This window comes from Rhizobium sp. RU33A, assembly GCF_900156055.1.
Classification (GTDB): Bacteria; Pseudomonadota; Alphaproteobacteria; order Rhizobiales; family Rhizobiaceae; genus Allorhizobium.
Window position 1 is genome coordinate 1 of the sequence record NZ_FTMQ01000008.1, and the last position, 57,175, is coordinate 57,175.

At 61.1% G+C, this 57,175-nt stretch carries 50 protein-coding genes, 1 tRNA gene, 1 other RNA gene and 1 pseudogene (1 of these 53 cut by a window edge); 30 read left to right on the forward strand and 23 right to left on the reverse strand.

Features of this window, described 5'->3' with window-relative positions:
• Positions 1-126: 126 nt before the first annotated feature.
• Positions 127-362, forward strand: a pseudogene (locus BW978_RS23845) (IS3 family transposase); the annotation flags it as partial.
• Between the two features lie 23 nt (positions 363-385).
• Here the strand turns inward: BW978_RS23845 and BW978_RS21250 are convergent.
• Positions 386-461, reverse strand: a tRNA-Ile gene (locus tag BW978_RS21250).
• 218 nt (positions 462-679) lie between these two features.
• Here BW978_RS21250 and BW978_RS21255 point away from each other — a divergent pair.
• A complete protein-coding gene (locus BW978_RS21255; RefSeq protein ID WP_175616927.1) occupies positions 680-1,396 on the forward strand; it encodes an SIMPL domain-containing protein in 717 nt (238 codons plus the stop codon).
• A 75-nt stretch (positions 1,397-1,471) separates the two neighbouring features.
• Here BW978_RS21255 and BW978_RS21260 read toward each other — a convergent pair whose 3' ends face one another.
• Entirely contained in the window at positions 1,472-2,728 is a 1,257-nt protein-coding gene (locus tag BW978_RS21260; RefSeq protein WP_076397844.1) for an AGE family epimerase/isomerase, read from the reverse strand.
• Between the two features lie 157 nt (positions 2,729-2,885).
• Between BW978_RS21260 and metH the strand changes: the two genes are divergently transcribed.
• Entirely contained in the window at positions 2,886-6,647 is a 3,762-nt protein-coding gene (gene metH, locus BW978_RS21265; protein ID WP_076397845.1) for a methionine synthase, read from the forward strand.
• Positions 6,648-6,661: 14 nt separating this feature from the next.
• Here metH and BW978_RS21270 read toward each other — a convergent pair whose 3' ends face one another.
• The 9 genes from BW978_RS21270 to BW978_RS21310 form a co-directional block, all read right to left on the reverse strand.
• A complete protein-coding gene (locus BW978_RS21270; RefSeq protein ID WP_076397846.1) occupies positions 6,662-7,354 on the reverse strand; it encodes a hypothetical protein in 693 nt (230 codons plus the stop codon).
• 240 nt (positions 7,355-7,594) lie between these two features.
• Entirely contained in the window at positions 7,595-8,464 is an 870-nt protein-coding gene (locus tag BW978_RS21275; protein WP_076397847.1) for a hypothetical protein, read from the reverse strand.
• 75 nt (positions 8,465-8,539) lie between these two features.
• On the reverse strand, positions 8,540-9,697 hold the full coding sequence (locus tag BW978_RS21280; protein WP_076397848.1) for an ABC transporter substrate-binding protein: 1,158 nt from the start codon (positions 9,695-9,697) through the stop codon (positions 8,540-8,542).
• A 102-nt stretch (positions 9,698-9,799) separates the two neighbouring features.
• Positions 9,800-10,843, reverse strand: coding sequence for a zinc-dependent alcohol dehydrogenase family protein (locus tag BW978_RS21285; protein ID WP_076397849.1), 1,044 nt, complete (start codon positions 10,841-10,843; stop codon positions 9,800-9,802).
• 74 nt (positions 10,844-10,917) lie between these two features.
• Complete coding sequence (locus BW978_RS21290; RefSeq protein ID WP_076397850.1) at positions 10,918-11,970, reverse strand: ABC transporter ATP-binding protein; 1,053 nt, start codon at positions 11,968-11,970, stop codon at positions 10,918-10,920.
• Positions 11,971-11,982: 12 nt separating this feature from the next.
• Positions 11,983-12,765, reverse strand: a complete 783-nt coding sequence (locus BW978_RS21295; RefSeq protein ID WP_054151633.1) for an ABC transporter permease — start codon at positions 12,763-12,765, stop codon at positions 11,983-11,985.
• Positions 12,762-13,652, reverse strand: a complete 891-nt coding sequence (locus BW978_RS21300; protein ID WP_076397851.1) for an ABC transporter permease — start codon at positions 13,650-13,652, stop codon at positions 12,762-12,764. Before BW978_RS21300 ends, BW978_RS21295 begins: the two co-directional genes overlap by 4 nt.
• Before the next feature lie 98 nt (positions 13,653-13,750).
• Positions 13,751-14,857, reverse strand: a complete 1,107-nt coding sequence (locus tag BW978_RS21305) for an ABC transporter substrate-binding protein (RefSeq protein ID WP_076397852.1) — start codon at positions 14,855-14,857, stop codon at positions 13,751-13,753.
• Between the two features lie 133 nt (positions 14,858-14,990).
• Entirely contained in the window at positions 14,991-15,869 is an 879-nt protein-coding gene (locus BW978_RS21310; RefSeq protein ID WP_054151635.1) for a MurR/RpiR family transcriptional regulator, read from the reverse strand.
• A 181-nt stretch (positions 15,870-16,050) separates the two neighbouring features.
• On the opposite strand from BW978_RS21310, the gene BW978_RS21315 reads away from it, so the two are divergent.
• From BW978_RS21315 to BW978_RS21350, 8 genes are all read left to right on the forward strand, one after another.
• Positions 16,051-16,821: an N-formylglutamate amidohydrolase gene (locus BW978_RS21315; protein WP_076397853.1), complete on the forward strand. Its 771-nt coding sequence runs from the start codon at positions 16,051-16,053 to the stop codon at positions 16,819-16,821.
• 105 nt (positions 16,822-16,926) lie between these two features.
• Positions 16,927-17,436, forward strand: coding sequence for a TRAP transporter small permease subunit (locus BW978_RS21320; protein ID WP_076398097.1), 510 nt, complete (start codon positions 16,927-16,929; stop codon positions 17,434-17,436).
• Entirely contained in the window at positions 17,433-18,782 is a 1,350-nt protein-coding gene (locus tag BW978_RS21325; protein WP_076397854.1) for a TRAP transporter large permease, read from the forward strand. The genes BW978_RS21320 and BW978_RS21325 overlap by 4 nt, the downstream gene beginning before the upstream one ends.
• Before the next feature lie 105 nt (positions 18,783-18,887).
• On the forward strand, positions 18,888-19,928 hold the full coding sequence (locus tag BW978_RS21330) for a TRAP transporter substrate-binding protein (RefSeq protein WP_054151639.1): 1,041 nt from the start codon (positions 18,888-18,890) through the stop codon (positions 19,926-19,928).
• A gap of 87 nt (positions 19,929-20,015) precedes the next feature.
• Positions 20,016-21,383, forward strand: a complete 1,368-nt coding sequence (locus tag BW978_RS21335; protein WP_076397855.1) for a glutamine synthetase family protein — start codon at positions 20,016-20,018, stop codon at positions 21,381-21,383.
• A 104-nt stretch (positions 21,384-21,487) separates the two neighbouring features.
• A complete protein-coding gene (locus BW978_RS21340) occupies positions 21,488-22,873 on the forward strand; it encodes an aldehyde dehydrogenase family protein (protein ID WP_076397856.1) in 1,386 nt (461 codons plus the stop codon).
• On the forward strand, positions 22,870-24,015 hold the full coding sequence (locus tag BW978_RS21345; protein ID WP_076397857.1) for an iron-containing alcohol dehydrogenase: 1,146 nt from the start codon (positions 22,870-22,872) through the stop codon (positions 24,013-24,015). The genes BW978_RS21340 and BW978_RS21345 overlap by 4 nt, the downstream gene beginning before the upstream one ends.
• 266 nt (positions 24,016-24,281) lie before the next feature.
• Positions 24,282-25,001 (forward strand): ParA family protein, encoded by a 720-nt coding sequence (locus BW978_RS21350; protein ID WP_076397858.1) that lies wholly within the window; start codon positions 24,282-24,284, stop codon positions 24,999-25,001.
• Between the two features lie 113 nt (positions 25,002-25,114).
• Here the strand turns inward: BW978_RS21350 and BW978_RS21355 are convergent, their stop codons facing one another.
• Positions 25,115-26,446, reverse strand: a complete 1,332-nt coding sequence (locus tag BW978_RS21355) for a L,D-transpeptidase (RefSeq protein ID WP_139330631.1) — start codon at positions 26,444-26,446, stop codon at positions 25,115-25,117.
• Positions 26,447-26,657: 211 nt separating this feature from the next.
• Between BW978_RS21355 and BW978_RS21360 the strand changes: the two genes are divergently transcribed.
• From BW978_RS21360 to BW978_RS21375, 4 genes are all read left to right on the forward strand, one after another.
• Positions 26,658-27,110, forward strand: a complete 453-nt coding sequence (locus BW978_RS21360; RefSeq protein WP_244552027.1) for a MarR family winged helix-turn-helix transcriptional regulator — start codon at positions 26,658-26,660, stop codon at positions 27,108-27,110.
• A complete protein-coding gene (locus BW978_RS21365; protein ID WP_076397861.1) occupies positions 27,107-27,934 on the forward strand; it encodes a DUF4432 family protein in 828 nt (275 codons plus the stop codon). Before BW978_RS21360 ends, BW978_RS21365 begins: the two co-directional genes overlap by 4 nt.
• An 85-nt stretch (positions 27,935-28,019) precedes the next feature.
• Entirely contained in the window at positions 28,020-28,358 is a 339-nt protein-coding gene (locus BW978_RS21370; protein WP_076397862.1) for a protein tyrosine phosphatase family protein, read from the forward strand.
• A gap of 82 nt (positions 28,359-28,440) precedes the next feature.
• Positions 28,441-28,782: a RidA family protein gene (locus BW978_RS21375; RefSeq protein WP_076397863.1), complete on the forward strand. Its 342-nt coding sequence runs from the start codon at positions 28,441-28,443 to the stop codon at positions 28,780-28,782.
• Between the two features lie 81 nt (positions 28,783-28,863).
• Here BW978_RS21375 and BW978_RS21380 read toward each other — a convergent pair whose 3' ends face one another.
• The gene (locus tag BW978_RS21380; protein ID WP_076398099.1) at positions 28,864-29,808 is read right to left on the reverse strand and encodes a DMT family transporter; all 945 of its coding nucleotides are present in this window, start codon (positions 29,806-29,808) and stop codon (positions 28,864-28,866) included.
• 115 nt (positions 29,809-29,923) lie between these two features.
• Here BW978_RS21380 and BW978_RS21385 point away from each other — a divergent pair, with 115 nt between their 5' ends.
• Complete coding sequence (locus tag BW978_RS21385; protein WP_076397864.1) at positions 29,924-30,508, forward strand: bifunctional transcriptional activator/DNA repair enzyme AdaA; 585 nt, start codon at positions 29,924-29,926, stop codon at positions 30,506-30,508.
• An 85-nt stretch (positions 30,509-30,593) separates the two neighbouring features.
• On the opposite strand, the gene BW978_RS21390 is transcribed toward BW978_RS21385, so the two are convergent.
• From BW978_RS21390 to BW978_RS21400, 3 genes are all read right to left on the reverse strand, one after another.
• Complete coding sequence (locus BW978_RS21390) at positions 30,594-32,246, reverse strand: thiamine pyrophosphate-binding protein (RefSeq protein WP_076397865.1); 1,653 nt, start codon at positions 32,244-32,246, stop codon at positions 30,594-30,596.
• Entirely contained in the window at positions 32,243-33,442 is a 1,200-nt protein-coding gene (locus BW978_RS21395) for a succinate--glutarate CoA-transferase (RefSeq protein ID WP_076397866.1), read from the reverse strand. Before BW978_RS21395 ends, BW978_RS21390 begins: the two co-directional genes overlap by 4 nt.
• Before the next feature lie 160 nt (positions 33,443-33,602).
• Positions 33,603-34,529: an alpha/beta hydrolase gene (locus BW978_RS21400; protein ID WP_076397867.1), complete on the reverse strand. Its 927-nt coding sequence runs from the start codon at positions 34,527-34,529 to the stop codon at positions 33,603-33,605.
• Between the two features lie 246 nt (positions 34,530-34,775).
• Here BW978_RS21400 and ettA point away from each other — a divergent pair, with 246 nt between their 5' ends.
• From ettA to metF, 3 genes are all read left to right on the forward strand, one after another.
• The gene (gene ettA / locus BW978_RS21405) at positions 34,776-36,425 is read left to right on the forward strand and encodes an energy-dependent translational throttle protein EttA (protein ID WP_076397868.1); all 1,650 of its coding nucleotides are present in this window, start codon (positions 34,776-34,778) and stop codon (positions 36,423-36,425) included.
• A 148-nt stretch (positions 36,426-36,573) separates the two neighbouring features.
• Entirely contained in the window at positions 36,574-37,581 is a 1,008-nt protein-coding gene (locus BW978_RS21410; RefSeq protein WP_076397869.1) for an ArsR/SmtB family transcription factor, read from the forward strand.
• Positions 37,582-38,490, forward strand: coding sequence for a methylenetetrahydrofolate reductase [NAD(P)H] (gene metF / locus BW978_RS21415; RefSeq protein ID WP_076397870.1), 909 nt, complete (start codon positions 37,582-37,584; stop codon positions 38,488-38,490).
• 511 nt (positions 38,491-39,001) lie between these two features.
• Here the strand turns inward: metF and BW978_RS21420 are convergent.
• From BW978_RS21420 to BW978_RS21435, 4 genes are all read right to left on the reverse strand, one after another.
• Positions 39,002-40,189 (reverse strand): lytic murein transglycosylase, encoded by a 1,188-nt coding sequence (locus BW978_RS21420; RefSeq protein WP_076397871.1) that lies wholly within the window; start codon positions 40,187-40,189, stop codon positions 39,002-39,004.
• Positions 40,190-40,287: 98 nt separating this feature from the next.
• A complete protein-coding gene (locus BW978_RS21425; RefSeq protein WP_076397872.1) occupies positions 40,288-41,067 on the reverse strand; it encodes a glycoside hydrolase family 25 protein in 780 nt (259 codons plus the stop codon).
• Between the two features lie 130 nt (positions 41,068-41,197).
• The gene (locus tag BW978_RS21430; RefSeq protein ID WP_076397874.1) at positions 41,198-41,866 is read right to left on the reverse strand and encodes a class I SAM-dependent methyltransferase; all 669 of its coding nucleotides are present in this window, start codon (positions 41,864-41,866) and stop codon (positions 41,198-41,200) included.
• On the reverse strand, positions 41,863-43,113 hold the full coding sequence (locus BW978_RS21435) for a BtaA family protein (protein WP_076397877.1): 1,251 nt from the start codon (positions 43,111-43,113) through the stop codon (positions 41,863-41,865). Before BW978_RS21435 ends, BW978_RS21430 begins: the two co-directional genes overlap by 4 nt.
• A gap of 139 nt (positions 43,114-43,252) precedes the next feature.
• Between BW978_RS21435 and BW978_RS21440 the strand changes: the two genes are divergently transcribed.
• A complete protein-coding gene (locus BW978_RS21440) occupies positions 43,253-44,821 on the forward strand; it encodes a putative bifunctional diguanylate cyclase/phosphodiesterase (protein ID WP_083697673.1) in 1,569 nt (522 codons plus the stop codon).
• A gap of 90 nt (positions 44,822-44,911) precedes the next feature.
• Entirely contained in the window at positions 44,912-46,279 is a 1,368-nt protein-coding gene (locus BW978_RS21445; RefSeq protein WP_076397882.1) for a serine hydrolase domain-containing protein, read from the forward strand.
• A 9-nt stretch (positions 46,280-46,288) separates the two neighbouring features.
• Here the strand turns inward: BW978_RS21445 and BW978_RS21450 are convergent, their stop codons facing one another.
• The 3 genes from BW978_RS21450 to BW978_RS21460 form a co-directional block, all read right to left on the reverse strand.
• Complete coding sequence (locus BW978_RS21450) at positions 46,289-47,254, reverse strand: lytic transglycosylase domain-containing protein (protein WP_076397884.1); 966 nt, start codon at positions 47,252-47,254, stop codon at positions 46,289-46,291.
• A gap of 133 nt (positions 47,255-47,387) precedes the next feature.
• On the reverse strand, positions 47,388-48,023 hold the full coding sequence (locus BW978_RS21455; protein ID WP_076397886.1) for a LysE family translocator: 636 nt from the start codon (positions 48,021-48,023) through the stop codon (positions 47,388-47,390).
• A gap of 45 nt (positions 48,024-48,068) precedes the next feature.
• The gene (locus BW978_RS21460; RefSeq protein WP_076397889.1) at positions 48,069-49,283 is read right to left on the reverse strand and encodes a pyrophosphate--fructose-6-phosphate 1-phosphotransferase; all 1,215 of its coding nucleotides are present in this window, start codon (positions 49,281-49,283) and stop codon (positions 48,069-48,071) included.
• A gap of 319 nt (positions 49,284-49,602) precedes the next feature.
• Here BW978_RS21460 and BW978_RS21465 point away from each other — a divergent pair, with 319 nt between their 5' ends.
• The 9 genes from BW978_RS21465 to BW978_RS21505 form a co-directional block, all read left to right on the forward strand.
• Positions 49,603-50,340 carry a J domain-containing protein gene (locus BW978_RS21465; RefSeq protein ID WP_076397892.1) on the forward strand — a complete coding sequence of 246 codons (738 nt, stop codon included), beginning with the start codon at positions 49,603-49,605 and terminating at the stop codon, positions 50,338-50,340.
• On the forward strand, positions 50,337-51,098 hold the full coding sequence (locus BW978_RS21470) for an N-acetylmuramoyl-L-alanine amidase (protein ID WP_076397895.1): 762 nt from the start codon (positions 50,337-50,339) through the stop codon (positions 51,096-51,098). The genes BW978_RS21465 and BW978_RS21470 overlap by 4 nt, the downstream gene beginning before the upstream one ends.
• 258 nt (positions 51,099-51,356) lie before the next feature.
• Positions 51,357-51,881, forward strand: a complete 525-nt coding sequence (locus BW978_RS21475) for a lytic transglycosylase domain-containing protein (RefSeq protein ID WP_076397898.1) — start codon at positions 51,357-51,359, stop codon at positions 51,879-51,881.
• 85 nt (positions 51,882-51,966) lie between these two features.
• The gene (locus BW978_RS21480; RefSeq protein WP_076397901.1) at positions 51,967-53,157 is read left to right on the forward strand and encodes an NAD(P)/FAD-dependent oxidoreductase; all 1,191 of its coding nucleotides are present in this window, start codon (positions 51,967-51,969) and stop codon (positions 53,155-53,157) included.
• A gap of 79 nt (positions 53,158-53,236) precedes the next feature.
• Positions 53,237-53,635: RNase P RNA component class A (gene rnpB, locus BW978_RS21485), an RNA gene on the forward strand.
• A gap of 382 nt (positions 53,636-54,017) precedes the next feature.
• Entirely contained in the window at positions 54,018-54,455 is a 438-nt protein-coding gene (gene mraZ, locus BW978_RS21490) for a division/cell wall cluster transcriptional repressor MraZ (RefSeq protein ID WP_006725930.1), read from the forward strand.
• Positions 54,456-54,472: 17 nt separating this feature from the next.
• Positions 54,473-55,498, forward strand: a complete 1,026-nt coding sequence (gene rsmH, locus BW978_RS21495; RefSeq protein WP_076397903.1) for a 16S rRNA (cytosine(1402)-N(4))-methyltransferase RsmH — start codon at positions 54,473-54,475, stop codon at positions 55,496-55,498.
• Between the two features lie 2 nt (positions 55,499-55,500).
• Positions 55,501-55,887 (forward strand): cell division protein FtsL, encoded by a 387-nt coding sequence (locus BW978_RS21500; protein WP_076397906.1) that lies wholly within the window; start codon positions 55,501-55,503, stop codon positions 55,885-55,887.
• Positions 55,887-57,175: the 5' portion of a peptidoglycan D,D-transpeptidase FtsI family protein gene (locus BW978_RS21505; RefSeq protein ID WP_076397909.1), read on the forward strand. The gene runs 457 nt beyond the window's last position; only the first 1,289 of its 1,746 coding nucleotides appear in the window; it begins with the start codon at positions 55,887-55,889; its stop codon lies off the right edge, out of view. The genes BW978_RS21500 and BW978_RS21505 overlap by 1 nt, the downstream gene beginning before the upstream one ends.

Consider the following 57,175-nt stretch of genomic DNA (forward strand, 5'->3'; position numbering starts at 1 on the left):
ATTTTTCATCGTTCAAATGCTCCAGCACTGCCGAACGCATTGTCGTCATTATTGGTTATGTTAGGATGAACTTCATTGTCCGAACGACCTCGAACTTGCCGGGATAGCCCTTGGCACCCCTTCAGGGGTGTATCGCGTTCCGGCTTTCAGGCCTGGTTAAACCGCTCTCCGAGCGTGCATGCCCGGTATGACGAGGCTCTGCCAGACAAGATCAAGGAAAGCTTCAAGTATAGCGACCGAACCTATGGCGCTCGGCGTGCCTGGCGGGCCTCCTCGCCGCAAGCCTCTCCTGTGGTCTGCATCGCGTCGAGCGTCTCATGTGCGACAATGCATTGATAGCAGGGCCGATCCGGCGATGTCTGGGACAATGCGCGATGGACATAAGTGGTGGGCCCGGAGGGACTCGAACCCCCAACCAAGCGGTTATGAGCCGCCGGCTCTAACCATTGAGCTACAGGCCCAGCCCGGCGGAACGCCGTCGGGCGGGTAATGGTCACCCCGCACCGGTCACGGGCTCTAACGCAATTTCAGGAATGCGACAAGCCTCTGCCGCATTGGCTTCACAATCACGCGTCATCACGGAAGCTGGAAGGGCATTGTGCCGGGTGAGACGAAGAGGTCCGCCGGCACCGCGGGACAAAGGACATATTCCATGCTGAAATTTACACGCGCGCTCGTCATGGCCACAGCTCTGTCGGGTTCGGTTCTCTCGACCGGCTTTGTTGCCCAAGCCGTGGCTGCCGAGGGCGAGCGTCGCGAGGCGACGATCATGGTGTCGGGTGAGGGTGAGGCTGCGATCGCGCCCGATATGGCCGTCATTTCGCTTTCCGTCGTTCGCGACGCAGAGACTGCTGGCGAGGCGCTCTCGGCCAACAGTGCTGCCATGAGCGAGGTGCTGGCAGATCTCAAGGCGCAAGGGATTGCCGAGAAGGACCTGCAGACCACGGATTTCTCGATCCAGCCGAAATACAAGCAGGAAACCAGAACCGATGGCACCTATGAGGCGCCCGTCATCGTCGGCTATACGGTCAGCAACGGCTTGACCGTCCGGGTGCGTGACCTTGCCAAACTCGGATCGATTATCGACCAGTCGGTGAAACTCGGCGTCAACCAGGGTGGCGGCATCACCTTCACCAATGATGATCCGGAAATGGCGATCGAGGCCGCGCGCAAGCAGGCGGTCGAGAAGGCTGCGGCCAAGGCGAAGACGCTGACGGAGGCCGCCGGCGTGAAGATCGGTCGTATCGTCGAGATTTCGGAGAACTTCGCCCGGCCGATGCCGCAGATGTATGCCGCAGCGCCGATGGCGAAGATGGCAGACGAGTCGGTGCCGATCGCGTCCGGCGAAAACCTTTATACGGTGACCGTCAACGTCACCTATGCGATCGAGCAGTAAGCGCCGCCACCGTTGCGCGAATGAGAAAGGGCCGGATTTTCCGGTCCTTTTTGTGTTCAGTTATTTCGCCGACTTTCAAACGTCGAGCGGATGCTCGACGATCATCTTCGTCAGGCTGCCGTCTGCGGGGAAGAGTGGGATCAGGCAGGCCTGGAGCGCGTGGTAGATGTCGCCCTTGCCGGGGAAAAGACTGTTCGATGGCTTGCCGTCCTCGGTCAATTCCTCGAACCAGCCGCCATGCTCCCGGTCGAGATTGTTGCCGGCGATATAGTTCCAGATCTTGCGGTAGCTCTCTTCGTGGAAGTCGCTCTCCTGATGCCGGTTGAGGAAGTGTCCTGCGGCCGCACCCTCGCAGAGCGGCCACCAGAGCTTGGCGCGCTTGTCGGGCGCATTTTCCCAGTCGAGCGTGTAGAAGAAGCCGCCCTTCTCCTTGTCCCAGCCGAGCGCCATGGACTGGAAGAAGAGGCCGCGCGCGGCTTCGGCCATCCAAGCCTGGCGCTTGCCGCCGAGCACCCAGAGCTGCAGAAGGAGTCTTGCCCATTCCATCCAGTGGCCCGGTGTGGTGCCGGCCGGGCGGAACATCTCGTTCGGATGATAGTAGTTGCGGTCAACCACCCAGTTTTCATCGAAATGCTCGGCGACGCGGAAGGCTTCTTCGCGGGCGCGGCGGTTGATGACGAGGCCGGCGATACTCTCGGCCTTGTCGAGATAATGCCTCTCCCCCGTCACCTCAAAAGCGGCCATCAGGCTTTCGGTCAGATGCATGTTGGAATTCTGGCCGCGATAGCCGGGGACCGGCTGCCAGTCGGCCGAGAATTCCTCGGCGATTGCGCCGTGCTCTTCTTCCCAGAATTTCTCCTCGATCACCTCGGTGATGTCGGCGAGCATGGCGTCGGCGAGCGGATGGCCGGCGCATTTGGCCGAGGCGGCGGCGAGCAGGACGAAGGCGTGGCCGTAGCCCTGCTTCGTATCGTCGGCAGCGCCTGTGTCATCAGCCTGCCAGAAGTAACCACCATTCTTTTGGTCGCGGTGGCGCTCCCAGATATAACGCATGCCGTGATCGACGATGTCGGCCGAGCCCGGCCGGCCGAGCAGTTGGCCAATCGCGTAGCAATGCACCATGCGGGCGCTGGCATGAATGCCACGCACGGGATTGTCGGTCGACAGCGGCTTTCCGTCACGCGACAGGTCGTAGAAGCCGCCCTTCGGGTTGATGGCCGCGCCAGAGAAGAAATCGAAGAGTTCGTCGGTGCGTGCCAGCAGCCATCTGCGATGATAGGGGCGGGCGCTCCAGGGTGTGGATGGCAGCAGCTGTGATTGATTTTCCGACATTTATTCCTCCCTGAAAGCATCGTTGCCGTCTCTATAGCCGATCGCCGACGCCGCTTCCACCGCCTGACCTTTGTCACGCACAGGTGGATCAATTGTTGACATAAAGATATCTTTATGTGATTTGCAGGTGTCGCATACGCAATAGGAGAGTTCGCAGATGCTCGATCAACTGTTCGGCCGCGAGGGCGCAAACCGTGACGGGGCGGAGATCCTGAAGGCGCTTAACCAAGCTGCGCGCGAACGCATCCTGATCCTTGATGGCGCCATGGGCACCGAAATCCAGGGGCTTGGCCTGACGGAAGACGATTTTCGCGGCGAACGTTTCCTAGGTTGTGCCTGCCATCAGCAGGGCAATAACGACCTTCTGATCCTGACGCAGCCGAACGCGATCGAGGACATCCATTTCCGCTATGCAATGGCCGGTGCCGACATTCTCGAAACCAATACCTTCTCTTCGACCCGCATTGCTCAGGCGGATTACGAGATGGAGGGGGCGGTCTACGACCTCAACCGCCATGGTGCCGAACTCGTGCGCCGGGCGGCGTGGCGGGCCGAGCGCGAGGACGGCAAGCGGCGCTTCGTCGCCGGCGCCATCGGGCCGACCAACCGCACGGCGTCGATCTCGCCCGACGTCAACAATCCCGGTTACCGCGCCGTCTCCTTCGACGATCTGCGCCTGGCTTACGGCGAGCAGATCGACGGGTTGATCGATGGCGGTGCCGATCTCATCTTGATCGAGACGATCTTCGATACGCTGAACGCCAAGGCGGCGATCTTTGCCTGCGAGGAGCGCTTTCTCGCCAAGGGCATTCGCCTGCCGGTGATGATCTCAGGCACGATCACCGATCTCTCGGGCCGCACGTTGTCGGGCCAGACGCCGACGGCCTTCTGGAATTCGATCCGCCATGCCAAGCCCTTTGCCGTCGGCTTGAACTGCGCGCTCGGCGCCGATGCGATGCGGCCGCATCTGCAGGAATTGTCTGCAGTCGCCGACACCTTCATTTCGGCCTATCCGAATGCCGGTCTGCCCAACGAGTTCGGCCAGTACGACCAGAGCCCGGAAGAGATGGCTGAGCTCGTTGCCGGATTTGCCGAAGAGGGCATCGTCAACGTCGTTGGTGGCTGCTGCGGGTCCACACCTGCGCATATCGCTGCCATTGCCGAGGCCGTAAAGGGCAGGGCGCCACGCCAGCCTGTCGAACATCGGCCCTTCATGTCGCTGTCGGGTCTTGAGCCGTTTGAACTGACCAAAGACATTCCGTTCGTGAATGTTGGCGAGCGCACCAATGTCACGGGTTCGGCCAAGTTCCGCAAGCTGATTACCGCTGGCGATTATACAGCAGCCCTCGTGGTTGCGCGCGACCAGGTGGAGAACGGCGCGCAGATCATCGACATCAACATGGACGAGGGTCTGATCGATTCCGAAAAGGCCATGGTCGAGTTCCTCAACCTGATCGCGGCCGAGCCTGACATTGCCAAAGTGCCAGTCATGATCGACTCGTCGAAGTTCCCGATCATCGAGGCTGGCCTCAAATGCGTGCAGGGCAAGGCGGTGGTGAACTCGATCTCGCTGAAGGAAGGCGAGGAGAATTTCGTCGCCCAGGGCAAGCTGATCCGCAATTATGGCGCTGCCGTCGTCGTGATGGCCTTCGACGAAAAGGGCCAGGCAGATACCTATGAGCGCAAGGTCGAGATCTGCCGCCGCGCCTACAAGATCCTGACGGAAGAGGCGGGATTTGCGCCCGAAGACATCATCTTCGACCCGAATGTCTTTGCGGTCGCAACCGGCATCGAGGAGCACGACAATTACGGTGTCGACTTCATCGAGGCGACGCGGACGATCCGGCAGGAAATGCCGCTGGTGCATATCTCGGGCGGTGTCTCGAACCTCTCTTTCTCCTTCCGCGGCAATGAGCCGGTGCGGGAAGCCATGCATGCGGTCTTCCTCTACCATGCCATCCAGGCGGGCATGGACATGGGCATCGTCAATGCGGGGCAGCTGGCGGTCTATGAAAGCATCGACAAGGATCTGCGCGAGGCCTGTGAAGACGTGGTGCTGAACCGTCGCAAGGACGGAACGGAACGCTTGCTGGAGATTGCCGAACGCTATCGCGGCACGGGCGAGGCCAAGACCCGCACCCAGGACATGAGCTGGCGCGAGTGGCCGGTTGCAAAACGGCTGGAGCATGCGCTTGTCAACGGCATCACCGAGTTCATCGATGTTGATACGGAAGAGGCACGGCAACAGGCCGAGCGTCCGCTGCATGTCATCGAAGGGCCGCTGATGGCCGGCATGAATGTCGTCGGCGATCTCTTCGGCGCGGGCAAGATGTTCCTGCCGCAGGTGGTCAAATCGGCGCGTGTGATGAAGCAGGCGGTGGCCGTGCTTTTGCCCTACATGGAAGAGGAGAAGCGCCTGAATGGCGGGACCGGCGAGCGTCAGGCCGCCGGCAAGGTGCTGATGGCAACCGTCAAGGGCGACGTGCACGACATTGGCAAGAACATCGTCGGCGTCGTGCTTGCCTGCAACAATTACGAGATCATCGATCTCGGTGTCATGGTGCCAGCGACGAAGATCCTCGAAGTGGCGAAAGCCGAGAATGTCGATGCCATCGGTCTGTCCGGCCTGATCACGCCGTCGCTCGACGAGATGGTGCATGTGGCCGCTGAAATGCAGCGCCAGGGCTTTACCGTGCCCCTTCTCATCGGTGGCGCGACGACGAGCCGGGTGCATACTGCGGTGAAGATCCATCCGCAATACAAGGCGGGGCAGGCGATCTATGTCACAGATGCCAGCCGTGCCGTTGGCGTGGTCTCGGCGCTTCTCGCCGAGGACGGCAACGAAACCTATGTCGACGGTATCAAAGGCGAATATGCCAAGGTGGCCGAGGCCCATGCGCGGGCGGAAGCCGAAAAGCAGCGCCAGCCGCTGGCGTCGGCCCGGGAGAATGCGGTCAAGGTCGACTGGAGCGCTTACAAGCCCACGAAGCCCAGCTTCACAGGCACCAAGGTGTTCGAGACCTATGACCTTGCCGAACTTGCCCGCTATATCGACTGGACGCCCTTCTTCCAGACCTGGGAGCTGAAGGGTCGCTATCCGGCGATCCTGGACGACGAGAAGCAGGGCGAGGCGGCGCGGCAGCTGTTTGCCGATGCGCAGGCGATGCTCAAGAAGATCATCGAGGAGAACTGGTTCCGTCCACGTGCGGTCATCGGCTTCTGGCCGGCCAATGCGGTGGGTGATGACATCAGGCTTTTCAAGGACGATGCGCGCCAAGAAGAACTCGCGACCTTCTTTACGCTGCGTCAGCAGATCGCCAAGCGCGAAGGTCGGGCCAATGTCGCCTTGTCGGATTTCGTGGCGCCCGTGGAGACAGGGCTTCCGGATTATGTTGGTGGCTTCGTTGTCACCGCCGGCATCGAAGAGGTGGCGATTGCCGAGCGTTTCGAGCGCGCGAATGACGACTATTCCTCGATCCTGGTGAAGGCGCTGGCCGACCGTTTTGCCGAGGCCTTTGCCGAGCGCATGCATGAACAGGTGCGCAAGGAGTTCTGGGGTTATGCATCGGATGAGGCTTTCACGCCCGAGGAACTGATCTCGGAGACCTATGCCGGCATCCGGCCGGCGCCTGGCTATCCGGCGCAGCCCGATCATACGGAAAAGGTAACGCTGTTCTCGCTCCTGGATGCAACGAAGGCGACCGGCGTGACGCTGACGGAGAGCTATGCCATGTGGCCGGGCTCGTCCGTCTCCGGTCTCTATATCGGCCATCCCGACAGCTATTATTTCGGTGTCGCCAAGGTCGAGCGTGATCAGGTCGAGGACTATGCGGCGCGCAAGGGCATGGATGTGCGCGAGGTCGAGCGCTGGTTGGGGCCGGTACTGAACTATGTGCCGAAGGCGGTGGCTGCAGAGTGATTGCGCGCGTCCGCTCAGATGTGGAAGGCGGGAGCGGGCAGAGTGTTCAAGGGATTGAGATTGTCCATGGCATGAAGTGCGGATTGCATGACCTCTCTGGAGCTACCGGCAGCTCGCTCGTCGGTGGCCTGCAGGTCGTTCTCCCGGATGAGGTCCTCCAAGGACAGATCCAGGAGCGCCCATGCTTGGTAGATTGCCGAGCGGAAGGTATCGAGGGTGTCCTGGTCGCGCTCCGTCAGAGTAGCGATGGAGGCGTTTTCAACAGGCAATGCCGTTGACGGAGGCTCTGAACTCACAATGCCATTGGTGACGGCAGTGGAACCTGGATCTCTCTGTGCGGTCTCCATGCTGTCGCGAACGAGCTCGGTATAGTCTGTCGCTGCGCTTCCAATCTCCTTCCCGATGGCCGCTGCACGTTGCGCCAGAAAGGCTGGCGAGACGGAGAACTGACGGAGGATCCGCATTTCCTCTTTCGCTCGATCGAGGCGGTCTTCCGCGATTTTACGACGTGTCTCGGTCAGCGCCTCTTCCAGGCCGGACAGCAGATTGTCATCAGGGTTGGGGCCTGTTGCCTGGACGGCAACCTCGCCACCGCCGGTCTTCAGCTCTTGTGTCTGAACGCGGTCCGTTTTTCTCGTGTCCAACCGGCTTGCCGGGGCACTTTCAATGCTGATCACCGGGGCGGCCTCACTCGATTTCGTCAACATGTTCGAAAATTCAAGCGAAGTATGCACGCAGAAGATTGATTTAGCTTTACCGTCAATTGCCGGCGTTCGGCCATCGCTTTGTGGCAGCGTCTTCTTCTCCTCGCTTTTGGGGAGAAGGTGCCCGAAGGGTCACGCGCAACTCGTTGCGCCGGGGATGAGGGGCTCATCCTTTCCTTCACCTTCCTGACAAACCGATTCCGAATTCGGCGATAAGTTATTGAGGCAGATTCCTAATTGCCTTTACGCCTCCAGCCTCAGCAGGATCGCCGTCGTGTCGTCGCTCTGCTTGTAGCGCGGATATTTCAACCCGTCCGGATCGACCTCACGCTCCATATGCCGCAGTTCTGACACCAGCGATTTTAGCCCTGTCGTCGCGGCGCGCTGGATCAAAGTGGCGGGGTCGTAGAGCTTGTAGAGCGCGACGAGGTCGGCGAGGCCGTCGGAGCAGAGGAGGGCGGTGGCGCCGCCGCCGTAAACGGGGACGTCGACCAGAGCGAGGTGATCGGCGGCCTCGGGGACCACGCCGAAGGTCCAGGTCGAGCCACCTGGTGTGTTCTGCAATGCGCGGCCACGACGCAGATCTTCCAGCGTCTGCGGGTCGTCATTGGCGACGCCTGCCGCTCCGATGCCGCCGACACGGGCGATGTGCTGGGCGGCCCTGTGCTGCTCCCATTCATAGGCGCCGGGGATCGGGATGACGAAGTCGGATCGTCCGTTGTCATGCAGGATGTACATGCAGCTATCGCCGAGGCCGAACCACCGGAAGCCCGATGACGTTGCCTGCAGGGCTGTCAGGCTGCAGAGCGGCCAGGCGTAGCGCGGCTGTTCGCCGGCTATGGCCGTGAATGTACCACGGGCCTCTTCTGAGACCTGTCGCAGGACAGCTTTCGGATCAGCGCCGCCATCGAGGCGCTCGGCAAAACGCATTGCTGCGAATTCCGCGATCCAGGCGGCGTCCGAGCCGAAGCCATCCATGAACTGGCGGTCGCCAAGGCCTGTCGCGCCGTCGATGACGAAAGCGGCATGCCTGTTGTGGCCGAGGCGATCCTCGTTTGGTCTGGTGTCTTTGCCGGGGTCTGAAATCGTGTCGATGATGGAAATCTGCGGCATGGCGATCCCGTGCTTGGTCAATCGTGCCGGAGGCTCCCGGGCACGTGCCCTGCCTATCACGAGGAAAGAGCGGCGTCAGCCGCGGGCGGCGCGAAAGCGGTTCATGATCTCGGCGCGGGTCGGGTCCGTCATTGCAACGGCCAATCCGAACTCGAGCGGTGTCAGCATTGCTTCGTCGGGATAGATGATTTCGTCCGCGAGGATCTCTTCGGGCAGAAGCGCACGGACGCGTCTATCGGTCACCGTGCCGCCATGGACGATGTGCTCGCGGGCCGCGATCTCTGGGTCGAGAAGGTGATTGATCAGAGCATGGGCGCCCGGCTTGTTATGGGCCTTGGCCGGGATCGCGTAATAGTCCGTCCAGATCTCGCCGCCATCGGTCGCGATCGCATAGGCAATCTCTGGCACATCGCGGTGCATCTGCGAGGCGTCATTGCTCCAGCACATGGTCATCCAGGCCTCGCCGGTGCGCATGGCAGGCTGATAATCGCTATCGACTGCGAGTAGGTGCGGCCTGACCTGCATCAGCAGGTCTTCGGCGCGTTGCAGTTCAATGGGGTCAAGCGAGTTGAAGTCGTGGCCAAGGGCGACCAGAGCATTGCCGATGGCGGTCAGCTGGTAGTCTTGCACGATGGTCCTGCCTGTTGCCTCCGTCATGGCGATATCGAAGAAAGCGCGCCAAGTCTCTACCGGCTCAAGTTCACGGCTGTTGTAGGCAATGCCTGTCGTGCCGGCGTTCTTGGGCACGCCATAGATCGCACCCGCCCGGACGCCGGGCTTCAGGAAGCGGTCGGCATGGGCGGCGAGATCGAAATTCGGAAGGCGTCGGAGTTCAAGGGGCTCGAGCATGTCGCGCTGAACATAGGGCGCGATCGCATACTGGGTGGGTACGATGATGTCCCAGACCCTGCCTCTTTCAAGGGCCAGCAAGGTGCCCTCGTTGGACCCGATGATCGAAACGTCGACCTCGACGCCGTAGCGGGACGTGAAGTTCTCGAAGGTCGCGGGATCATGGTAGTTCGGCCACGTCGCGAGCGAAACCTTCTTGCCGAGCGGCGACGCTTCCGACGTTGCCACGCTGGTCCTGCGGCTTCCTCCAATGACGAGGGCAGCAATTCCAAGCCCGGTGACAGCCAGAAAATGACGACGCGTGACGGAGCCGCGTTTCAGGCGCATGAATTCGGCCATGAAACCCTTGGCGTCAATCTCCGTTGATGTCTTCTTGGCGGCCATGGCTGCTCTCGATCCGTTGCCGGTTTCGTGCCGCCGAATTTCACCACAAACGGGTTAACGCTATCACACCATAAGGTGAAAACTGCATGGGCGCCCGGGCTGTCACACCATGCGATCGATGATGCTGATGCCGTTTTCGCGGAAGCTGTCCATGGTGGCGAGCGCCGGGGCCGCTTCCGACAGAGTGATGCGACGGCCGATCAGGCGATCGGGCGAAAGCTTGCCGGAGAGGATCATGCGCAGCATGGCATCGTAGCGCCAGGACTGCATCCCATGGCTGCCATAGATCTCGAGTTCGTGGGCGATGACGCGCGCCATGGGGATTGCCGGTGTCGCGTGATCGGCGAGCATCAGGCCGACTTGAACATGGCGACCGCGTCGGCGAAGGTTGAGGATCGAGTTGCAGCAGGTCTGGGGATGGCCGAGCGCATCGACCGAGACATGCGCACCGCCGCCGGTCACATCACGCACCGCTTCGGAGACATCGGCGACTGCGCGGCTGTCGATGGTGACAGATGCGCCGAGTGCCTTTGCGAGTGCCAGTTTGTCCTCGGCGATGTCGATCGCCACGACATTGGCGCCGAGCGCTGCACCGATCATGATGGCCGAGAGGCCAACACCGCCGCAACCGTGGACAGCCAGCCACTCACCGCCCTGGAGCCGGCCCTGGTTAACGACGGCGCGGAAGGAGGTGGCAAAGCGGCAGCCGAGGCTTGCCGCCGTCTCGTAGCTGATCTCTGTCGGCAGATGCACGAGGTTCTGATCGGCATAGTCGATCGCGACATATTCGGCGAACGAGCCCCAATGGGTGAAGCCGGGCTGGAACTGCTCTTCGCAGACCTGCTGATTGCCGGATCGGCATTCCATGCAGTGGCCGCAACCGGAGACAAAGGGCACCGTCACGCGGTCGCCGACCTTGAAACGGCGCACGTCTCGGCCGACAGCCGAGATCGTGCCAGCCAGTTCGTGGCCGGGCACATGGGGAAGGCGGATGTCGGGATCGTGGCCCATCCAGCCGTGCCAGTCGCTGCGGCAGAGGCCAGTTGCCTTCACAGAGATGACCACACCGGCATTGGTCGGCGTCGGATCGGGCAGGGTGCGGATTTCCGGTGTTGCACCGAATGCTTCAAAATACATCGCCCGCATGGGATATCCTCCAGATGCGAATGCCGCCCTTGCGGACGGCATTCCGACACGTTTGCCCTTCGACGTGGTTTGCCTCAGTCGGCGAGCACGATCAAGGCGGAGGGGTCGATTTTCACGCCGACCGTATCGCCGACGGTTGGCGGGCGCGTGCCTGGATCGTTGAACGTGTCGAAGGAGAGAGTCTTGCCGCCGACATCAATGCGTGTGCGGATGACGGAGCCAAGGAACTGGCTCGATGTCACCTGCCCGTGCACCGTGGCATCATCCGCCCCTGAGAGGGTGCCGGCTTCCGGTCGCATGGCAAGCTGGATCGTTTGGCCGTTCGCGGACGAAATTGCTTCCTTGATGGCAAGCATCTTGTCGCCGATCTTCACCAAGCCGGCGCCCTGATCCGCAACGACGGCGTCGAGCACGTTGAGCGTGCCGACGAAGGAGGCGACGAAGCGGGTCGTGGGACGGTTGTAGATCTCGAAGGGCGTGCCGATCTGGTCGGCCTTGCCGGCATTCATGACGACGATGCGGTCGGATATCGACAGCGCCTCTTCCTGGTCATGGGTAACGAAGACGGTGGTGATGCCGAGCTTCTGCTGGATCTGGCGAATTTCCTCACGCAGTGAAACGCGGATCTTGGCGTCGAGCGCCGAAAGCGGTTCGTCCAGGAGCAGGACCTGGGGTTTGGGGGCAAGCGCGCGGGCGAGTGCCACGCGCTGCTGCTGTCCGCCCGACAGCTGGTAGGGGTAGCGCTCGGCCAAATGTTCGAGGTGAATGAGGGAGAGCATCTCCTTCACGCGGGCCTCGATGTCGGCTTTCGACATGCCGGCGATCTTCAGGCCGAAGGCGACGTTGTCGAAGACGTTCATGTTGGGAAACAGCGCATAGGCCTGGAAGACCATGCCGATGTTGCGCTGGTTGGGCTTCAGGTTCGTCTGGTCCTTGCCATCGACGACGATGGAGCCGGCCGACGGAGTCTCGAAACCGGCGACCATCCGCAGCACGGTGGTCTTGCCGCAGCCCGACGGGCCGAGGAAGGAGACGAATTCGCCCTTGTCGATCGCCATGTTGAAGTCGTGCACGACCTGCGTTGCGCCGAAGGATTTCTTGAGGTTGTTTAGGGTCAGAAAGCTCATGAATTGATGTCCTCAAGCCTGGCGGGGGGCTGTTTTCTGGAGGCGGGAGACGAGCTGCATCAGGCCGAGGCAGCCCCAAGTGATGCAAAACGCGATCACGGCGAGGGCGGCCGGCTCATAGGCGCGGTTGGCGCCGAGCAGCTGCATGTAGGGGCCAAAAGCCGGTTTGTTCAGAAGGGCGGCCATCGTGAATTCACCCATGACGATGGCGAAGGTGACGAAGGCGCCCGACATGACGGCGACGGAGACATTCGGCAGAATGATACGGCCGATGATCGTGGCCCAGCCGGCGCCGAGGCTCTGGGCTGCCTCCGTCAGGGTGGCGACGTCGATGGTTCTCAAACCCGTATCAACCGCGCGGTACATATAGGGCAGGCCGAGCGTCGCATAACCGAACATCAGCAGCATGTTCGTACCGGTTGAGGAGCCGGTCAAAGGCAGCCAGCTCGAGGTGTTATAGAGGCGGATATAGCCGAACACGACGACGATCGCAGGGATGACGAGCGGCAGCAGCGTGACGAATTCGATGTAGGGGCGAAGGCCCGGCATCTTCAGCCGCACCCAATAGGCCGTCGGTACGATCAGGAATACGCCGAAGATGATGGTCGTCAGCGCCATGGTCACAGAATAGCTGAAGGTTTCCTGGAAGCGCGGATCGGCCAGAACCTTGGCATAGGCATCGAAGGAATACTCGCCGCGGCGCATCTTCAGCGAGAAGTTGGTCATCCCGATGAGCGGCAGGATGAAATAGAGAAGGCCGAAGATCAGCGCGGCCCAAGCCCAGAGACGTTTCATTTCATCCACCTTTCGCTGCGGGCGCGCAGCCAGATGTAGAGGCCATTGGCAATTCCGGTGACGACGATCATGCCAAAGGCGAGCGCGTAGCCGAGATGGGGGTCGCCCAGGACGTCGCCACGGATCTGGGCGAAGAGCAGGATCGGCACGATATTCAGCGAAGAGCCGGTCAGTGCGATCGCGGTTGCGACAGCGCCGAACGCATTTGCGAAGAGCAGCGCCATGGTGCCGAGGATCGAGGGCAAAAGGATCGGGAAGGCCACGAGCCGCCAGTATTGCCCATTGGTCGCGCCGAGGATTGAGGCCGCCTCGCGCCATTCGCGCTTCAGGCCGTCGAGTGCCGGCGCGATGATCAGGATCATCAGCGGGATCTGGAAGAAGAGATAGGTGATCGTCAGTCCCCAGAAGGACAGGAGATTGAAGCCGAGAAGGCGCAGATCGATGCCAAGCTGGGTCTTGAGGAAGACGGTCAACATGCCGACAGGGCCGAGCGTCGCGAGGAAGGCGAAGGCGAGCGGCACGCCGGCGAAGTTCGAGGCGACACCGGAAAACGTCAGCAGCGGGCTGCGGATCCAGGCAGGCAGTCCGCCGAGAATGACTGCGGCGGCCACGCCGAAGCCGATCAGGCAGCCGAGAATTGCCGAGGCGAGACTGATCTTGATGGAGATCCAGTAGGCGGCCATGATCGAAGGGGTGAACAGGCCAAGCACATTGTCGAAGGTGAACGAGCCGTCCGGACGCTGAAAGGCGCCGATGACGATCTTCATCGTCGGCATGATCAGGAAGAGAATCACGAAAGCTGCGAAGGGCAAGACCCCGAGCCAGTGAAGTGGAAGTTTCGTTCGTGGCCGTGCCTGATGGCCCGGGCTCACCGCCTCTGTCGACATTCGATCTGCCCCTCTGTCCGCGTTTCGACGGATCTTCTTAAAATGCGAGCGCCGCCCCGACCTTAGAAAAGATCGGGGCGGCACATCAAGGTCTCGACTTACTGAACGTTGGCGCCGACGACGCTGTCCCAGCCAGCCGTGACGGCAGCCTTGTTTGCGTCGACTTCTTCGAGCGTCGGGAAGTAGGCCTTTTCGTAGGACTCAGCCGGCGGCAGGGCGTCGAGCAGGTCCTGCGGAACCTTGCCGGCCTTGACCATGGCGTTGAAGCGGGCCGGGTGGCAGTAACCCTTCAGCCAGCCGAGCTGACCTTCGTCGGAGTACAGATGTTCCATCCACAGCTTTGCTGCGTTCGGGTGCGGTGCATAGGCCGAGATGCCCTGAACGTAGACGCCAGCGAGAACACCCTTGTCCGGAACGACGACTTCGACCGGCGGGTTGCCGGCGAGCGTGTCACGAGCGGCGAGCGCGTTGTAGTCCCACATGACGACGATCGGGGTCGCGCCCTGGGCGAGCGTGCCAGACTTGCCGATGACAGGCACGAAGTTGCCGGCCTTGTTCATTTCGGCAAAGTAGTTCAGGCCAGCTTCACCAGCGTCCTTGCCGGCGGCTGCACCGGTTGCCATGCCGGCGGCGAGAACGCCGAGGATGGCCTGGTTGGAGGCGCGCGGGTCACCGGCGAGAGCGACCTGGCCGGCATATTCCGGCTTCAGAAGGTCGGCCCAGTCCTTCGGCGTGTTGGTGACGAGGTCCTTGTTCACCAGGAGCGACATGACGCCGTAGTAGTCGCCATACCAGTAGCCTTCAGCGTCCTTGATGTTGTCAGGGATTTCGTCCCAGGTGGAGACCTTGTACGGCTGCAGCAGGCCTTCGGCCTTCATCTGCGGACCGAAGGCGAGACCGACGTCAACGACGTCAGGAGCCTGCGGGCCCTTGTTGTCCTTGTTGGCCTTGATGGCTTCGACTTCGTCGGCCGAGCCTGCATCCGGGTTCAGTTCGTTGACGGTGATTTCCGGATACTTCGCCTTGAAGGCGGCGATGACTTCGCCGTAGCCGCACCAGTCGTGGGGCAGGGCGATGGTGGTCAGCATGCCTTCCTTCTTGGCAGCTTCGATGAGCTCGGCGCTCGGTTCGGCATAGGCGACGGCCGAACTCGTCATGACCAGCGCGGTCGTGAGCGACAGGAATTTGCGAAGATTGGTGGTCACTGTAGTTCTCCTCTTGTGTTGGAAGCGATGCGGTTCACTTATGTGGCCTTTGTTATGGTTATGTGACGGATATCGGCCTTGCGCGGTCTATCGATGATGGCCTGTATCCTGAATGATCCTCCGGTTTCTTCTCTCAACCATGTCGGGGCTTTCGGAACAGGCGTGCCTGTTCAAAAAGTCCTTCGAGTGTGTTCATGCGCTCGCGCGTCTCGTCCCAGGACGAGCTCTGCACGGCCTCGATCAGGGCTTCGACGACAAACAGCGTCACGACGGAGCTGTCCCATGCCGATGGCGCCTCGATATGGAGCTTGAAACAGTGGCGGGCATGCTGTGCCACCGGCGACATCCACTGGTCCGTAAACACGATGATCTGCACGCCGTTGGCGCGCGCGACCTCTGCGAGCGTCGTCAGGTCGGCTTCGTAGCGCCTGATGTCGAAGATCACCAGCACGTCGCCATCCTGCATATTGAGGACGTGCTGCGGCCATGAACTGGCATTCGAAGACATCAAGGTCGTCCGGGGACGGATGACCTGCATATGGGTGAAGAAGTATTCGGCGAGCGCACCCGTGATGCGTCCGCCGACGAAATAGATGCTGCGATGGCGGTCGCCGATCAGACGGGCGGCTTCATCGAAGGTCGCCGTGCGCAGTTCTCCAAGCGAGTTGCGCAGATTGGCCATCACGGCTTCTGCAAACCGATTGAGGATATGGCGATTGGGTGCGTTGGCGGCCCAACGATCGTGCTTGGCGATCGGGTTTGAGATCGTCGCCTCAAGCTCCTGGTGGAGATGCGCCTGGAACTCCGGATAGCCCTTGTAGCCGAGCTTCTGCACCATGCGGGCGACTGTCGGGGTCGAGACGCCGGCATTCTCGGCAACGGTGGTGATGCTGCCCAGTCCAGAGACGGGGTAGTTCTGCAGCAGGCTTTCTGCCAGCTGCCGTTCGGCACGCGTCAGCCCGTCGAAATGGGCATGGATCACGTCCGACACCGTGGTCGACGCATTCATCAAGAACCGATTGACTCCCCTCAAGCCAGTCTGTCGCCGGCTTTTTTCGGATTAAGCCTCGCTGTCACAATTGAGTCAACTGGCCCTTGAAGAGAATTTTTCAGTAGCGGATTGACAGACGCTTAACCGTGAAGAATTCTCTTCGAAAATAAGTTGGGCCAACGAGCCCGGGGGAACAATCAGCATGCTCTTGAGGTCGGGGATCCTGACAGCGTCGGACGGTGAGGTGGTTGCAGTCGACAATCCGACGGCGGCGAGCGGCCTCGTTTTCGTCTGTGAGCACGCATCTGCCGTTTTGCCGCCATGGGCAGGCGATCTCGGCCTCTCGACGGAAGCACTGTCCAGCCATATCGCCTGGGATCCGGGCGCTCTGGAGATAGCCCGTCACCTGTCGACCTCGCTCAATGGGCTGCTTGTCCACCAGCGTTTCTCGCGACTGATCTATGACTGCAATCGCCCGCCGGAATCGCCGGCCGCCATGCCGGAAAAGAGCGAGATCTACACGATCCCGGGAAATCTGAACCTCAGCCCGGCGGAGCGTTATGCGCGGACGGCGGGGCTCTACGTTCCCTTTCACGACCGGATTGCTGCCGAGATTGCGCGGATCGCCGGGGAGGGCGGCAAGCCCGTGATCGTCACCGTGCATACGTTCACGCCGGTCTACTTCGGCAAGCCACGTGAGGTCGAGATCGGCATCCTCCACGATACAGATAGCCGTCTGGCGGATGCCATGCTCGAGGCCGCAGCCGGTGGTCCGTACCGTGTTGAGCGCAACTCGCCATACGGACCCGAAGACGGCGTGACCCATACGCTGCGTTTGCATGCGCTGCCGCAAGGCTTCGCCAATGTCATGATCGAGGTCCGCAACGACCTGGTTCGCGATGAAGCAGGCCTCAAGGCTATCTCCGCCTATCTCACGGACTTGATTTCAGGAGCGCTCGAAAGGGTCGCATAAATATTCGAAACGCTGAGCAAACCAAAAACAAATGAGGGAACGGATGCCGGCATACGAGATCATGAGACGAAGACCGCTGATATGGTCCGGGCAGGCGGTACACTGATGCCGCAAGCCCTCAAAACCTATGTGCGTGTCGTCGATGCGTTCAACCGGCGCGTCGGCCGGATCGTCATGTATGGCATCTTCGTCATGATGGGCATCCTGCTCTACTCGTCCATCTCCAAGACCATGTTCCTGCCTGCGAGCTGGACGCTCGAAATGGCGCAGTTCGTCATGGCCGGCTATTATCTGCTCGGCGGTGCCTATTCGCTTCAGCTCGACAGCCATGTGCGCATGGATCTGCTTTACGGTCGCTGGTCGCCAAAGACCAAGGCGATCGTCGATGTGATCACGATCATGATGCTGTTCGTCTACCTGTTCTTCCTGCTCTGGGGCGGCGTGTCGAGCACCACCTATGCGCTGCAATATGGTGAAACCAGCTATTCCTCCTGGTCGCCTTACATGGCTCCCGTGAAGATCGTCATGGTTGTCGGTATCTTCCTCACCTTCCTGCAGGCGACCTCGATCTTCATCAAGGACCTTGCCATTGCCATGGGGAGGCCGCTTGCATGACTGAGTTCCTCAGCTACGAAATGATCGCGCTCCTGATGTTCTCATCGATGATGATGTCGATGCTGACGGGGCAGCGCGTGTTTGCGACCATCGGGTTCGTCGGGGTCGTGGCGGCTGCCGCGCTCTGGGGCAATGGCGGCTTCGAAATGGGCTTCTCGGCCGGCATGAAGCTCATGAAGTGGTATCCGCTGCTGACGCTGCCGCTGTTCATCTACATGGGCTACATGCTGTCGGAATCGGGCATCGCCGAAGATCTCTACAAGGCTTTCCATGTGTGGTTCGGCGGTATGCCGGGCGGTCTTGCCGTCGGAACGATCGGGTTGATGGTCGTGATATCCGCGATGAACGGGTTGTCGGTTGCCGGCATGGCAATTGGGGCATCGATCGCGCTGCCCGAACTGCTGCGCCGGGGCTATGACAAGATCATGGTGTCGGGCGTCATCCAGGCGGGCAGTTCGCTCGGGATCCTCATTCCGCCGAGCGTCGTGCTTGTTCTCTACGGCATGATCGCACGCCAGCCGGTCAGCCAGCTTTGGCTCGCGGGCGTCTTCCCCGGGCTGCTGCTTGCGACGCTGTTCTGCATCTACATCATCATCCGCTGCCGTCTCAATCCGGCGCTCGGTCCCGCCCTTCCCAAGGAGGAGCGTGACATGCCGATGCGCGAGAAGCTTAGGCTCTTGCAGGCCGGCATCCTGCCGTTCCTCATCTTCTTCCTGATGATGGGCCTCTTCCTGATGGGCATCACCAGCCTGGTGGAAAGCTCGGCAGTCGGTGCTCTCGGCGCCCTTTTTGCGGCCTGGTACAAGGGGCGCCTCACCAAGGCGGTCTGGAACCGGGTGCTGGAGCAGACGCTGGGCATCTCCTGCATGTTCATGTGGATTATCCTGGCCGCCCTCTGCTTCGGCGCTGTCTTCGACGGGCTGGGTGCTGTCAGGGCGATCGAGACGCTGCTGGTCAACGACATCGGTCTGACCCCCTGGCAGATCCTGATCATGATGCAGCTGTCGTTCCTGGTTATGGGGGCATTCCTCGACGATACGGCCATGCTGGTCATCGTCGCCCCCCTCTACATCCCCTTGGTCGGCAAGCTCGATCTTGGCGTCGACAATGCCCTGATCTGGTACGGCGTGCTCTACACGATCACCTGTCAGATCGCCTACATGACCCCGCCCTTCGGCTATAATCTCTTCCTGATGAAGGCGATGGCGCCGCCCGACTTCCGGTTGATCGATATCTATCGGTCGGTCATCCCCTTCGTGCTGATCATGCTGCTCGGCATGGTCATCATCATGATCTTCCCGCAGATCGCGACCTGGCTTCCGAGCCAGATCTATCTCCGAGGTTAGCGTTCGAATGACAAGAGGCCCGGCAAACGGGCCCGGCACCAGGACTACCCGCCGGACCTCAGGTCCTGCGGGCTTCAAAAGAAACGAAGAACAGAGGGAAACAACATGACCAACAGCAGACGTTCATTCCTGAAGACGGCCGCCATGGCGACCCCTGCCGTTCTGGCAGCCCCTTACGTCAAGGCACAGAACGCCAAGATCACCTGGCGCCTGCAGACCTATGCCGGTGCAGCCCTTGCCGAATTCGTCATTCGGCCGTCGGTCGACGCCTTCAACAAGGCGGCGAATGGCGAGATGGAAATCCAGCTCTTCACGGCAGACCAGCTGGTGCCTACCGGCGAACTCTTCCGCGCCATGCAGGCCGGCACCATCGACGCTGTCCAGTCGGACGACGATTCGATGAACTCGCCGGTGGATATCAAGGTCTTCGGCGGCTACTTCCCGTTCGCCTCGCGCTACAGCCTCGACGTGCCGACGCTGTTCTACGAATACGGTCTCGCCGAGATCTGGGACGAAGCCTATACGGAAGTCGGCGTGAAGTGGCTTTCCGCCGGTGCCTGGGACCCGTGCAACTTCGCCACCAACAAGCCGATCACCAAGCTCGATGATCTGAAGGGCCTGCGCGTCTTCACCTTCCCGACAGCCGGCCAGTTCCTGTCGCAGTTTGGCGTCGTGCCGGTTACCATTCCGTTCGAAGACGTGCCGGTCGCCATGCAGACGGGCGAAATCGACGCGATCGCCTGGTCTGGCATCACCGAGGTCTTCACTTCGGGCTGGGTAGACGTCACCAAGTACTTCCTGACCAACAACGTCTCCGGCGGCTGGGCGGGCTCGTTCTTCGCCAATGCCGACCGCTGGAACGAAGTCCCGCCGCACCTGCAGACCTTGTGGCAGATGTGCATGGACTCGTCCCACTACAAGCGCCTGCACTGGTACTGGGGCGGCGAGGCCCGTCTGCGTGCCGAGGGCGGTCGTCTCGAGCTCACCAGCATTCCGGATGCCGAATGGAAGACGGTCGAGGACGCGGCTCGCGTGTTCTGGGAAGAGGTTGCCAAGCAGACGCCGCGCACCGGCAAGGTCGTCGAGATCCTGAAGAAGTACAATGGCGACATGGAAAAGGCCGGGAAGCCTTACCGTTACGGCTGATTGAACCGACACGGCGATCCGGCTTTGGCCGGGTCGCCTCCATAAAACAAGACGGCATGAGCCAATCGCTGCCCTGGGAACACCGAGATGACCACGTACACATTCGAAGAGTTAAAAAAAGACGTCGCAGAAGGGCGCATCGACACGGTTCTGGCGTGTCAGGTGGACATGCAGGGCCGCTTGATGGGCAAGCGCTTTCAGGCGGAGTTTTTCGTCGAGAGCGCCTGGAAGGAAACCCATAGCTGCAACTATCTGCTCGCCACAGACATGGAGATGGAAACCGTCTCCGGCTACAAGGCGACCAGCTGGGAGAAGGGCTACGGCGACTATACGATGAAGCCGGATCTTTCGACGCTGCGTCGGATCCCCTGGCTCGAAGGCACGGCGCTGGTTCTCTGCGACATGCTCGACCATGCCACCCATGCCGAAGTGCCGCATTCGCCGCGTGCCATTCTGAAGAAGCAGGTTGCCCGGCTTGAGGCCATGGGCATGAAGGCGTTCATGGCGACCGAACTCGAATTCTTCCTCTTCGACCAGACCTATGACGAGGCGCGGCTTTCCGGCTACCGCGACTTGAAGACGGTCTCGGGCTACAATGAGGACTACCATATCTTCCAGACCACCAAGGAAGAGGGCGTGATGCGCGCGATCCGCAAGGGTCTGCAGGGGGCGGGTATCCCGGTTGAGAATTCCAAGGGCGAGGCATCCGCCGGGCAGGAAGAGATCAATGTGCGCTATGCCGATGTGCTCACCATGGCCGACCGCCACGTGATCATCAAGAATGGCTGCAAGGAGATCGCCTGGTCGAAGGGCAAGGCCATCACCTTCCTCGCCAAGTGGCACTACAATGCTGCAGGCTCCTCGTCGCATATCCACCAGTCGCTGTGGTCTGCCGATGGCAAGACGCCGCTGTTCTTCGACAAGGACGGCGAATACGGCATGTCGGAGACCATGAAGCACTACATGGCCGGGCTTCTCGCCCATGCCAGCGATTTCACCTATTTCCTCGCGCCCTACATCAATTCCTACAAGCGCTTCGTCGCGGGAACCTTCGCGCCGACCAAGGCGATCTGGTCGAAGGACAATCGCACCGCCGGCTACCGCTTGTGCGGCGAGGCGAGCAAGGGCATCCGCGTCGAGTGCCGCGTCGGTGGTTCCGACCTCAATCCCTATCTCGCCATGGCGGCTCTTCTCGCAGCTGGTATCGACGGGATCGAGAAGAAGATGGCGCTCGAACCGGAATTCTCGGGCGATGCCTATGGGGCAAAAGAGGCTCGTGAAATCCCGAGGACGCTGCGGGCGGCTGCGGAAACGCTTCGCGGCTCGCAGATGCTGCGGTCCGCTTTCGGCGATGACGTCGTTGATCACTACGTTCGCGCAGCGGAGTGGGAACAAGAGGAATACGATCGCCGGATCACGGATTGGGAGGTCGCGCGCGGCTTCGAGCGGGCGTGACCAAAGGCGGCCTTGAGCCCGCCACGATCCCCGGCGTATGGGTGGAAACAAGGACGGCGGCTGCGGCCGCTGTCATCTCGTTCTAGAACAACAGGAAGACGATCATGACCATGATCCAATGCATTTCGCCGATCGACGGATCGGTTTACGCGGAACGTCCGGCCATGTCGCTGGAAGCGGCGACCGAGGCTGTCGGTCGTGCGCGCAAGGCGCAGAAGGCCTGGGCGCGCTGGCCGCTTGAAGACCGCGTTCAGCTGGTGCTGAAGGGCGTTGCCCGCCTCAACGAGATGGCGGACGAAGTGGTGCCGGAACTGGCCCACATGATGGGCCGTCCCGTACGCTACGGCGGCGAATACAAGGGCTTCAACGAACGCTCGAACTATGTCGCAAACGTTGCTGCCGACGCACTGGCGCCGCTGGTCGTCGAAAACAGCGCGAGCTTCGAGCGCCGCATCGAGCGCGAGCCGCATGGTGTCGTTTTCGTCATCGCGCCGTGGAATTACCCCTACATGACCGCGATCAACACGATCGCGCCAGCACTGATGGCCGGCAATACCGTCGTCATCAAACACGCGACCCAGACGCTGCTCGTCGGTGAGCGCATGGTGCGGGCTTTTGTCGAGGCTGGCGTGCCTGACGATGTCTTCATCAACCTCTTTCTTGACCACGCAACGACATCCGCGCTGATCGCGGCCGGCAATTTCAACTTCATCAACTTCACCGGTTCGGTCGAAGGCGGGCGTTCGATCGAGCGGGCCGCTGCCGGCACCTTTGCCGGCCTCGGTCTTGAGCTCGGCGGCAAGGATCCGGGTTACGTCATGGAAGACGCAGACCTGGATGCCGCCGTCGATACGCTCATGGATGGCGCGACCTACAATTCCGGCCAGTGCTGCTGCGGCATCGAGCGCATCTATGTGCATGAAAGCCTCTACGACGCCTTCGTCGAGAAGTCGGTCGCCTGGGTGTCGAACTACAAGCTGGGCAATCCGCTCGATCCGGAAACGACGCTCGGCCCAATGGCCAACAAGCGCTTCGCCAAGGTGGTGCGCGAGCAGATCGCTGATGCGGTTTCGAAGGGTGCCAAGGCACTGGTCGATCCCAAGCTCTTCCCGGCTGATGACGGCGGCGCCTATATCATGCCGCAGGTGCTCACGAACGTTGATCACTCCATGGCCTTTATGAAGGACGAGACCTTTGGTCCGGCCGTCGGCATCATGAAGGTGAAGAGCGATGAGGAAGCGTTGTCGCTGATGAACGACAGCCCCTATGGGCTGACTGCTTCACTCTGGACGCAGGACCCTGAGCGTGCCGCCCGCATCGGCCGCGAGATCGAGACCGGCACGGTGTTCATGAACCGTGCCGACTATCTAGACCCGGCGCTCTGCTGGACCGGCGTCAAGGAAACCGGCAAGGGCGGCTCGCTCTCCGTGCTCGGCTTCCAGAACCTTACCCGTCCGAAATCCTATCACCTGAAGAAAGTCACGAAATGAACATCGTCGCCAATTGGAGCTATCCCACCGCCATCAAGATGGGACGTGGCCGCATCAAGGAACTGGCGGACGCGTGCAAGTCGCTGGGCATGAAGAAGCCGCTGTTGATCACCGACCGGGGGCTTGCCCCGATGGCGATCACCCAGACGGCGCTCGACGTGCTGGAAGAAGCCGGCCTCGGTCGCGCGCTCTTTGCCGATGTCGATCCGAACCCGAATGAGAAGAACCTGGAAGCCGGCATCAAGGCTTATAAGGATGGCGGTCACGACGGCGTTGTCGCCTTTGGCGGCGGCTCGGGCCTCGACCTCGGCAAGTGTGTTGCCTTCATGGCCGGCCAGACGCGGCCGGTCTGGGACTTCGAAGACATCGGTGATTGGTGGACGCGGGCCGATTCCGACGCCATCGCCCCGATCGTTGCCGTGCCGACCACCGCCGGTACCGGCTCCGAAGTCGGACGCGCTTCGGTCATCACCAATTCCGTCACGCATGTGAAGAAGATCATCTTCCATCCGAAGTTCCTGCCCGGCGTCGTCATCTGCGATCCGGAACTGACGGTCGGCATGCCGAAGATGATTACGGCCGGCACCGGGATGGACGCCTTCGCGCATTGCCTTGAAGCCTATTCCTCGCCTTTCTATCATCCGATGAGCCAGGGTATCGCGCTCGAAGGCATGCGGTTGGTCAAGGAATTTCTGCCGCGCGCCTATCACGAGGGGACCGATATCGAGGCCCGCACCAACATGATGTCGGCGGCCGCCATGGGCGCTGTCGCCTTCCAGAAGGGGCTTGGCGCCATCCATGCGCTGTCGCATCCGATCGGTGCTGTTTACAACACCCATCACGGCATGACGAATGCCGTCGTGATGCCGCCGGTGCTGAAGTTCAACCGTCACGTCATCGAGGAGCGGATTGAGCGGGCGGCCGCCTATCTCGGCATCGCGGGTGGTTTCGACGGCTTCTACGACTATGTGCTCGCACTGCGCGCCGAATTGCACGTGCCGGAAAACCTCACGGCCATGGGCATCGCCAGTGACCGGATCGACGAACTCTCCGCCATGGCGATCGAGGACCCGAGCGCCGGCGGCAATCCGGTGAAGATGACGCTCGAGAACACCAAGCAGCTCTTCGCCGACTGCTTCTGATCTTACGCGTTGCCCGCTTGAAGGCCCCGGTATGTTGTACCTGGGCCTCTGCAGCCATGCTGTCGGACCGAGCTTCTGCCTGCCCATTCCTATCTGCGAATATACTAGGTTTTTCCGTCGCTTCTCCCCAATAAGGGGGAGGGGGAGCTTGTGCGCGTTTCCAGTTTGTTAACCATGTTTGCTCCATGATGACTGCATGTGGCACCGATGACGCAGGTTGCCAAAGAGCGATGAGCCGCTCGGATCTGACCTCCCAAGGAAACAGCATGCCAGTCATTTCTTTTGCCAATGCCAAGGGTGGTGCCGGTAAGACCACCGCAGCCCTTCTTCTCGCCACCGAGCTGGCCCATCAGGGATACCGCGTCGCCATCCTTGATGCCGATCCGCAGCGCTGGATTACCCAGTGGCACGAGATCTCCGGTCCGCAGCGCAACATCGAGGTGGTCTCCGAGGTTACGGTCGCTTCCGTGCAGGGACATATCCGCGAGCTGTCGCGCGGCAATGACTACATCATCATGGATCTGGCCGGTGCCCGCGACGCCATGGTCACGACCGCGATCGGTCTCTCCGACCACGTGATGATCCCGGTCCAGGGCTGCGCCATGGACGCCAAGGGTGGCGCCCAGATCCTCGACCTCATCAAGCTGATGGAGGATGCTGGTAACCTCGTAATTCCACATTCGGTCGTGCTCACACGCGTCACCTCCATGGTGACCACGCGCGCACTTTTGACCATCAAGGGGCTGCTGGCTGCCCGTGGCGTCAATGTCGTCAACACGCCGATCGCCGAGCGCAGCGCCTATCGCGAAATCTTCGACTGTGGTGGCACGCTGTATTCGATGGATACGGCGAAGATCAGCAATCTCGACAAGGCTCAGGATAATGCCAAGGCCTTCGCTTCCGAGGTCATGCGCCTGTTGCCGGTCAAGGTCATCCGCTCCAGCGAGCCGCGTCGCCTGTTCCGTCTGGTGCGCTCGGCCGCCTGAGTGCTCCGCTTCCAATAGTCCAGAAACGAAGAGACCGCCGGTGCTGCCGGCGGTCTCTTCGTATTCAGATCGGAGTCTTTGATTGCGGAGGCGCTTCTGGAAGGCTTTGCGCCTTACTCGACGAATTCCACCGTAACGCCAGGCTTCACCATTTTTGCCAGCTCGGTTGCATCCCAGTTGGTCAGGCGAATACAGCCATGGCTCTGGGTGCGGCCGATCTTGGAGGGCTCGGGCGTGCCGTGAATGCCATAGGTGGGCTTCGACAATGCCAGCCAGACCGTGCCGACGGGGCCGTTCGGCCCTGGCGGGATCTGCAGGACCTGCGTGTTGTTGCCCTGCTGGAAATTGATCTTCGGATTGTAGGTATAACCGGGATTAAGGGCGATGCGTTCGATTGTGACGGTGCCCGACGGGGAGGGCGTGTCGGCAGAGCCGATGCTGGCTGGATAAGCGGCAATCAGGCCACCATCTTCGCCATAGGCGAAGACCTGCTTCAGACCCTTGTTGGCGACGATGCGTGTCACGTTGCCCTTCTTGTACGGGCCGGGTTCCACCACCTTGATCGTCGTGCCCGGGATCGAAAAATCGACGCCGGGGTTGAGTTCGCGCAGATAGCCTTCGTCCATATGGAAACGCTCGGCGAGCATCTCTACCGTGGAAGTGTAGGACAGGGCCGGAAGTTGTGCCTTATGCGCGTAGTCGTCGGGGATCGACGCGACAAAGGGGCCGGCGGCATCGCCGGCCGTAATCGTGTAGCTCTTGATCGCGAGGCCGCCGGAGAGACGCAGGCGCTCCAGGATGTCGTCGGCATTGTTCGGGTCGAGCGTCTCGCCGGTCATTTGCTCCCAGGCGACAATCGCCTTGTTGACGTTCTGACCCATCTTGCCGTCGATGACGCCGGGCGAAATGCCTTCACGATCGAGGAACACCTGGAGGGCGGTGATCTCCAGGCGGGACAGATTGCTCTTGACTGGGATTTCAGGCGTCACCGTACGGGCAGGGGCGGTGTCGGTAGGTGCGGGCAGATCCGGGCCGCCATAGGGCATGTCCTGGGGCAGGCCGTCGAGCGGCAGGCTGTCACGCGGGTCGACGTCCGGAATGGACGCGGTCGTGACGTCGTCGTCCCAGCCGCGCGGCGCAGGTGCGGGTTCGGCATAGGGATCGTAGACGCCGGGAAGGCCACGGTTTCCGCCACGCTGGCGGGGCGGATAATAGCTTTCCGCCGGAATCTCGGTTGCGACCAGATTGCCCATGCGGTCGATCAGCACCGTGCGACCCATCCGGTCGCGGCTGATCATGACTTCGCCGACTTCCGGCACATAGTCGAGGATATCGCCCTCTGGCGAGACGAGCAGCATCTGGGCGTTGCGATCGTCATAGACCGATTGTGCCGAGGCAAGGCTCACAGATGTGAGAGAGGCGGCGGCTAAAACCGCAAGTATCAAGCTAGATTTCCTGAAGTCGAACACGATTCGGTTTCCTCGTCTGAGCCGGCGACAAACGCGATAAATTTGACACTAATGTGGAAAAGGTGAATTCATAATGAATTGAGAGTTAACTCGCTGTGGGGGCGGAAGAGATAACCGGGCCGGATGCAGGGTCGCAGCGCCGGGTTGAGGGGGAAGAATGCAGGATAGACTGAGGATGGAGGCATTCATGCCCTTTCGGCTTTTACGCGTGGCCGAAAGCGTTGACCACGGCTTCATGCAGTTCTGCGGCCCGGAAGACGAGTTGTCGTGGTCCGAATGGCAGGTTCTCTGGTCGCTGGGCGAGCGCACCCCGACAACAGCGAAGGCCATCTCCTCCCATTCGGGTCTTTCCAAGACGAAAATCAGCCGTGCCGTGAAGGTCCTTGAGGACAAAGGATATCTCATTCGCAAGAAGGATCGATCGGACCGGCGCTTTGAACTTCTGTCCTTAACGCATAAGGGGCAGCACAGGTTCGAACGTCTCGCGGACGAAGCTGGGGCTTTCCAGCAGTGGCTTGAGCGCAGCGTTAACATCGCCTATCTCTCCTCGCTCGACAGCGGGCTCATCGGCCTGGAGGATCTGATCTCCACCGGCCACCTCAGGGCTCCGCAACGGCAGGCCGAGGAACCTCTTGCATGATCACTTTTTCCGGTCCAAGGGGACCGCGTCTGGCCCTCGACGAGAGTTCGGTATTCGATATCGGCTCCTGCATCGTCGATGGCGTCGATCTGTCTCCCGGCCGAGCGATCCCCGATGACGGCGATCCGCGGATTGACCATTCGCTGGAAGGGTTCCTGTTCACCTGCGGACCCGACCATATCCGCCACCGAGAGCCGATCGCGGGCACGGACCGGCACTTTCCTCTGCATGGCTCCTTCTCAGCAAACCCAGCGCATTCGATCGAGATGGCTATCGATGGAGAGGATCTTGTGGCCCGGGCCGTGGTCGATGTGACACTCGCGGCTGGCGGCCATGCGCAGTTGCGGCGGCAGTGGCGCCTGAAGGCCGAGAGCGGCGAGGTGCAGCTTGCCGATACGGTCATGAATGTCGGCGAAACCGCTTTTCCGACCTTTCTGATGTATCACATGAATCTGGGCGCGAAGCACTTCGACGACGAAACGCAGCTCGAAGGGGCGATGCTCGACGGCGGTGGTTTTCCCTGGACCTTCGGCGAAGCGGAGGGCGGCATCTTCTGTGTTCCAGCGGGTCATGGCGGCTGGGCGGAACTGCGTCTGGGGCCGATCGCGGCGATCGGCGGGAAGCGGCTGAAAGTCCGTTTTCGCACCGACACACTGCCGCATCTGCAGGTGTGGAGAAACCAGAGGCTTCCTGCCAATGTTCTCGGCATCGAGCCGGTCTCGCATCGATGGGTGGGACGTTCCGAGCTCGAGGCGGCGGGCGAATTCACTATCCTGCAGCCGGGCGAAAGCCGGGACTACGGACTTGCATTTTCCTTCGTCTGACGACCGATCGGTGATCCCCCGCGATTGACGCTCAGGGATGCCCGTCGTAGATGTTTGGCCCTAAGGAAATTGACGAGGAGCCCCGATGAACATCCGTCAGATCAACGAGGAATATTCGGTCAGCGGCCAGATCACGGTCGACGAGGTCGACGAGATCAAGGCGCTTGGCTTCAAGTCGATCGTCTGCCATCGCCCGGATGGTGAAGAAATCGGCCAGCCTGAATTTGCAGCCGTTGCCAAGCGCGCGGAAGAACTCGGCCTGAAGATCAAGCATGTGCCCGTCGGGCCGATGGGTGTCACGCCGGATGCCGTCGCCGACATGGTCGATGCGCTCGAAGAATTCGAACGTCCGATGCTCGGCTATTGCCGCTCCGGTGCTCGTTCGAACGCCACTTACGAACACGCGCAGCGCCAGCGCGGCTGACGCGTCTTTTCCATTATCCTTGGCCGGACGCTCGCGTCCGGCCTGTCTGTTTTCTAAACCAGCCTCAAGCAGGAGTTATCCCATGAGCATCAAGCGTATCGAGCCCGGCAAACGCATGAGCGGCGCCGTCGTCCACGGCAACACCGTTTACCTCGCCGGCCAGGTTGGTGAAGGCTCTACCGTGACCGAGCAGTCGAAGTCGGCGCTCGCCGAAGTCGACCGCCTGCTGGCCGCCGCCGGTTCGGACAAGTCCAAGATCCTGCAGACGATCATCTATCTCTCCGACATGTCGACCTTCGGCGAAATGAATGCAGTCTGGGAAGGCTGGATCGATCCGGCCAACCCGCCCGCCCGCGCAACAAGCGGTGCGCCGCTCGCGACGCCGGACTATCTGGTCGAGTTCATCGTCACAGCTGCTGTCTGATTTTTCAGGGCAACGTACTGAATGCCAAAGGCCGGGAGCGATCCCGGCCTTTCGTTGTTTTCTCAATCGCTTGCTCAGGGTTCACGGTTTCGCGGTCGTGCCGGACTTGCGTCGCCGGCCAAGAAGCCAGCGATACAGGCGTCCGTCTATCGAGAGCAGTCCAAGCGCTATCAGGACCATGCCGGCAAAATGGTTGGATGCCAGTATTTCGCCGAGGAACAGATAGCCAAGCAGGATAGCGCTGACTGGGATCAGCAGCGTAACGAGGGAACTGTTAATCGCGCCGCCGACCGCCAGGATATGGAAGAAGAGGATATAGGCGAGCGCCGTGGAGAGCAGCCCGAGGCCGAGCAGCGCGGCCATTGTCGTCATTCCCGGCATTGGCAAATGCCAGGGCGTGTCGATCAGCGTAACCACGGGTATCATCAGCAGCGTTGTCGCCGACACCTGTCCGAATGCACTGGTGGCCGGCGAGATGCCCATGCGCCGGAAGCGCCGCCCGAAGACACCCGCAAAGCCGTAGGACAGGGCTGCGCCGAGGCAGGCGAGAAGAGGCAGCAGCGGAATGTCTGCGGTCTTCACCCCGTTTCCGGCCATCAGTACCGCCACACCCGAAAATCCAAGCGCGATGCCCACGAGCTTATTGCGAGTCATGCCTTCGTCTGCTGTCAGAAAATGCGCGACGAGGATGGAGAATATCGGGGTGGTCGCGTTGAGGATCGAGGCGAGGCCGCTGGCAATCTGGGTCTGCCCCCAGAAGAGAAGCGTGAAGGGGATGAGGTTGTTGAGGAGCCCCATCCCGAAGAAGGCAGTCCAAGTGGTCGCGTCTGTGGGGATGGGCTGGCGGCGGATGCGCAAATAGACAAGCAGAGCCAATGCCGCGATCGCCACGCGGGCCAGGACCACCGTGAGCGGCGGAAGCTCAGAGAGGGCGACTTTGGAAAAGAAGAAGGAGCCGCCCCACAGAACGGACAGTGCCAAGAGCAGAGCCCAGCCGGTAAGGCTCATGGATTGGTTCTGCTGCATCTGAAAGGTTCCGTCGTGAATCGGTTGGCCATGTGTGGCCCGCTGAACCATCGTTTGCTCGCCGGATTCGGACTCTGTCCTTTTGACGCTCCAAACGCTGATGTAATCTCTCGTCATGAGCTTGGATATCCACCAATGTGAGCAGGCATGGCTTGCGCGTGATCCCCAGTTTGACGGCCGGTTCTTCATCGGCGTTCGAACAACCGGGATCTATTGCCGTTGTGTCTGCCCGGTGCGCCAGCCTTATCGCTGCAATATCGAATTCCTGCCGAGTGCGGCAGCGGCCGAACTGGCCGGCTATCGCCCATGCCTGCGCTGCCGGCCGGAAACGGCGCCGTTCAGCCCGGCCTGGAAGGGCAGTGCTGCAATCGTGGAGCGAGCAGCAAGACTGATCCGCGAGGAAGGCGCACTCGATGCGGCGGGTGCGACCGTCGAGGCGCTTGCGGCCCGCGTCGGTGTCGGCGGGCGACATCTGACGCGGCTGTTTCAAAAGCATCTCGGCGCAAGCCCGCTTCAGGTGGCAAAAACGGCGCGTGTTCAGCGCGCTAAGCGCCTGCTGACCGGTACGGATATGCCGATCACCGAGATTGCGCTGCAGGCAGGCTTCGGAAGTGTCAGGCGGTTCAATGCCGTTTTTCAGGAGGTTTACAAACGCCCGCCGACAGCGATCAAACGGAGTTCGTCGCCACGCCCATCGTGATCGCCCCTTGTCGCGCGGAGACCTCTGCGCAAACACAAAAATGGCCGGCGATGAACCGGCCATTCTGTTTTGATTCAATCGGCTGTCATGCTTTGTTGCGAATTTGAGTCAAGGTGCGGCTTGGCGTGATCGCCTCCGGGTCGAGCTTGATCTCGATGATCGCGGGCTTGCCGGAGGCGCGGGCGCGCAGGAAGGCAGGGGCGAAGTCTTCGGTCTTTTCGACGGTTTCGCCGTGGCCGCCATAGGCCTTGGCCAGCGCTGCAAAATCGGGGTTGGTCAGGTCGGTGGCGCTGACGCGGCCCGGATATTCGCGCTCCTGATGCATCCGGATCGTGCCGTACATGCCGTTATTGATGACAAGCGTGATGATCGGCAGGTTGTAACGGATGGCGGTCGCGAATTCCTGGCCATGCATCATGAAGCAGCCATCACCGGCAAAGCAGACGACTTCACGCTCTGGGAAGAGCTGCTTGGCGGCAACGGCTGCCGGAAGGCCATAGCCCATGGAACCGGAGGTCGGGGCGGCCTGGGTGTTGAAGGCCTGGAAGCGGTGGAAGCGATGCAGCCAGGTGGCATAGTTGCCGGCGCCATTGGTGAAGATTGCATCCTTCGGCGTGTTGGCTTCGATCCATTCCATGATCGGCCCCATCTGCACGGCGCCCGGGCCGGCCTTGGGCGGCGTCGACCAGGCGAGATAGGCGGCGTGCATGGTCTCGGTGCGCTCGGCCCATGCAGGGGCGGCGGGCGCATCCAGTGATGCGAGTGCTGCGACGAATTCCTCAGGTGCTGCACAGATCGCGAGATCAGCGCGGTAGACGCGGCCGAGTTCGGACGGGTCGGGATGCACATGCACGAGCTTTTGCGCCGGGTAGGGGATGTCCATCAGCGTGTAGGAGGAGGAGGGCATTTCGGAGAAGCGGCCGCCGAGCAGGATCAGCAGATCGGCCTCCTTCACTTCCTTAGCCAGCGCCGGGTTGATGCCGATGCCGACATCACCGGCATAGGAGGGATGCAGGTGATCGAAGAGCATCTGGCGGCGGAAAGAGCAGCCGACCGGCAGCTTGAATTTTTCGGCAAAGGCCTTGATTCCGGCGACCGAAGTCTCGCTCCAGCGTGTGCCGCCGAGAACGACCATCGGGCGCTTGGCGGTCTTCAGCAGTTCGCTGAGGGCTGCGATCTGGCTTGGGCCGGGATGGGCCTCGACGGGGGTGTAGGGCTTGGCTTCCGGGGCCTCAACCTCGTCGAGCAGCATGTCCTCAGGGAGCGTCAGCACGACCGGGCCGGGTCGGCCCGAGGTGGCGACGGCAAAGGCGCGGGTGACGAATTCCGGGATGCGGCGGGCGTCGTCGATTTCGCCGACCCATTTGGCGAATTCGGTGAAGGCGCGGCGGTATTCGACTTCCTGGAAGGCTTCGCGCTCCTTCATATCCCGACCGATCTGGCCGATGAACAGGATCATCGGAATCGAATCCTGCTTTGCGACATGCAGGCCGGCAGAGGCGTTCGTCGCGCCCGGACCACGGGTTACCATGCAGATGCCGGGTTTGCCGGTGAGGCGGCCCCAGGCATCGGCCATCATCGCGGCGCCGCCTTCCTGGCGGCAGACCAGCGTCTCGATGCCGCTGTCCTTCAGCGCGTCGAGCACGGCCAGATAGCTTTCGCCGGGAACGCAGGAGACGCGCTCGACGCCGTTTGCCTTCAGCGCCTCGACGATCAGTTCACCGCCGGTTCTCTTCATTGCGTCTTCCTTTCCAGCTCGGCCAGTTCGGCCAGAATTTCGTTTCCGTGCTCGCCGATACGCGGGCTCGGGCGCTCGTAGCGCAGGGGGGTCTCGGAGAGCACGATCGGCGTGCGCACGCTTGGGATGACCGTGCCCTTGTCGTCGGTGAGATCGATCTTCAGGCCGCGCGCTTGCACCTGCGGGTCAGCGAACATTTCCGCGATCGAGTTGATCGGCCCGGCCGGCACGGCATTTTGTTCGCAGGCTGAGAGCAGGTCGCGCTTCTGCCACTTGGCGGTCTCTGTCGTGACGATCCGGCGCACCTCAACCTTGTTGGCGACGCGTGCCTTGTTGGTGGCGAATCGCTCGTTCTCGGCTATCTCGGGGATGCCGAGGATGGTGCAGAGGCGCTTGAACTGGCCGTCATTGCCGACTGCGAGAATCAAGTGGCCGTCAGCGGTCGGCACGACTTCATAGGGGCTGATATTCGGATGGGCATTGCCGAGCCGGGTCGGTGGCTTGCCGGAGATCAGGTAGTTCATGTTCTGGTTGGCGAGCACTGCTGACATGACGTCGAGCAGCGCCATGTCGATGAACTGGCCCTGACCTGTCTTCAGGACATGGATGAGCGCGGCCTGGATTGCGGTCACGGCATAGATGCCGGTGAAGATGTCGGCGATGGCCACCCCCGCCTTCATCGGCTCGCCGTCCTTTTCGCCTGTGATCGACATGAAGCCAGACATGCCCTGGACAATGTAGTCATAGCCGGCGAAATCGGCATAGGGGCCGTTCTGGCCGAAGCCGGTGATCGAGCAGTAGACGAGCTTCGGGTTGATGGCCTTCAGGCTGTCGTAATCGAGTCCGTATTTCTCAAGACCGCCGCGCTTGAAGTTCTCGATGACCACATCGGCCGAAGCGCAAAGGCGGCGGACCGTTTCCTGGCCTTCGGGTGTCTTCAGGTCGACGGCGATCGAGCGCTTGTTGCGGTTGGTCGAATGGTAATAGGCGGCCGAGAGGTTTTCACCATCGGCGCCCTCGACGAAGGGCGGTCCCCAGGCGCGGGTGTCGTCACCGCCTTCGGGGTTCTCCACCTTGATCACGTCGGCGCCGAGGTCGGCGAGCATCTGGCCTGCCCATGGGCCTGCGAGTACGCGGGCCAGTTCGATCACGCGGATGCCGGTGAGCGGGGCAGGGGATGATGGCTTGGGCGTCATTGCGCGATCCTGTGCGGCGTCGTCAGGTTCGGCGATCCGACAATATTGGATCTCCTGCCATGACAAGAACTGCTATCGACCGAGCTATATCGCCCCATTTTGCCATTCGCACCTGATATTCTCTCATGGCATCATTCCGTTTCGGCAAGATCTGGCCAGATCAGGGTCCGAGATTGCGGAGCCAGGCGAGGAAATTGGCGATAGATTTTTCACGACCGATCTCGTTCAACGTCTCATGCCGCATGCCCTCATAGACCGTAGTTTCGACATCCGTCATGCCGACATCGAGCATGCGTTGGCCGAGCCAGCGTATCTCGCGGCCCATATTGGTCGCGGGGTCCTCAGCGCCGCCGACCAGATAGACGGGGAGGCGTTGCGGCAGGCGCTCAAGACGTTCGGGGGCGGCGCCTGCGAAAGTCAGGCGAAAGATATCGCGCCACATGGAGACGCTGGCATCGAAGCCGCATAGCGGATCGGCGATATAGGCGTCGACCTCGCGCGCGTCATGCGAGAGCCAGTCGAATGGTGTCCGATGCCCCTTGATGGCGCGGCCCCAGGCAACAAAGGTCGCCTTCGGCAGGATCAGCGACGGGACGTCGGAGCCCTTCAACATCTGCTCAAGAGAAAGCACGCCTTGGGCGAAGCGTCCGGCAAGGCCGGGATTGAAGTTTGAGTTCCAGACGGTCAGCGCATGGAAGGCTTGTGGATGTTCATTCGCGACGTTGAGCGCGATCAGGCCGCCCATGGAGTGACCGAAGAGAATGACCGGAAGTCCGGGATGGGTTTCGACGGCAAGCTCGCGCATGGCAATGACATCGGCGATCACCTTTTCGGCCCCGTTGCTGCGCGCGAATATCCCGAGTTGAGCGTCCGGTGCCGTCGTCTCGCCGTGTCCGCGGTGATCATGGGCAAAGACGTGGTAGCCATGGGCGGCCAGTGCCGAGGCGAACCCCTCGTAGCGCCGCGAATGTTCGGCTAGACCGTGGCAGATGAGGACAATACCACGCGGCGCGGTCGTCGACGGCTGGTGGTGATAGGCAAGACGTGCGCCTGATGGCGATTGGTGAAAGGCAAGAGCTGAAAACATTAGGTTCCCCCGATGGCGCGATAGGAGGTCATTTCTCTGCCATGCGCAATAGCGTCAGTGGCTTGACGCCGGATGCGCGAACAAGCCGGCGGGTAGCGACCCCGGCCAGCGAGGCGGGGATGTGGAATGATCTGAAACTTGCGAGAACTGCTGTATTTCTTGGCAGTTTTTTGTGCGCCGCATTGCCCCAAGGACGCAATTCGCCTACATAGCGGCAAATTCCCATTCCCGCCGGAGCAAGACCCCATGGCACGCCAGTTCATCTATCACATGTCGGGACTTAGCAAGTCCTACGGCGCAAAGAAGATTCTCGAGAACATCCACCTCTCGTTCTATCCCGATGCCAAGATCGGTATCCTCGGCCCGAACGGCGCCGGTAAGTCGACCGTGTTGCGCATCATCGCCGGTCAGGACAAGGAATATACCGGTGAAGCCTGGCTCGCCGAAGGTGCGACCGTCGGTTATCTCGAGCAGGAACCGCATCTCGATCCGGCGAAGAATGCGTTCGAGAACGTCATGGAAGGCGTGGCCGACAAGCAGGCCGTGCTCGACCGTTACAACGAACTGATGATGAACTATTCCGACGAGACGGCGGAAGAGGGCTCGAAGCTGCAGGACATCATCGACAGCCAGAACCTCTGGGACCTCGAACAGCAGGTGGAGATGGCGATGGAAGCGCTGCGCTGCCCGCCTAAGGACGCAGACGTCACCCTGCTTTCGGGTGGTGAGCGCCGTCGTATCGCGCTTTGCCGTCTGCTGCTCTCGCAGCCGGACCTGCTTTTGCTCGACGAACCGACCAACCACTTGGACGCCGAGACGATCGCCTGGCTTGAAAAGCACCTGCGCGACTACCCGGGCGCCGTGATGATGATTACCCACGATCGCTACTTCCTCGACAACGTCACCGGCTGGATCCTCGAACTCGACCGCGGCCGTGGCATTCCGTACGAAGGCAACTATTCGGCTTACCTGCAGGCGAAGGCCAAGCGCATGCTTCAGGAAAACCGCGAAGAGGCCGGTCGCCAGAAGGCGATCTCGCGCGAACAGGAATGGATCGCATCCAGCCCGAAGGCCCGTCAGGCCAAGTCCAAGGCCCGTATCAAGGCCTATGAGCAGCTGGTCGATGCGGCTGAAGGCATTCGTCCCGGTGATGCGCAGATCATCATTCCGGTCTCCGAGCGTCTTGGCCAGGTGGTCATCGAACTCGATGGCATCACCAAGGGCTTTGAAGGCCGCACGCTGATCAACGATCTCTCGATCAAGCTGCCGCCGGGCGGTATCGTCGGCATCATCGGCCCGAACGGCGCCGGCAAGTCGACGCTGTTCAAGATGATCACCGGCCAAGAAAAGCCGGATGCCGGTTCGATCCGCGTCGGTGACACCGTGCATCTCGGTTATGTTGACCAGAGCCGCGATGCGCTGGATGGTTCGAAGACCGTCTGGGAAGAAATTTCGGGCGGTGCCGAAATCATAAAGCTCGGCAAGTTCGACATGAACTCCCGCGCCTATTGCGGCGCCTTCAATTTCAAGGGCGGAGACCAGCAGCAGAAGGTCGGCAATCTCTCGGGCGGCCAGCGTAACCGCGTGCATCTGGCCAAGATGCTGAAGGCCGGCGGCAATGTGCTGCTGCTCGACGAACCGACCAACGACCTCGACACGGAAACGCTCGGCGCGCTGGAAACGGCACTCGAAAACTTCGCCGGCTGCGCGATCATCATCAGCCACGATCGCATGTTCCTCGACCGTCTGGCGACGCATATCCTTGCCTTCGAAGGCGACGGCCATGTCGAATGGTTCGAAGGCAACTTCGAAGACTACGAACAGGACAAGATCCGTCGCCTCGGTCCGGATGCGCTGAACCCGGGCAGCCAGTCCTATAAGCGCCTGACGCGCTAAGGCAGTTAACAGAGTGCCAATTGAGGGCCGGGCCGAAAGGTGCCGGCCCTTTTTTCGTGCACTGATCCAGCGCCATCAGCGATTCAGGCTTGCATCACATCGAAAACAGACATAAAGATATCTTTATGTCGTTATTGCGGTGGTGTGAATGAGACTCGGTGTCGATACTCTTGTGGAATTGCTGAAGGCGGCAGGCGAGCCGACCCGCCTGCGTCTCCTCACGCTTCTGTCTGCGGGCGATCTCACGGTCACTGATCTTACAGAAATTCTCGGTCAGTCGCAGCCACGAATCTCCCGTCATCTGAAGTTGCTTTCGGAAGCCGATCTGATTGATCGCTATCAGGAGGGCGCCTGGGCCTATTTTCGGCTGAAACAGGATGGCTCGGGCGCGGCACTGGTTCGACTGCTGCTGGATGCTGCCGAGGAGAGCGATCCTGTCCTCCAGCGTGACCGCGATCGCCTGGCCGGCGTCAAGCGGGCGAGGGCTGAGAAGGCGCAGGCCTATTTCAGTCGCAACGCTTCCGAATGGGACGAGCTTCGCCGCCTGCATGTCAACGATGCCGATGTCGAAGCGGCTCTTCTGCAGATCGTCGGAACCGACGCGGTCGAATCCATGCTCGACCTCGGCACAGGCACCGGCCGTATCCTGCAACTTCTATCGCCCCGCTACCGCCGGGCAATCGGGATCGATGCCAGCCGTGACATGCTGGCGGTCGCCCGCTCCAATCTCGACAAGGACGGCATCCTGTCCGCCAGCGTGCGTCATGGCGACATCCTGAACCTGCCGCTCGATGCCGGCGACTACGATCTCGTGACGATCCATCAGGTTCTTCACTTCCTTGAAGAGCCGGAGCTGGCTCTTGCCGAAGCTGCGCGCATGCTGAAGCCGGGTGGTCGGCTCGCGATCATCGATCTGGCGCCACATGCCCACGAATATCTCCGGGACGAGCACGCTCATGTGCGCCTCGGCTTCTCCCATGGCGTCATGGCCGAATGGCTCGGCCGTCAGGGATTGTCCGTCGAGGACGTCATCGACCTGCCACCGGAAACTGCGGCCGGACGTGGGCTGACCGTGACCATCTGGCTTGCCCGGCGCGGACGTGCTGCGGCGCATGCCGCTTCTGAACAACCCCTTGCCTTGACCGGGAGCAGATAAATGACCAAGCCCGAACGGCCGATCGCCAAGACGCCTGATGTGCGGATCTCCTTCGAGTTCTTCCCGCCCAAGTCGCCCGACATGGAGGATCAGCTCTGGCAGACGGTGAAGGCCCTGCAGCCGTACCAGCCCGATTTCGTCTCGGTGACCTACGGTGCCGGTGGAACGACACGCGAGCCGACCCTTGCGACCGTCAAGCGGTTGATTGACGAGACCCCGCTCGCCACAGCTTCACACCTGACCTGTGTGGGTGCGACGCGTGAGGAGGTGCGTGCGGTCGTGGAAGAGTTCGAGGCGGCTGGCGTTCGCCACTTCGTGGCGCTGCGTGGCGACCCGCAAGGGGGCATGGGCAGCCGTTATGCGCCGCATCCGGGTGGCTTCCTGAATGCTGCCGACCTCGTCTCTGGTCTGCGCGACCTCGGTGACTTCGAGATTTCCGTCTCAGCCTATCCCGAACGCCATCCGGAGAGCGAAAATGACGATGTCGACATCGATATGCTCAAGCAGAAGGTCGATGCCGGAGCCACGCGCGCGCTGACGCAGTTCTTCTTCGACAATGATATCTTCGAGCGCTACCTGGACCGCGTCCGGGCGGCGGGTATCACCATCCCGATCGTGCCGGGCATCATGCCGATCCAGAATCTGACGCAGTTGAAGCGCTTCGCCTCGATGTGCGGCTCCAGCACACCGTCATTCCTCGACGAACGCTTCGAGGGGACCGAGGGCGATCCTAAGGCACGTGCGGCGGTTGCGGCCGACATTGCGGCCGAACAGATCGCCGATCTCTCGCGTCGGGGTATCGAAGAGTTTCACATCTACACGATGAACCGGGCGCCTCTGACCATTGCGACTTTGGAACGCCTTGGCATCTCGGCGAAGGCCGACAAGATCTCCAACGCGGCCGCCTAAGCCGAGGTCGCCGCCGCCATAAAAAAGAGGCGCATGACGGTCCGTGTCATGCGCCTCTCATTCGTTTTGAAATTCTATCTGCTGGAGAGGCCTAATCCGGCCAGCTCATGGGTTCAGTTACTCAGACCCGTGTCAGATAAACAGCATCGTTCCGATGAAAACAAACGCTGCACCGACGATCAGGACATTAATTGAATTGGTCAGTCCCATGTGTGCCTCCTTGCGTTGACCGTTAGATATTATGTCTGATTTGTGTCGGCGCAAGGGCCAATCTGTGCTGCGCTGCGTCAATAAGCGGCGAGTAACGTATCCATAACGAGCGATAAGCCATACGGATCAATAGCTTGCCCTAGCTCTCGCCCTGTTAATGAAGTTTAATTTCCGTGAGCGTCTGTCGGCCCCGTTCGCGGGGCTGAAATCCTCAGCGTCACCAGATGGACAGCCGCCGGAAACATAAAAAGCCGGGGCGTGGAGGCGCCCCGGCTCGATCATGTGGTCTTTGATGCGGATATCAGAGGGCGGCAAGCAATGCCGGTGTCGGCCAGCCATCGGCGGGCAGGCCCACTCGCTGCTGCTCCTTCTGTACCGCGACGCGTGTGCCGGCTCCCAGGATGCCGTCGATCTTGCCGACGTCATGGCCAAGGCCCTGCAGCTTGGTCTGCAGCGCCATCATCTGGTCGGTGTCGAGGCCCGGTTCCGGATTGCCCTTCTGATAGGCGGGCGCACCGCCGAACTGGGTGGCGAAAAATGCCGCCGAGGTCGTGTAGATGAAGGACTGGTTCCATTCGAGATAGATGTTGAAGTTCGGATAGGTGATGAAGGCTGGCCCCTTGCGGCCCTGCGGCAGAATCAGCGATGCGGGCAGGGCGGAGAAAGCCGTCTCGCCGTCGCGGGGCTGCACGCCGAGTGCAAACCACTCACCTGCCGTCATCGTGCCTCCAAGGCCGGACTTCTCGAAGGGCAGGTTTTCCGGGATGCTGACTTCCTGGATCCAGGGTTCGCCGCGCTTGAAGCCGAGATGCTGAATGAAGCGTGCGGCCGTGAGAAGGGCGTCAGGGCTGCTCTGCTTGACGTTCACATGGTTGTCGCCATCGCCATCCACGCCGAAGGCGATGATGTCTTCAGGGAGCATCTGCACCTGGCCAATTTCGCCAGCCCAGGCTCCAGTATTGGTCGCAGGGTCGAGATCGCCATGCTCGACCATCTTGATCAGCGCCAAAAGTTGCGGGCGGAAGAGTTCCGGGCGGCGGCAATCATGGGCCAGCGTAACCAGCGCATTGCGGGTGTTGAAGTCGCCCTGTACGGCGCCGAAGTCCGTTTCCTTGGCCCAGAAGGCGGTAATGACGCCGGCCGGCACGCCGTATTCCTGTTCGGCGCGTGCGAAGACCTCTGAATACTCTCTGATTTTCTGAAGGCCGGTGTTGAGGCGCGCCTGACTGCCGGTGCGGCTTGAGAATTCCAGGAAAGTCTGGCGGAAGACGCCCTGCGAGCGGTCGCGGGAAAGAACCTTCTGGTCGATGGCTGCACCGGCAAGCGCCTTGTCGACAATTTCTGCCGGCGTGCCTGCGGCAATGGCTTCCGCCTTCACGCCTTCGAGGAAGGTCGCGAGATCGCCGCCGCATTGCTGCTGCGCCTGGGCGAAACCGGCTGAGGCAAGAATGAGGGCGAGAGGGAGCGCATGACGCAGGGCGTTGTTCATCGATCAGTCCTTCGGGTTGCGTGCGATCGAATGCCGCGTTTACGCCGGCATGCGATGGCATGGGTTTGTTTCTCAGAGCCTCTAGGCTCCGTTTGCGATCATTTCGAGACGGCGGCGATCCAGTTCTGCCAGTTCTTCTGGGTGCCGGCGAAAACGTTGATATCGGTTTCGCCTCGGATGCCGGGAATGACGCCTGTCGACGTGTATTGCCAGAAGGACCAACGCCGTTCCGGATAGATCTCGCTTGGATGCTGCGCCACGGCCCGGACCCAGAAGTGATGATCCCTGAACGCGCCTTCGAGGTTGTCCCGGTGGAAGTCGACGGAGGTGTAGATGATCGGACGCTTGCCGAAATGGGCCTCAATGCGCTGCATGAAGCGCTGCATTTCGCTGCGCACCGTTGCGGGATCCGGCCGCAGGCGGCAGGTCGGGGAGGTCGGGTTCCATTCGACGTCGAGCACGGGTGGCAGAAGGTTGGCATCGCGCGGCACGTTCTTGATGAACCAGTCGGCTTGCTCGTCGGCCGTCGAACAGAAATAGTAGAAGTGGTAGGCGGCGTGCGGAATGCCGGCGTCACTGGCACCCCGCCAGTATTCGTGGAAGCGTGGATCGAGCATGTCCTTGCCTTCCGTCGCCTTGATGAAGACGAAGGACACGCCCGATTTTTTCACCTGGCGCCAGTCGACGTCGCCGTTCCATTTGGAGACGTCGATGCCATGCACCTCGTGACGATGCGGTGTCTTGCCATCGAAATGCTGGGGATCGGTGTCCTGGAAACGCGGAGAGAGGGAGGCTGTTTCCAACAGGTCGTAAGAGCCCGAGGTGCAGCCTGAAACTGCAAGGCAAAGCGGGAGGAGAAGTGTGGGAAGCCACCGCATCGAGGGTCCGTGATCTCATGATTAAGGGAAGTTGCCCCATGAGGTGCAACAACGACACGCGTGGGAGCCGACTTTCGTCGCCCATCATCGTCAAATCCGGATTAGATGCAATCTTGCTTGCGCGAGGCCGTCAGCGGCTAAGGACGGCGTGCCAGGCATAGCCACGCCAGAGGGGCTCGAACTTCAACTGCAAGCCCTTTGCCGTCGCCCGCTCTTCGAGAATGCTTTTCAGATCCGGGCGGGGGCTGACGTGGAAGCGGGCGAGCCAGGCCTGCAGACCTCTCTGAAACCACTGGGGTATGCGCTCCTGCTGGCCGAAGTCGACGATGTGCAGGGATCCCTCTGGACTAAGCGCTTCGATACCCCGGTCAATGGCGGCCTGCCAGTCGGGAATCATCGACAGGGCATAGGAGATCATCACCCGGTCAAAATGCGGCTGTCCGAAATCGGCGGCGCAAAATGTCGTGGCATCGGCGACCTCAAGCCTTGGGCGTGATGCCTTGCCCTCAAACTTGGCCTGGGCTGTTGCGAGCATCTCAGCCGAAATGTCGAGGCCAAAGAGGTTTGCATGCGGAAAGTGCCGCTGGGCAAGGACAAGGTTGCGACCCGTGCCGCAACCAATTTCCAGGAGTGTGCCGCCGTTATCCAGATCGAGCCCTGCGATCATGCGGTCTCGACCGAGCAGGTAGTATTTCCGCGTCAGGTCGTAGATATGCCGCTGATAGCGATACATCTGGTCCATGCGGTCCGCGTGGTCCTGGCTTTCGGTGGAAGCGAGGGCGGCAGGGCTCTCGCTCATGCGGGCCGCTTCTCATATATGTGGAAGCCACCATAGATGGCGGAGCGGTCCTGAGTGTTCAGGGCGTGTGAGCGTTCGGCCTGATAATGCCACTGGTCGAGAAGGGCGGGTGCCAGCTTTCCTTTCAGGATGCTGTCTTCCGCGGCGGTGCGGAAGATGACGCGGGCGCCTTCGCAGGCGGTACGCGTAATTTCGGTCCACAACTCGTTCAGCTGTCGCTCGTTCATCCAGTCCTGTGCGTCGAGAAGCACGTAGCGATCGACGCTGCCGGCTGGCTTTTTCGCCAGGAGTTCGGTGAAATTGGCGTGGTGAACGGTCGCGCGATCCGCTGTCTCTCGTATGGCGCGGTAGTGCTGTTCCTGCAGATAGGTGGGCAGAACACCTTCTTCCGGCTTCGGATAGCGGCGGAGAAATGCCTGCCAGGCGAAGTAGTTGTCGCGCAGCAGGAAATGGCAGCAGAGCTTTTCCAGGCGGTGGCGCAGGACGGCGGCGATCGTGCCGTCGTTGGCCAGCGATGCGAGCTCGTCATATTGCTGCGGCGGGATGCCAAGGCCGAAGAGCGAACTCTTGCGGCGGGTCAGCCAGCGAATGAGTGGCTTGTCGAACAAGGGTGCGATGCGGCTGTCGAAAAACATCCGTTGTTCGCGCAAGGAGCGGGTTTCGGCTAGTTCTTCCAGGCGAACGCCATGGCTGCGTGCGATCAGGTGGCCGATGGTGATGAACCGCCCGAGAAGGCCGGTGCGGTAGATGTTGCGGTTGAAGACGGAAATACGTTTGCGCCCAGTCAAGCCGCGTGCTTCCCAGTAGCGCCGTGTCGCCGTGTCCAGATTGGGAGCGATGTGGCGGTCATACATCCGGACATTGGTGCTGACGCCGTGTTCGCCAAGCAGGCGACGGACGGAGGCGTGGTCGGGCAGGTGGCGGAAGGCCGCGAGCTTCAGGCGATTGAGGGCGATGTGGTTCGGGTTGAGGTCGACCACATCGATCGAGGCCGGCCGACGGCTGAGATAGGCGAGCATGTTGCAGCCGCCCGAGCCGATGGTGACGATGCGATGGCCTTCGGAAAGATCCATGGCCTGCATGTCGACCTCGGGATCCTCCCAGATCTGCGCATAGACAAGGCCGGAAAACAGCAGGCCGAAGAGGCGTTCCGACAGGCCCGCCGGCGAAAGGGCGGCATGCTGCAGCAATGCACCCTTCAGCTTCTCGTTTCCGCGAAATCCGGCATCGGGTGCAAGCTCAGTCATGTCGATCCGCCCTCTTGTTGGGTTTCACGGCGTGTAGCGCTCGGGTGCTACAGTTTGATGACGCGGTTGACGGGGTGCGGTAACCGAATTTCAATGCATTTTATACAAATTGTCCTCAGTTATTTTAGGGGTGTTTAACATGATGTTAAGTGAAATCCCGTTTGGGAGGCGACTGCGCTACGGTCTTGCCGGTTTTCTGGGCGGAGCTGCAGCTCCGGCTGCCATGGCTCTACCTGTTGTGGTGCAGTCCGGTTTTGATGCTCTTTCCACAGCTTTTATGAGTGAATGGTCCTCGCTTGCGGCCATCAGCCTACCGCTTGTCGGCACCGCAGTCGGTTGGCGAATCGCCTCCTGGGAGGCCATGCTGCATGAGCGCATCAGTCGCCTCGAAGGTGGTGCGACGGCGCTTGAAGCTGCCTCACGTTTCGATCGTCTGACCGGCCTTGGCAACCGTCAGGCCCTGAATGACGCGCTCGAAGCCCTGATGGCGGCACGAGGTCCGTCGGGCGGTACGCTTCTGCTGATCGATCTCGACCGCTTCAAATATGTCAATGACACGCTGGGACATGCGGCTGGCGACGCACTGCTGGTCGCCGTGGCCGAGCGTTTGCGCCAGGCTTCGGGCGAGGGCGCGCAGTTGTTTCGTCTCGGGGCCGACGAGTTCGCGGTCATCCTGCCGCAAGCGCTGCGCCGCCCGGTGGCAGAGTTCGTCTGCCTGGCGATCGAAGACGCGCTCGCCGAACCTTTTGTCCTGGAGCAGGGGCGCGTTATGGCCGGAGTGAGTATCGGTGCAACGCTCATCTCCGCCGAGGACAGTGATATTGCGGCACTGCTGCAGCGGGCGGCTCTGGCGCTCTATCGCGCCAAGGAGGTCTTTGGCCCTGCCCATGCCTTCCATGATGAAAGTCTCGCCCGTGAAGTGCGAGAAGGCCTGGAGCTCGAACGCGACCTCTCGCGCGGCTTCGTCGACGGGGAATTCTATCTCGAATACCAGCCGATTGTTGCCGTGGAGAATGGTGACGTGCGATCTCTGGAGGCGCTTCTGCGCTGGCGCCATCCGGCGAGGGGGCTGATCACGCCCGACGTCTTCATCCCTCTCGCAGAGAAGACCGGCATCATTCAGGTGATCGGCAAATGGGTCGTGCAGCAGGCTTGCGCCGCAGCCGTAACCTGGCCGGAACCGACGGGCGTCAGCGTCAACGTGTCGGGCGACCAGTTCAAAGATCCGAACTTTGTGACGCATATCCTCGATTGTCTGGTGGATACCGGGCTGGCGCCAGAGCGGCTGACGATCGAAGTGACAGAGGCGGTCTTTTCCGTCGATATCGATCTTGTTTGCCGCAGTCTCGCCGAGCTTCGCTCGAGCGGCGTGCGCATCGCGCTCGACGATTTCGGCACCGGATTCTCGTCGATTAACAATCTCCGGCTCTTCCCGCTCGATGAACTGAAGATCGACCGGTCCTTCGCGAAGCAGATGCTTGAGACCAGCCAGGGGGCGAAACTCGTCGACCTCATGCACAAGCTGTCGGAGACCTTCCAAATCCGGACCACAATCGAGGGGATCGAGACCAACAGCCAGTTGGATTTCATCAAGCGCCTTGGCATCGGCGAGGCTCAAGGGTTCCTGTTTTCACGACCCTTTGCGGCTGCGGAAGCCCTCAATTTCCTGGAGGCGCGCCTTGAGCAACGCGCAGTCCCGGTCGCTTGAAAGTCGCGGGATAACTTCCGGCACGCGCCCTGGTCATCTTTCGCCTGTCATTCATTCCTGCTTCGATAGCGGCAACAGGAGGAGAGGTTGATGCGGAGACTCATGAAGTGGGGCGCACGCGTGGCGGTGGCGCTTGTGGGCATCGTTGCGGTGGCCGCAACCTGGATCGTCGCATATCCGCCCGAACTTCTGAGGGTCGGTACCGGTTATGCCGCCAAGATCGTCTGCTCGAATGTCTTCATCGCCGGTCGCGACGCCGACGAGGTGCTGCGCGACGACGTGCAGGCTCCTGGACACCCCTTGCTGAAACTCGTGCGCGCCGAGGTCGATCTCGAACAGGGCCTGGTGAAAACAGCCTTGCTCGGTGTCGTCGCACCATCGACCGCACTGCATCGCACCGGCCTGGGCTGTGCAACCTTGAACGATTCTGCGATCGACGAAGCAAGGCGCCTGTCTGCACCGCCGGCTGACGTGGCCTCGGTAGACACGACCCGGGCCTGGCCGGATGGTGATGCAGTGGCGGAGAACGATCCGCGGCTGCAGGCCGTGCTTTCCAATCCAGATCTCCTCGGACCTAGTGCCCGAGCAGTCGTGGTCGTTAAGGACGGCCGGATTGTCGGCGAGGCCTATGGTCCCGGTTTCAATGCGGAAACACCGCTCCTTGGCTGGTCGATGACGAAGACGGTGACGGCCGCGCTCGTCGGCATCCTCAAGGGGGAGGGCCGGATCGACGAGAGTGCGACGAACCTCTTTACGGAATGGAATGGTGACAGTCGCGCCGAGATATCGCTTTCGGATCTACTCGCCATGCAAAGCGGTCTCAGTTTCAATGAGAGCTATGGCGACGTGACCGACGTGACGCGGATGCTCTATCTCGAACGCGATATGGGGGGGTATGCGGCGTCGCTGCCTCCGGCTTCAGGGCCGGGGACGCGGTTCAACTACTCCTCCGGAGAAACGGTGCTGATCTCGCGTTACTGGATGTCGCGCTTCTCGGACCGGGAGGCGGCGCTCGCCTATCCGCGGGAGGCCTTGTTCGATGTGATCGGTATGCGAAGCGCGGTGCTCGAAGCGGATCCGACCGGCACTTTTGTCGGAGGTTCCTATCTATACGCGACGGCCCGCGACTGGGCCCGCTTCGGACTCCTGATTGCGGAGAACGGACGCTGGTCTGGCCGTCAGCTCGTCGATCCGTCCGTGATGGCACGCATCTATGAACCGGCTGCCGTTTCCAACGGCGCCTATACGAGAGGGCAGGCCTGGCAGAATGGTCCCGGAGACAAGGACAGCAGTTTTTCGCTGCCCGAGGAAACGCTCTGGATGCTCGGCCATGACGGCCAGTCGATTGCCGTCATTCCATCGGAAGGATTGGTGGTCGTCAGACTTGGGTTGACGCCGCGCCGGTTAGACTACAGGCCACAAAGGCTGTTGCAGGCGGTACGGGACGCGCTCCGCTGACGCCGGCGGTCAACGCGTGAGGTGCAGAAGGCCCTTGCGCTTGGCATCGTAGTAGTAGCCACGCGAGTAGAGGCGAACAGCCTGGTCGTGATCATTGTCAGCGACGACCCAGGCGCCCTTCAGATACTTGACCGCATATTTGATGTTGGTTTCGGCATCGAAAAGCCCGTCGGCCGGACCGCTATAACCCATGGCCTTGGCCGTATTGTAGCGGATTTGCATCAGGCCGTAATTGCCCTTGCTGTAGGCGGCCGGATTGTAGCGGCTTTCGCGGTGCACGACGCGATGCACGAGATCGACCGGGATCTCGTGCAGCCGCGAATATTTCTCGATAAGCGCGTTCAGGCGCGTTGGGCCGACCGTATCCGGCTTACGACCCGCATTGGGCGCTGGCGGTTCGCCCGGGGGCGAGACGTCGAAGGGGTCGCCGAAGCTTGTGAGCGCCGTTGCGCGCAGAGGGGCAGCGTAAGCAAGAACAACGGGCGGCTTTGCTGCTGCTGGCGCTGTGGTCGCCGTTGTTGCGGATGCAGGCGTCGCACTTGCGCCCGGGGGTGTAAGTGTCGCCTCGGTGGACGCCGCCGCCGCTGCCATCTGCTGGCTCCCTGCGGTCTGAGGCGTCGTCACCATGGCCAGTGCATCGGTGGCTGCTGTCTGCGGCGTGGTGGCGGAGAGAGCTGAGGCCTTCAAGGCCGGGATCGGCGCTGCGGTTTCCGTCCCGGGAATGATCGGTGCGGGACCCGGATTTGCGGCTGCAAGCTCGGCCTGCGCCATCGCCGAAGCTTCGGGTCCGGCTGTGCCATTCGTTGCGGCTTCGGCTGCCATGGCAGCCTGCATTTCCGGAGACTTCGGATTGGCAATCGGCGCTGCGGCAAGATCTGCCTTCACGCTCTCATCGATCGCTGTGCATCCGCCCAGTCCAGCCAACAGTGAAGCAGCCATGCAGAGAGCGATGCCGCGGTCAGTTCTGACGTTCATGCCACTATCCGTTACGAGATGCACGCGAGGTCACCGGCAAATCAGCCGACTGTTCGTTTCCGTTTCTTAATCTATGCCCAGCATTGCGGCAAGCTTGCGACCTCGGCGGCATTTCGCAGATGCGTCCGGAGGCTCAGGCCGCGATCTTCCGATAGCCGGCCGTCACCGCCTTCGCTGCGATCAGGACGGTGCCGCCAGAACGGTTGGCGGTGCGGCGAACTGCATGTTTTCTTACGATTTTCCGGACGCGCTCAGGAAAGAGAGCATAGACGACGCAGGACAAGGCAGAGAGGGCGACGAAGGTCGCGCCAAGCGCGATCGCCTGGGGAATGAACGGGGCGGCGGGCGTCAGGAATTGCGGCAGAAGTGCGGCAACGAGCAGGCTGCTGCGGGGATCGCGGGATTCGCTTTCGAAGCAGTGCGCGATGACACGAAGCGGCTTCTCCTCTGGCAGATTGTCGTTGTCGGCCACCGGTTCGATGCCGGCCGGCGCACGCGCGATGCCAAGCCCGAAGAGCATCAGCCAGAACAGGCCGATCCACTGGTAGATCGAAAACGCCAGCGTCGACAGCGAGATCAGGCCCCAGGAGATGGCGAGAGTCGCTGCGACCGAAACGGCAGTGCCGAGTGCAACGCCCGTTCCCGTAGCGAAGACGCTTTTGCGGCCATGGGCCAGCGCATAAGACAAAACCATGCGCTTGGATCGGCTGGTCACGACCAGAAGGGTCGCGGCGACGACTGCGAACAGAATCCATGTAGAATGGGGCATGACACTCACTCCTCCAGAAGAGCAAGCCAGCTTTCGGCGGTCAGGTCAATGGATGGGGCGGTACTTCTGCCCGAGATAGTCCATCACTTCTTTGAACCACGGCGTGCCGAGATCGAACGGCTTGCCGCCCTTGATCCGCGGGAACTCTATGGTCCGCAGGCGTCCGCCCTTGTCTTCATCGTGACCGGTTACGCCCGACACCTTGTTCAGTCCGCTTTCGACCGCGAGATCGACCATGCTTTGGATGAGGCGAAGGTCTTCGTAATTGGCGGGGGCAGAGCGGGCGTAGTAGCCTGATTTCTGCACCATCGAGCGGTCGGCATCGAGAAGCTTGGCAAAGTGCTTCTGGAACCAGTTACCGACATTGATCGTGTCGAGCTTCACATGACCGAAGGCGTCACGCTTGATTTCCTCGCCGGCGGCCTCCCGTTCGGTGACGATTTCGTCCATGCAGGCGCCTTCCGACACGAAGAGCGTGACGAAGCCGGTCCGGTCCATGATTTCCTTCAGTCGGGCGGCCTCGCCCTCCATGTCGAAATGGGTCTCGGGAAGATAGAGGCCGTCGATGTTCTTCAGCTCCTGGTTCATCATGAAGCCTTCGACATATTCATTGTGTTTCGTCCGCTGCATGTAGGCGCGGGCTGTTGCTGCGGTCAGCCAGCCGCAGTGGCGGCCCATAACCTCATGAATGACCAGCGTGCGTGGCGAAGCGCTCTGTTCGTTGGAAACATGGTCGAAGAATCGGGCGCCGACTTCGGCGGCCGTCCAGGCGCCAAGCGTCTGCTTGATCGGGTAAACGTCGTTGTCGACGGTCTTGGGCATGCCGACGACGGTCAGGTCGTAGCCGTTGGCACCGAGATAGGCGGCGAGGTCAGCTGCGGTCGTGTTGGTGTCGTCACCGCCAATGGTGTGGAGGATCGTGACGCCATCTGCCGCGAGCCGTTCGGCTGCGACGCGGAGCGGATTCTGGTCTTCCCTGACCAGGCCGCGCTTCACGCAATCGGCGACATTGGTGAGCTTCACACGGCTGTTGCCGATCGGCGATCCGCCATAACGATGCAGAACATGCGCCTTCTCGCGCATCTCCTTGGTGATCTCGATCTTGTAGTCCATCAGCAGGCCGCGAAAGCCGGACTTATAGGCTATGAGCTCGATGTCGGGTGCGATGTCGGTGTAGCGCTCGATCAATCCGCCGACAGCGGACGAGAGACAGGGCGCGAGGCCCCCGGCGGTCAACATCGCGACTTTCTGCTTGGCCATCGATCCTCCTCAGGCGTTTTCATCGCCCGTGCAACTTGAGTGTTCAGGTGGCAAATGGATGCGATAGGCGCGGCGGCCTGTAAAGCCAAAAAATCAAGGAAATCGGGCATTTCGTCGCGATAAGCGAAGCAAATGGGAATATAATCGTTTCAATCGCGGCAGGGTGACGGGATGGCTTCTGTGGATAATCGATTGGAGCCGTGCCGGAGATCTAGGGAGCGCGAATTCAGCGAAACGGATTCAAGATGAAGAAACTTTAATCCTCGCTTTAGGGCCCGGCTCCTTGCTTTTTCTGGGTATATTTGGTCAAGCTTTCAGCATGATCTTCGATTTCGCCTGTGAACAAATATCGTCATTCTGGGACCGTTTGCTCGGCGCGATCGGTGATGCGGCCGGCAACGTCATCGGCAGCATCGTCGAGGCCGTGCGTACGATGTTCGAAGGCGACCCTGAAACACGCCGGCGCGTTTCCTTCTCCGTGGCGATCATCGCTCTTTCGGCTAAGATGGCGAAAGCCGATGGCGTCGTCTCGAATGCCGAAGTCGAGGCCTTCCGCAAGATCTTCGAGTTTCCGCCCGACGAGGCCCGCAATGTCGCCCGGCTTTACAACCTCGCCCGCCAGGACGTCGCGGGTTTCGAGACCTATGCGAAGAACCTCGCCGGCATGTGCCGGACCTGCGACGAGTTTTGCCCGGTGCTTGAGGATATCATCGAAGCCCTGTTCCACATCGCCAAGGCGGACGGCCTGGTGCATGAGAAGGAGCTCGCTTTCCTCGCCCGCATCGCGGAGATCTTTGGCCTTTCGGACGAACGCTTTGCGTCGATCACCGAGCGCCACATCCATCAGGACGGCGATCCCTATGGCGTGCTGGGCGTGAAGCCATCGGACGATTTCGCGACGATCCGCAAAAAGTACCGGGCGCTGGCGGCCGAACATCATCCCGACCGACTGCATGCACGCGGCATTCCGACAGAATTCCACAGTGTCGCCAACCATCGGATGGCCAAGTTCAACGAGGCCTATTCGGCGATCGAAAAGGCGCGCCGCGCGGCATGAGTTCGTTCACCGGGGATTTCAAGCGCGCGGAGGTCTGTCCTTCGCCGAATCACGGCGAACGCGTCGGCGTCGATAGGCCGGATATTCTCCTTTTGCACTATACGGGCATGCCTTCCGTCGAGGGCGCGCAGGCTTGGCTCTGCACGCCGGAAAGCCAGGTCTCCAGCCACTATCTGGTGCATGAGGACGGACGCGTCGTGCAGATGGTGCCGGAAGAGCGGCGTGCTTGGCATGCGGGCAAAAGCATCTGGGGCGGCGAGACCGACATCAACTCCCGTTCGATCGGCATCGAGATCGCTAATGCCGGACACCCCGGTGGCCTTCCGGACTTTCCTGAAAAGCAGATCGAATCCGTCATCGAATTGTGTCTCGAATGCGTCAAACGGCATGGAATTGCCGCTGAACGGGTGCTTGCCCACTCCGATGTGGCCCCCATTCGCAAGGTCGATCCGGGTGAAAATTTCCCCTGGGATCGGCTGCATCGGGCAGGGGTCGGGCACTGGGTTGAGCCGGGTCCGATCGGAGGTGGTCGTTTCTTCCAACGCGGTGACCAGGGGCAACCCGTCGAGGCGCTGCAGTCGATGCTGTCCCTCTATGGTTACGGTCTTGAGATTACAGGCGAATTCTGCGCTCAGACGGAAGGTGTGGTCGCCGCGTTCCAACGACATTTCCGGCAAGCCAAGGTTGACGGGGTTGCTGACAGCTCGACTATCGAGACCCTGCACAGGCTGCTGACCAGCCTGCCGCGTTTCGGCTGATCCAATCCCATCTCACAGTGTTTTCGGACCAAGGAAATCAACGCCTCTGGCGATGATTTGTTGCGGTGCCACAGGAATTCCTCATTGGGCGGCTCTAAAGGACGGGCTGAACAGCGCCGAGGGTTCGCAGACGGACCTGGCGCAAACATCAACTTGAGAGACCCGGAACTGGCGGCCTGACAAGGGCTCGCGGCGCTTGTCTGCGCCCGCTTTGACGCGCGTGGATGCCGGTGGCTCGACTGGAGACTGAACCTTCTCATGACACGACGACTTGTTGCTGCCGCGGCATGCATTGCAATGCTTTTGACCAACGCCCAGTCCGCGCTTGCCGGCAGCGAGGAGCGCCGCTTCAAAAAGCCCCTCAAGACGATCACTCGCGACGCCGGTTATCCGGCAGCGCCTTCCTTCTCGAAAAGCCCCTACAGCGAGATCATTACGAAATATGCGAAGAGCTATGGGGTCCCGGTCGATCTGGCCCATGCCGTCGTTCGCGTGGAGAGCAATTTCAACCCCAAGGCACGTGGCAGTGCCGGCGAAGTGGGGCTGATGCAGATCAAGCCGGCGACGGCGCGCGCCATGGGCTATCGCGGCAAGACCAAGGGGCTCTACGATCCAGAGACCAACATCCGCTACGGCATGAAGTATCTTTCGATGGCCCATGAACTGGGCGGCGGAGAGACCTGCGGCACCATCCTGCGCTACAATGCCGGCCATGGCGCCAAGCGCATGAACCCGATTTCCAAGCGCTATTGCGGCAAGGTTATCGCCTTGATCGGAAACTGAGAAAGAGCTGTGCCCTTGCCGGTCCTGTGACTGGACACGGGGGCTTGCCATGCTATCACCGGACGCAACGTAAGGATGGTGACGCATGATTGAGCGGTTCAAGTCGATAGTCGTTGGTCGAGGCATGATGGGTGCTGCGGCGGCCCGGTACCTGGCACTTTCCGGAGAGGGCGTCGCCGTAATCGGTCCCGACGAGCCGAAGAACTGGTCGAGCCATCACGGTGTTTTTGCGAGCCACTACGACGAGGCCCGGATTACCCGGACGATCGATTCGAACCCCATCTGGGCAAGGCTCGCCAACCGGTCCATCGCACGCTACGGCCAGATCGCTGCGGAAAGCGGCATTGCGTTTTACGATGAGGTCGGGTGCCTGATCGTCGGGCCGAAGCGAGGCGGGCGCGATCCCTATATCGGCCAGGTCGAGGCTGCTGCCGGGCAGCTCGGGGTGTCCGTCGAAATGCTGTCAGACGCTGCGCTCAAGTCGCGGTTTCGCTATTTCGATTTCGGCTCCGATTGCGAGGGTGTCTACGAGCAGCGCAATGCGGGTTACGTCAATCCGCGTCGGCTCGTCGAGGCGCAGAGCCTGCTTGCGGAGAAAGCCGGTGCCAGGGTGATTCGTCAGGCGGCGGTTTCCGTCCGGGAGGAGGGTGGTCTTGCCATCGTCACCACCGATGATGGCGCGGTCTATTCGGCCGAGCGCGTGCTGATCGCGGCCGGCGGCTTCTCGATCAACGAAAACCTGTTGCCGCGTCCCGTTGATCTCAAGGTCTATGCGCGTACTGTCGCCTTCTTCGAGATCCCGGACGAGGATCTTGCCGCCTATTCCGGCATGCCGTCGCTCATTCATCAGCCGGCTGATCCCACCGACCACATCTATCTTCTGCCGCCGGTGCGCTATCCCGATGGCAAGACCTATCTCAAGATCGGCGGGGATCCTGACGATCTGCAACTCGAGACGGAGTCGGAGATTCGGGCCTGGTTCAGGCGGGGTGGTCGGCTGACCACGCGCGATCACCTGCACCGGATCATCACCGGCCTCGTGCCGACCCTGGCCGATGCGCCGATTTCTATGGCGGCCTGCGTGACCTCGTTCACCCCGGAGAATTATCCGGCCATCGGTTTTGCGAGTGAGCATATCGCCGTGCTCACGGGCGGATGTGGTGCGGCGGCGAAGAGCTCCGACGAGATCGGGCGGCTAGGTGCAGAGCTTCTCCAGCACGGCCGAATCATCGACAAGGCCTATGGCGACGTGTTCCGGCCGGTCTTCAGAGACTGATTCACCAAAAGCGCCCAAGTGGTCCTTGATGCTCGCTTTTCGATGGCAATCGGACAAAGGGTCGGTTAAGGACGCCTTGCCAGTTGGCTGGGCAGCCGCGCTTTATCAATGCCGAAAGGCGGTAAGGTGAGGAAAGTCCGGGCTCCACGGAAACACGGTGCCGGATAACGTCCGGCGAGGGCGACCTCAGGGAAAGTGCCACAGAAAGCAAACCGCCTCGCTTGCGAGGTCAGGGTGAAAGGGTGGGGTAAGAGCCCACCGCGTCGCTGGCAACAGGGACGGCACGGCAAACCCCACCGGGAGCAAGACCGAATAGGGATGACGTGGGTGGTGCGAAAGCACCACTACAGCCTGTTTCCGGGCCAGTCATCCGGGTGGGTTGCGCGAGGCAGCGTGTAAACGCTGTCCCAGATGAATGGCTGCCACGTTCCGGGAAACCGGGGCCATACAGAACCCGGCTTACAGGCCAACTGGCAAATTTCCCCTTTTTCGATTTTTCGACGAACCACCTGAAAACTCAGGTGCAACGGGCTCGCGTTCGGCGAATGACATTTGCGGCAAAGATGGTCGAATTGCTCACCGAAAACAGCGGTTTCTAACCATTCGTTAAGCTTAACCGCCTATCAATGTTTGAATCGCGGAAGAGGTTCATCCCGGCCGTTCCCATTGACGCCCATATTGTCCCATGGTATCCCAATTGCATGCCGTTGCGGGGGTCGTTTCATCCCCGAAATCTCGTGAAGCAGGTGCTTCCTCTCGCCTTTCGGGCGGGTGTGTTGCGGGTTCTACGGTTGGCGTAATCAGGTGTGTTCCAGGGTCTCTGATCGACCCTGCATCCAAGGGGAGGCCGGTTGTCAGTGATGAGCCGCTTCCTGTCCAACGCGACAAACAGGATCGATGCGAAGGGGCGGGTTTCCGTCCCTGCGGCGTTTCGCGCCGTGCTGGTGCAGCGCGGAATTCAGGAGCTTTATTGTCTCCAGGATTTCGTCTATCCGGCAGTCAACATCGGTGGTCCGGATCTGCTCGAACGTTACGAGCGGAAGATGGCGGCCGAGGATCCCTTCGCGTTGGAGGCAAACGAGATGTCGCTGCTGCTTCATGGTGGCGGTGTCTTTGCGCGACTCGATGCCGAAGGGCGATTGGCGGTGACGGATTTCATCCGGGATTTCACGGGGATTTCCTCGGAGGTCTGTTTCGTCGGTCGTTCGGATCATTTTCAAGTGTGGCAACCGCAGGCGTTTCACGAGGCGCAGGCGAGAGCCAGAGAGGTGGTCAGGCAACGAGGCCTGCGCACCTAGAAAGACGGAGAAACGGAATGGCGGCGAACTTTGGCGAAGGTTTTTCCGATGCCGATGGCGGACCGGTTCGCCACATTCCGGTTCTTCTTTCCGAAGTCCTGAAGGCTCTCGAGCCCGAGGCTGGCAAAGTCATCCTTGACGGAACCTTCGGCGCCGGTGGCTACACCTCCGCCATCCTGGCCAAGGGCGCGGACGTCATTGCGCTCGACCGCGACCCGAACGCCATTGCCGGCGGCAAGACGCTCGTCGAGGCCAGCGGGGAGCGGCTGACCCTTCATCATACGGAATTCTCCAATCTTGCTGAGTTTGCTCCCGACGAGGGGCTCGACGGCGTGGTGCTCGATATCGGCGTCTCCTCCATGCAGATCGACGAAGCCGAGCGCGGCTTCTCGTTCCAGCGCAACGGGCCGCTCGACATGCGCATGGCGGTCTCCGGTGTTTCGGCCGCCGATGTTGTCAATCGCGCCAAGGTGTCTGATCTGATCCGTATTTTCGGCTTCCTCGGCGAAGAGAAGCATGCAGGGCGTATTGCGCGTGCCATCGAAAAGCGCCGCGCGATCGAGCTTTTCCAGACGACGCGCGATCTCGCCAACCTCATCGAGACCGTCAATCCGCGCAAGGCCAAGGACAAGATCCATCCGGCAACGCGCGTCTTTCAGGCGCTGCGTATCTACGTCAACGACGAACTCGGCGAGTTGGCGCAGGCGCTGTTTGCGGCCGAGCGGTCGCTGAAGCCGGGCGGTCGGCTGGTGGTCGTGACCTTCCATTCTCTGGAGGACCGGATCGTCAAGAAGTTCTTCTCCGAGCGGTCCGGCAAGGCGTCAGGCTCGCGCCATCTTCCCATGGTGGAAGCGCGGCCGGCAACCTTCGAACCGGTCGGCAAGGGCATGGTCGCAGCAACCGAGGAAGAGGCGGAGCTCAATCCTCGTGCCCGTTCCGCGAAGCTGCGCGCCGGCATCCGCACCTCGGCACCCGCCGAGCGGGCCGACATGTCGATCTTTGATCTGCCTGACCTTGCCACTCTCGAAAAGATCGGAGGCTGACAGTGCTGAAAACCTTCGACTTCCTGATGATCGGGGCCATGCTGACGGCGGCCACCGTGACCTACCAGATCAAGCACAACACGGATAACAAGGCGGCCGAAGTCCGCCGCCTTGAGGCCGAGATCAAGCTGGAAAAGGACACGATCGACCTCCTCAAGGCCGATAGGGCACTGCTTACCCAGCCGAACAGGCTTGAGCGCCTGGTTCAGGCATATGCCGCAGAGTTGCAGCTTGTGCCGACCGAGCCGAACCAGCTGGCGCGCCCGATGGAGCTTCCTATGCTCAAGGACCAGGTGCCCGTGCCGGAAGGCGAAGAGGGATCGGTGAGTGCAGCAGCGCCCTCTGATCCCATCAAGGACCTCATCACGACAGGATCGGTGGACCGCTGATGACCTTTCTTTCGCGAATCATGCTGTTGAAGAGCCAGGCGCATTTCTCGACCGATGTGCAGCGCGGCGGTGCCGTGGTGAACGGGGCGACCTTCAAGGGCACCGGCAAACGCAAGTCAGAGATGGCCAAGACCCGCGTCGGTCTGATGATCGCAACCTTCTGCGTCGCCTATGCCGTGATCGGTGGGCGTCTCGTGCAATACGGTCATGCGCAGCCTGAAACCGTGTCGAGCATCCTGCCCGCCGACCGCTTGATGGCGTCGCGCCCCGATATTCTCGACCGTAACGGCGAAGTGCTCGCCACCGATATTCGCACCGTCTCGCTGTTTGCCGAGCCTCACAAGATCGTCGATGCGGACGAGGCGGTCGAGCGTCTGTCGACCGTTCTGAAGGACCTTGATGTCCGGGACACATATCGCAAGCTTTCGTCGAATTCCCGTTTCCAGTGGTTGCGCCGGCAGCTGACTCCAAAGCAGCAGAGCCAGATTCTCGCGCTCGGTATTCCCGGCATCGGCTTCCGTCCTGAGAAGCGGCGCTTCTATCCGGGCGGCGCGACTGCCTCGCATATCGTCGGCTACGTCAATATCGACAATCGCGGCATGGCCGGGATGGAGCGCTATATCGACAATCAGGGTATGGCCGATCTGCGTGCCCTTGGCATGACGAGCGACGCACCGCTGGAACCGGTGCGGCTGTCCGTGGACATTCGCGTCCAGAACATCTTGCGTGATGCTCTCGTCAACGCTGTTGCAAAATACGAAGCGATCGCCGCCGGAGCCGTGGTTCTCGACGTTCACACCGGTGAAGTGGTCGCCATGTCATCGATTCCCGATTTCGACCCGAATCGGCCTCAGGAAGGGGCTGAAGAAGGCTGGATGAACCGCATGACGAACGGCACCTTCGAGATGGGGTCTACCTTCAAGACGTTTACGACGGCCATGGCGCTCGATTCGGGCAAAGTGACCATGAATGACAGTTTCGATGCCCGTTATCCGATCCGCATCGGCCGGTTTACCATCAAAGATTTCCATGGAAAGCACCGGGTGCTGACCGTGCCTGAGATATTCCAGTATTCATCGAACATCGGAACGGCCCGCATGGCCGAAGCCGTCGGAACCGCCGGCCATCAGGAATTCCTGACACGCTTGGGTCTCCTGACCAGACTGGAAACCGAACTGCCGGAAGTGAAGGCACCCTCGCAGCCGCGGGAATGGAAGCAGATCAACTCCATCACCATTTCCTTCGGCCACGGGGTCTCAACCACGCCGCTGCAGACTGCGGTTGGAGC

Excerpts from the sequence above, each read along its gene's own strand:
- BW978_RS21255 (WP_175616927.1), top strand. The coding sequence starts at position 680 with ATGGCCACAGCTCTGTCGGGTTCGGTTCTCTCGACCGGCTTTGTTGCC.
- BW978_RS21260 (WP_076397844.1), bottom strand. The coding sequence starts at position 2,728 with ATGTCGGAAAATCAATCACAGCTGCTGCCATCCACACCCTGGAGCGCC.
- metH (WP_076397845.1), top strand. The coding sequence starts at position 2,886 with ATGCTCGATCAACTGTTCGGCCGCGAGGGCGCAAACCGTGACGGGGCG.
- BW978_RS21270 (WP_076397846.1), bottom strand. The coding sequence starts at position 7,354 with ATGTTGACGAAATCGAGTGAGGCCGCCCCGGTGATCAGCATTGAAAGT.
- BW978_RS21275 (WP_076397847.1), bottom strand. The coding sequence starts at position 8,464 with ATGCCGCAGATTTCCATCATCGACACGATTTCAGACCCCGGCAAAGAC.
- BW978_RS21280 (WP_076397848.1), bottom strand. The coding sequence starts at position 9,697 with ATGGCCGCCAAGAAGACATCAACGGAGATTGACGCCAAGGGTTTCATG.
- BW978_RS21285 (WP_076397849.1), bottom strand. The coding sequence starts at position 10,843 with ATGCGGGCGATGTATTTTGAAGCATTCGGTGCAACACCGGAAATCCGC.
- BW978_RS21290 (WP_076397850.1), bottom strand. The coding sequence starts at position 11,970 with ATGAGCTTTCTGACCCTAAACAACCTCAAGAAATCCTTCGGCGCAACG.
- BW978_RS21295 (WP_054151633.1), bottom strand. The coding sequence starts at position 12,765 with ATGAAACGTCTCTGGGCTTGGGCCGCGCTGATCTTCGGCCTTCTCTAT.
- BW978_RS21300 (WP_076397851.1), bottom strand. The coding sequence starts at position 13,652 with ATGTCGACAGAGGCGGTGAGCCCGGGCCATCAGGCACGGCCACGAACG.
- BW978_RS21315 (WP_076397853.1), top strand. The coding sequence starts at position 16,051 with ATGCTCTTGAGGTCGGGGATCCTGACAGCGTCGGACGGTGAGGTGGTT.
- BW978_RS21320 (WP_076398097.1), top strand. The coding sequence starts at position 16,927 with ATGCCGCAAGCCCTCAAAACCTATGTGCGTGTCGTCGATGCGTTCAAC.
- BW978_RS21325 (WP_076397854.1), top strand. The coding sequence starts at position 17,433 with ATGACTGAGTTCCTCAGCTACGAAATGATCGCGCTCCTGATGTTCTCA.
- BW978_RS21330 (WP_054151639.1), top strand. The coding sequence starts at position 18,888 with ATGACCAACAGCAGACGTTCATTCCTGAAGACGGCCGCCATGGCGACC.
- BW978_RS21335 (WP_076397855.1), top strand. The coding sequence starts at position 20,016 with ATGACCACGTACACATTCGAAGAGTTAAAAAAAGACGTCGCAGAAGGG.
- BW978_RS21340 (WP_076397856.1), top strand. The coding sequence starts at position 21,488 with ATGACCATGATCCAATGCATTTCGCCGATCGACGGATCGGTTTACGCG.
- BW978_RS21345 (WP_076397857.1), top strand. The coding sequence starts at position 22,870 with ATGAACATCGTCGCCAATTGGAGCTATCCCACCGCCATCAAGATGGGA.
- BW978_RS21350 (WP_076397858.1), top strand. The coding sequence starts at position 24,282 with ATGCCAGTCATTTCTTTTGCCAATGCCAAGGGTGGTGCCGGTAAGACC.
- BW978_RS21360 (WP_244552027.1), top strand. The coding sequence starts at position 26,658 with ATGCCCTTTCGGCTTTTACGCGTGGCCGAAAGCGTTGACCACGGCTTC.
- BW978_RS21365 (WP_076397861.1), top strand. The coding sequence starts at position 27,107 with ATGATCACTTTTTCCGGTCCAAGGGGACCGCGTCTGGCCCTCGACGAG.
- BW978_RS21370 (WP_076397862.1), top strand. The coding sequence starts at position 28,020 with ATGAACATCCGTCAGATCAACGAGGAATATTCGGTCAGCGGCCAGATC.
- BW978_RS21375 (WP_076397863.1), top strand. The coding sequence starts at position 28,441 with ATGAGCATCAAGCGTATCGAGCCCGGCAAACGCATGAGCGGCGCCGTC.
- BW978_RS21380 (WP_076398099.1), bottom strand. The coding sequence starts at position 29,808 with ATGCAGCAGAACCAATCCATGAGCCTTACCGGCTGGGCTCTGCTCTTG.
- BW978_RS21385 (WP_076397864.1), top strand. The coding sequence starts at position 29,924 with ATGAGCTTGGATATCCACCAATGTGAGCAGGCATGGCTTGCGCGTGAT.
- BW978_RS21390 (WP_076397865.1), bottom strand. The coding sequence starts at position 32,246 with ATGAAGAGAACCGGCGGTGAACTGATCGTCGAGGCGCTGAAGGCAAAC.
- BW978_RS21395 (WP_076397866.1), bottom strand. The coding sequence starts at position 33,442 with ATGACGCCCAAGCCATCATCCCCTGCCCCGCTCACCGGCATCCGCGTG.
- BW978_RS21400 (WP_076397867.1), bottom strand. The coding sequence starts at position 34,529 with ATGTTTTCAGCTCTTGCCTTTCACCAATCGCCATCAGGCGCACGTCTT.
- ettA (WP_076397868.1), top strand. The coding sequence starts at position 34,776 with ATGGCACGCCAGTTCATCTATCACATGTCGGGACTTAGCAAGTCCTAC.
- BW978_RS21410 (WP_076397869.1), top strand. The coding sequence starts at position 36,574 with ATGAGACTCGGTGTCGATACTCTTGTGGAATTGCTGAAGGCGGCAGGC.
- metF (WP_076397870.1), top strand. The coding sequence starts at position 37,582 with ATGACCAAGCCCGAACGGCCGATCGCCAAGACGCCTGATGTGCGGATC.
- BW978_RS21420 (WP_076397871.1), bottom strand. The coding sequence starts at position 40,189 with ATGAACAACGCCCTGCGTCATGCGCTCCCTCTCGCCCTCATTCTTGCC.
- BW978_RS21425 (WP_076397872.1), bottom strand. The coding sequence starts at position 41,067 with ATGCGGTGGCTTCCCACACTTCTCCTCCCGCTTTGCCTTGCAGTTTCA.
- BW978_RS21430 (WP_076397874.1), bottom strand. The coding sequence starts at position 41,866 with ATGAGCGAGAGCCCTGCCGCCCTCGCTTCCACCGAAAGCCAGGACCAC.
- BW978_RS21435 (WP_076397877.1), bottom strand. The coding sequence starts at position 43,113 with ATGACTGAGCTTGCACCCGATGCCGGATTTCGCGGAAACGAGAAGCTG.
- BW978_RS21440 (WP_083697673.1), top strand. The coding sequence starts at position 43,253 with ATGATGTTAAGTGAAATCCCGTTTGGGAGGCGACTGCGCTACGGTCTT.
- BW978_RS21445 (WP_076397882.1), top strand. The coding sequence starts at position 44,912 with ATGCGGAGACTCATGAAGTGGGGCGCACGCGTGGCGGTGGCGCTTGTG.
- BW978_RS21450 (WP_076397884.1), bottom strand. The coding sequence starts at position 47,254 with ATGAACGTCAGAACTGACCGCGGCATCGCTCTCTGCATGGCTGCTTCA.
- BW978_RS21455 (WP_076397886.1), bottom strand. The coding sequence starts at position 48,023 with ATGCCCCATTCTACATGGATTCTGTTCGCAGTCGTCGCCGCGACCCTT.
- BW978_RS21460 (WP_076397889.1), bottom strand. The coding sequence starts at position 49,283 with ATGGCCAAGCAGAAAGTCGCGATGTTGACCGCCGGGGGCCTCGCGCCC.
- BW978_RS21465 (WP_076397892.1), top strand. The coding sequence starts at position 49,603 with ATGATCTTCGATTTCGCCTGTGAACAAATATCGTCATTCTGGGACCGT.
- BW978_RS21470 (WP_076397895.1), top strand. The coding sequence starts at position 50,337 with ATGAGTTCGTTCACCGGGGATTTCAAGCGCGCGGAGGTCTGTCCTTCG.
- BW978_RS21475 (WP_076397898.1), top strand. The coding sequence starts at position 51,357 with ATGACACGACGACTTGTTGCTGCCGCGGCATGCATTGCAATGCTTTTG.
- BW978_RS21480 (WP_076397901.1), top strand. The coding sequence starts at position 51,967 with ATGATTGAGCGGTTCAAGTCGATAGTCGTTGGTCGAGGCATGATGGGT.
- mraZ (WP_006725930.1), top strand. The coding sequence starts at position 54,018 with ATGAGCCGCTTCCTGTCCAACGCGACAAACAGGATCGATGCGAAGGGG.
- rsmH (WP_076397903.1), top strand. The coding sequence starts at position 54,473 with ATGGCGGCGAACTTTGGCGAAGGTTTTTCCGATGCCGATGGCGGACCG.